The sequence below is a fragment of the Polaribacter sp. 2305UL8-11 genome, assembly GCF_058147165.1.
Window position 1 is genome coordinate 1 of sequence record NZ_JBYVJW010000013.1, and the last position, 57,313, is coordinate 57,313.

A 57,313-nucleotide genomic window follows, 5' to 3' on the forward strand; every position below is an offset into this window, starting at 1 on the left:
TGTCCTGTTCAAATTAACTTTGGGAATATAACAAATCTTGATGTAAAAATTACCAACCATTTTTTGCCACATTACCATAAAATTATGATTGACGGAAGAAAAAGAAATAATATTAAAGTAGATTTATTTGTAGAAATTGTACAAAAACCACATCAAAGAACTGGAGAATTAACAACAGGAGAAGTCTCAAAAATACTTACAAAATCTCCCAATCATCCTTATGGAATAAAAGTCCAATTAAAATCTGGTTTGGTAGGTAGAGTTAAAAATATAATTGAATAGTGCTACTTTAAAGGAATTTTAATTTCGTACAACTTTCTGCTTTTATTGTTTAGTTTGTTTTCTCTTAACCAAGCATTATGTATTTTTAACTCCTTGTAAGTAATCCCATATTTTTTTGCAAAAGCTGCAATATTGCTAATTACAGTATCTACTTTTACAATTTTTGTTTTTGGGAGTGTGTATAAATCGTCTTTATCATAAACAAAACCATATTTTTTTGGGTTAGAAATAACTTCTTTTAAAGCAATTATTCTAAATATATATCTTTCTGTTTCGTCTGGTAAAAGTGCATCATAATAATTATTTACTTGTTGTGTTTCCAGTCTTTTAGAAACACCATAATTACCAGCATTGTAGGCAGCAGCAGCTAAGGTCCAAGAACCTAAACGTTCTTTAGATTTTTTTAAATATTCTGCAGCGACTTTTGTAGATTTTTCTATATTATATCTTTCGTCTACATTTTTATTTATTTCTAAACCATATTCTTTTCCAGTGGTTTTCATAAAATGCCACATTCCTGCAGCACCAGCAGAAGATGTTTCATCTATAAAAGCACTTTCTGCCAGTGCTAAAAACTTAAAATCATCTGGTAAACCATATTTTTTTAGTAATGGTTCTAAAATGGGAAAATATTTATTTGCTCTTTTAATTAGAAGTAAACCATTAGATTGCCAATACGTATTTACAAGCAGCTCTCTGTCCATTCTTTCTCTAATATCTGGTTTTTCTAAAGGCACTCTTTCTCCTGCTAAGTTTAAGTTTTTTGGGAGTTTTATTGCTTTTATTTTATAAGTTTCATGAGTACTTATTTCTGGATCAGATGTATTTTTATCTATAGCATTTATAAATATTAAGGTGATAAATATAACAGATAAAATAGATAGAAAGCGTAAAGATTTATTCATAGTAACGATTTTATACCATAAAAATAGGAAATCGTTAGTGGTTTAACAAGTTAAAACGTCATCAATTATTTTAGATATTTTTTTTGCCTTATTTAAAATCATTACATGTGTACCACCTTCAATTTTTATTGGGTCTTTTATGTTTTTTATAGGAAATACATTGTCTTTTGTACCATGTATATGAACAATATCTTTTAAAGGGTTTATTTGTTCCCATTTTAGAATATTAAATATTGACCATTTTATGTATTTCTCACTTCTTACAGATAAGTATTTTTTATAAAGTGCAGCTCTTTTTTTTAAAGATTTTCCTAAAAAATATTGAGCATATTCTTCAAAATTGGCAACTACTTTTGTGGGGAAAAGTTTATAAATTTTAGTAAACTTTGCCATTTTAAACCTCTTAGGTAATTCTTTTTGGTTTTTAACACTAGAAATAATAATTACTTTTTTAGGATTTACAAATTTCGCCATTTCTTGTACCATTATTCCACCAAAAGAAACACCTATTAAAACTGGGTTTTCTTTTTTAATTTCATCACTTAACCTACATGCATAGTTGTCTATATCTTCTTCTAAGGCAAGAGGCTTTATCCATCTTAAATAATGCAGCTCATATTTATCTTCGTCAAGCTTTAAGTTTTCGAAAATTTCTGGACCAGCTGCTAAACCAGGTACAAAGTAAATAGGGGTTTTTGTCATTATTCAATAATTTTATTGTCTATTAATACATTTTCTATGGCTTCGTAAGCAAAAGCCAATTCTTCTGGGACATTTTTCCAGAGTTTAATTTCAATTAGCTTATCATTATAAGTTATAAATGTGCTTGGATAATCCATTAAAGATTTATCTACATAACTATCAAGATATGTACCAAAAGAAGTTTTATTAAACATTTCTTTAATCTTTTTTAACTGACTTTCAGAAATCATAAATTTTTGCTTTCCAGAGACTAAAACATTTTTAATACCATTAAAAAGTACTGTACCATCTTTGTATAAAGTAATGTCGTATACTGGGCAATCTCCAGAACAATTTGTTTTGCTTATAGAAACAAATGTGTTTTCTGCGTTTTTTTTAATTTCTGTAACAATCTTATCATCTTTAATAGAAATAGAAGAAAAAATGTTTGCAGTTTTTAATCGCTCAATCCAAAAATCTTTTTTATTTGTAGGTACTTTTATTTCTGCTACTTTTAATGTGTTTTTATTTATAATTAAATTACTCCAAATCAGACCGCTATTTTCTATTAAAGACTTGGCATCTTCTTTATTTCTCGGGTTTTTTAAAGTAACTATTAATGTAATGAAGCTTCTTTTTTTAAAGGAATTTTATCTACTGTTTTAATACTTTCTTTTGTTAGCGTTTCTTCCTTATTTTTAGAGTCTTTTTGTTTTATATTTTTTTTTGGTTGACTGCAACTCAATGCCAAAAAAACAATAAGTAATGAAAAGTATTTCATAATGTTTTAATTTTAGATAACAATTTTATCTTTCACAAAATCAAATCTAACCAAACCATCTTCATCAATTTCTGTGAGTTTAATTTTGTGCAAAGTATTTACTAATTCTGGATTCCAAGGGGTTTTAACTTTTACATAATTTTCTGTAAATCCGTTTATATATCCTTCCTTATTTTCGTTTTCGAATAATACAGTAAGTGTATTTCCTAATTGACTTTCATAAAAAGAGCGCCTTTTTTTAGCAGACAAACCTCTTAGCATTTTGCTGCGTTTTGCACGTACTTTTTTAGGAACAATTCCCTCCATTTCTGCAGCTTCTGTGTTTGGTCTTTCAGAATACGTAAAAACATGTAAATAGGAAATATCTAGCTCATTTAAATAATTGTAAGTTTCTAAAAATAGCTCATCAGTTTCTCCAGGAAAACCTACAATAACATCTACACCAATACAAGCATTGGGCATTGTTTCTTTTATTTTAGAAACTCTATCTGTATAGGTTTTACGTAAATATCTACGTTTCATTTTCTTAAGTAGTGCATCACTTCCAGATTGGAGTGGAATATGAAAATGAGGGACAAAAGAATTTGATTTTGATACAAAATGTATGGTTTCATCTTTTAATAAATTGGGTTCTATAGAAGATATTCTTAAACGATGTATTCCATCAACTTTATCCAGTTCTTTAACCAATTCTAAAAAAGTATGTTCGTGCTTTTTGTTACCAAATTCACCTTTTCCATAATCACCAATATTAACACCTGTTAAAACAATTTCTTTAATGCCTTTGGATGATATTTCTTTGGCGTTTTCCAAAACATTCTCTAAAGTGTCACTTCTAGAAATTCCACGTGCTAAAGGAATTGTACAATAAGTGCATTTATAATCGCAACCATCTTGTACCTTTAAAAAAGCACGAGTTCTATCTCCTATAGAATAAGAACCTACATAAAAATCGGCATCAGAAATTTCACAAGAGTGTACTTCACCAACATTGTTCTTGGTCAAATCGTTAATATAACTAGTTACATTAAACTTTTCTGTAGCTCCTAAAACTAAATCAACTCCATCTACAGCAGCTAATTCTTCTGGTTTTAATTGCGCATAGCAACCAACTGCTATTAAAAAAGCATCATCATTCTTTTTTAACGCATTCTTTACGATTGTTTTAAATCGTTTGTCTGCATTATCTGTAACAGAACAGGTATTAATAACGTATACATCTGCTTTTTGTTCAAAGTTTACACGTTTAAAACCTTCATTCACAAAATTTCGAGCAATTGTAGAAGTTTCTGAGAAGTTTAATTTACATCCTAAAGTGTAAAAAGCAACTTTTTTTTCTGCATTCATTCACGTACATTTAAGAATTACAAATTTACAATATTATTGATGATTTTTGATACAGAAAGACTAATAGTTAGAAAGCTAATTTTAGACGATTTAGAAGCTTTTCATAAATTAGAAAGTAACCCAATGGTTTTAAGGTATGCAACAGGAAATCCAAAGAGTTACATAGAAAATAAGGAAGAAATTAAAACCCTAATTTCAAAATATGCCAAACCGAATAATAATTTTTGGATTTATGCAATAGTAACAAAAGCAAATTCTACATTTGTAGGAACTGTTGCAATTGTAAAAGATGGTATTGATGACGAAATTGGATATCGATTTTTAGAAAAATACTGGGGTTTGGGATATGGTTCAGAAATTTGTAAAGGACTAATTTCTTATTGTAGAGAAATAGGAATAAAAAAAGTGATAGCTTACGTAGTTGACGTTAATATTGCATCAAAAAAGATTTTAGAAAAGTTAAATTTTGAAAAAGTTGAAAATTTTATTAGTGATGATATTCAATTACCAGAAACCAAATACAAATTAGAGTTATGATTGTAACAAGTTTAAAAACACCATATTATGCTGTCATTTTTTCAACTATAGTTTCTGATAATTTGGAAGGTTATTCTAAAACCGCAGAAGAAATGGAACAATTAGCAAAACTTCAAAAAGGATTTTTAGGAATAGAGTCTGCAAGAAGCGACATTGGTATTACAGTTTCTTATTGGCAAACTTTAGATGATATTGTTGCTTGGAAAAACAATTTAGAGCATACCAAAGCTCGAAATTTAGGTAGAGAAAAATGGTATAAACAATACCAACTCAGAATTTGTAAAGTAGAACGCGAGTATGGTTTTGAATTGTAATTTATTTAGTTACTAACCCTTTAATTTTTTCACCCAATTTCTTTTTAATATTTATTGGATAAGAACGTTTGCCATGAAAAACATCAGCCATAGCTTCACTAAAACTTTGACCGTATTTTTTTAAAACTAAATTTCTAACTTTTGCTTGTTCGTAAAACCATTTAGATAACCAAATTCCAGTTTTTAATTCTGGTAACAATTTTTTATTAATCTTTTGCAAGTACAATTCTTTTGCTTGCATATAAGCACCATTACTTTCTGCAATAGCTTCAGCAGCTAAAAGACCACTGTAAATTGCATTAGAAATTCCTTCTGCAGTAATAGGATCTGCAAATCCTGCAGCATCACCAATTAAAAAAGTTCTATTCTGAACAAAACCATCTGTACGTGGTGCAATAGGAATTTGAAATCCGTGTTGAGATTCTTTTAAAATTGTAGTAATATTTAGAGTTTTTAAATATTTTTGATAATACTCTTTTAAATTTATTTTAGATCTTTTGGTAGATGCTACACCAACAGATAAATGGTTTTTCTTTGGAAAATTCCAAGCATAGCCAAAAGGAATGGCATCCATATCAAAACGTACTACATCTTTTAACCGATTAAAATCTTCTTCTGGCACTTCTATTTCATATTCTAAAGCAGGAATTAATTTTCTGGTATCTTCTTTCCATCCAGCCATTTTAGCTGTGGGGCTCAAAGCACCATCTGCAGCAATCACAAAATTTGCAGTAATTTCAGTTTTAGAAGTAGTTAATTTTACCACATCATTATTAAAAGTAAGCTCTTTTAATTTGTTATCTTCTAATAAAGTTACACCTAATTCTTTGGCTTTTTCTACAATTAAATTATCAAAAGCATCACGCATAATCATAGTAATTGTTGGCTCTTCTCTAACTGTTTTAAAATGCAAAGAATCTCCTAAAAAAACATCTACTGTATAAAATTCTCTTTCTACAACACTAGCTATATCAAAAGGCAAATCTTTACGTCCTCTAAAAACAAAACCACCACCACAAGTTTTGTAACGTGGTAAAGTTTCTTTTTCTATAATTACAGTTTTTAAACCTTTTTTTGCTGAATGAAAAGCAGCAGAAGATCCAGAAGGACCACTACCAATAATTGCTACATCAAAATGTTTCATAGTTGTTTATTTTTTGCGAATATAATTAATCTAACCAGTTAATTTTTGCAGAAATTGGAAAATGATCAGAATATTTTTTAGAAATAGTTTTGTATTGGTTTATTGTTGCAGATTCATCTGTAAGGATAAAATCTATTCTCATAGGAAACCAATAATTAAAGGTTTTAGAAAACCCTTGCCCAGCTTCTAAAAATGCATCTTTTTTATTTTTTGATATTTGTTTGTATACCCAAGAATAGGCAGTATTGTTAAAATCGCCACAGATAATTTTTTTTCCTGTCCATTTTTTTTCATGGGCTACAAAAAACTCAGTTTGTTCAGCTTGCATTTTAAAACGCTCTTTAAGTGTTTTTATTAATTTTTCTGAACTTTCTTTACCAAAATTTTCTTTTTCGGGTGATAAGCTTAAAGATTGTAAATGCAAATTGTAAACTCTAATTGTATCTTTTTTACGGACTACATCAACAAAAATAATTTCGTTAGACGTATTGTCAAATTCTAAAAATCCACGATTTACTATAGGAAATTTAGAGTAAATTGCTATCCCAAATCGACCTCTTTCATATTTTTTCTTGAGATATTTATAAGGAAAGTCTAAAGTATATTTTGGCAATGTCATGTTTTCTTGAACTGCTAAAATATCTGGATCATTATCTTTTACAAAAGAAGTTATTTTTTCATCTATGTTTTCTTCTTTAGTCCATTTCCAGTGATTAAACATTCTCACATTATAACTCATTACCTTAATATCATCATTTAAAGGAGTATTTTTTTTAGAAATTTTATAAAAAGAAGTAGAGAAAAAGCTACCAATAACCAGTACAAGTGCAGATATTAAGAAATGCTTTTTTAATTTAATTAACCAATAAACAAGAAATAGCGAGTTTAAAATTAATAAAAAGGGTACAAAAAGACTTAAAATAGCAAAAAGAGGAAATTTTTTTGGAGAAATATAGGGTAGTAGGTAAGATAGCAATAATAAAAATGCAGCTAAGGAGTTTATAAAATAAATTATTTTATCAAAAAAAGCTTTTTTTTTCATACTACTTTTTTCCTTGTTTAAATAAAAACTCTTTTTCTTCTTTAGTTAAGGTGTCATAACCAGATTTACTTATCTTATCTAAAATATGGTCTATTTGCTTTTGGTTTAATGACGTATTTGTATTTGTTTTTGTTTTTGTTTTTGTGTTTGTTTTTGGTGATTTATAGACAGTTTTTAGAGGTTTCTTTTTAGAAGTAAATAAGGACATTATTTTATCCCAAATTTTTATTTCTTTATTACTGGCTTGGTTTACATATAAAAAACCGAAAAGAGCACCACCTAAATGTGCAAAATGCCCACCAGCATTAGCACCAATTAAACCTAATATGTCTAAACCTACCCAAATTGCTGCTAAATGCCATAGTTTTATAAAACCTATAAAACGTATTTTAAATTGATAATTAGGTATGTAAGTGGTTATTCCAATAAAAATAGCAGATATTCCTGCAGAAGCACCCACTAATGGAGGGGAGCCTCCTTCAAACAAAGGAAAATAGTTATGGCTTAAAATGAATAAAAATCCGCCTAAAATAGTTCCAAAGATATAAAAGTTTAGCAACTGTTTTTGTGTAAAATATTCGATAAATAAATTACCAGTAAAATACAAAGCAATCAAATTAAATAGGATATGCAAAAAATCTGCATGCAAAAAACCATAAGTAACAATAGACCAAGGTTTGCTTAATAGAGAAGAGAAACTATATTCTAAAGCAAACCACTGTCCAATAAAATCTACTTGATTTTTATACAATCCAAAAATAACAGATAATAAAAGAGAAAGTACAAAAACACCAATATTTATAAAGATTAGTTTTTCTACAATATTTCCTGTTTTATAGCGCTGTTTTATATCGTTTACAAAACTCATTAATTGTATCTTTTAAATTGATTTTTTTTCCAATACCAAGCAATTAAAGCTCCCACTATTGCACCACCAAGATGAGCAAAATGAGCTATGTTTACTCCAAAAATAGATGACCATCCAAAAATACCAGATAAAGTTTCATAAGCTAACAATACAGGAATAAAATATTTTGCAGCAATTGGAACTGGTAAAAAAATTAATGCCATTTTTGCATTGGGGAAATTTATACCAAAAGCAGCTACAAGTCCCATTATACAACCAGATGCACCAACTCCAAATTTATTAAAAACGCTAAATAAATTATTAAAGTCTCCTTTGTTTAAAATGCTTTCCCAACCTACAACATATTTACCTTCATTTAAAGTTGATAAAATATCAGATTTGTTATATCCATTAATAACTAATTGGTCAATAATAGAATTAAATTGATAGAAATCAATAATCCAAGGTAATATTACAGCTCCTAAACCTGCTGAAAAATAGAAAAAAAGAAACTTTTTTCTCCCCCACATTTGTTCTAAAGGTGTTCCAAACATCCATAAACCAAACATATTCATAATAATATGAAGAATGAATGTTTGAGAATGCATAAACATATGCGTAAAAATTTGCCAAATTTTAAAATTATCGTTTTCAGGAAACCATAAGGCAAGACTATCATATAAATTATTACCAAGAAATTTTACTGCAATAAAAAAAATAATATTTATTATTATTAAATGCTTTATTGTTTCTGTAAGTCTATTCATTTTTAACTATTAAATAAATTATCTATTTCGTTTAACGTTAATGTTTTAAAAGTAGATTTGCCAAAAGGAGATACAGAAGGTTCTTTACAAGAAAATAAATTATTAACCAACTCTTCTTGCTCTCTTTCAGATAATTGTGTGCCTGTTTTTATAGATAATGTTTTTGCAAACGATTTTGCCATAATATCAAAATGACTAAAACTTGCAACTGGCACTTCTAAATTAATATCATTTAACAATTCTTCTAAAATAATGGTAATTTTACTCTCTGTTACAGAAACAGGAATTCCTTTTATGGTAACACTATCTTTGGTAAATTCATCAAAAGAAAAACCAGCATTTTCTAATTCTGATTTTATGGTGTAAATCATTTCTATTTCTGCAGATGAAAAAGAAATTTTTACAGGAAATAATAATTGCTGACTGTTTGCCTCTTTTACTGTAATGCTCTCTAAAAAATCTTCGTATAAAATTCTTTGATGTGCTAAAGATTGATTGATTAAAACCACACCAGATTTTATAGAACTTAATAAATATTTACGCTGAATTTGAAACGTTTTCTGTATTTTGTTTTCTTGTTGATTGTCAAACAATTCCTCTTGTTGTTGTTCTGTTTCAACAGCCACAGTAGTGTATAAAGATTCCCAACTTTCTGTTTGTTTTTTTGGTATGTAAGATGAATTTGAAGTTCTTTTTTCATCTTCTTTAAAAGGATTAAAATTTGGATCTACAGAAATTTTAGGTACTTTAGTTGTACTAGTTTTTGTGTTAAAATGATAAGGTGTATCTAAATTTGCATCTCTATTAAAATCTAAAACAGGTGCTACATTGTACTGCCCTAAGCTATGTTTTACAGTGGCTCTTAGCATTGCATACAATGCTTTTTCATTATCAAACTTTATCTCCGTTTTTGTGGGATGAATGTTAATATCTATTGAATCTTTGGGTACTTTTAAATATAAAAAATAGGAGGGATGTGAACCCTGTTCTAACAAACCATCAAAAGCACTTGTAACTGCATGGTTTAAGTAAGAACTTTTTATAAATCGATCATTCACAAAAAAGAATTGTTCTCCTCTTTTTCTTTTTGAGTATTCTGGTTTTGCAACAAAACCTTGAATAGCAACAATATCTGTTTGTTCATCTATAGGTACTAATTTTTCATTCATTTTAGCACCAAAAACTGCTACAATTCGTTGTCTAAGATTTCCATTTTTAAGATGATAAACCTCGTTGTTATTATGATGTAATAGAAAAGCAATAGTTGGATGTGCTAAAGCAACTCTTTGAAATTCATCAACAATATGTCTAGTTTCTACAGTATCAGATTTTAAGAAATTTCTTCTTGCAGGAATGTTATAAAATAAATTTTTAACAGCTAAACTTGTACCTTTTCCTGTAGAAACAAAATCTTGAGATACAATTTTACTTCCTTCAATTTTAATACAAGTTCCTAATTCTTCGTTTGCTTGTTTTGTTTTTAACTCTACATGTGCAATTGCTGCAATAGAGGCTAAAGCCTCTCCACGAAAACCTTTGGTATTTAAATTAAATAAATCTTCTGCTTTTTGAATTTTTGAAGTTGCATGACGTTCAAAAGACATTCTTGCATCTGTTGTACTCATTCCTTTACCATCATCAATTACTTGAATTAGGGTTTTGCCAGCATCTTTTAATAACAGTTTTATATTTGTTGCACCAGCATCAATAGCATTTTCTAACAATTCTTTTACCACAGAAGCAGGACGTTGTACAACTTCTCCTGCTGCAATTTGATTTGCAACGTGATCTGGTAACAATTGAATTATATCAGACATTAATTTCTTTTAAAAATAGATAAATCGAAATCGATAATATATAAGAAAATAAAAACTAAAATTGCAATGATTATTAAAAGGGTTTTATTTACACTTTTATCAGGATTTTTTAAATCATCTATAGCATCACTAAACTTACCTTTAAAACCTTTGTTTTTTCCTGCTGTTTTTCTGAACTTATCTAATTTGTGCTCAATTTTATAAGGGTTTCCTTCTCCTTGATAGTATCGAGGTTTGTAGTCAAATTGTTTGTGTGTTCTTTTTAAAAATCCCATAATTAAAATTTAATTGGTTTATATTGATAAAGAAGAAATCAATGATTATACCAATTTTTTAAGCATTTCAAATTTAAAGAAATAAAAAGGATTTCTCAAATATTGATGTTAAAAGTATTCTTAATTTTTTAAAGTATAAAAATTTTAAAAGCCAATACTTTCAGAAGTTCTATCAATATTTTTTAAAGCCGCCATTTTAATTGCAGCTACTGCACACTCAATTCCTTTGTTGCCTAATTTACCTCCAGATCTGTCTAAAGATTGCTGTTTTGTATTGTCTGTTAATACACAAAAAATAACAGGAACGTCATATTTTATATTCAAATCTACAATACCTTGTGTAACTCCTTCACAAACAAAATCAAAATGTTTTGTTTCTCCTTGAATTACGTTTCCGATAGCTATAATAGCATCTAAAGATTCTGCTTGAATCATTTTTTTGCAACCATATACCAGCTCAAAACTTCCTGGAACATCCCAAGAAATAATGTTTTCTTTAGCTGCACCACAATCTATAAGAGTATCTATTGCTCCTTGATGCAGATTTTTTGTGATTTCTGGGTTCCATTCAGAAACAACAATCCCAAACCGAAAATTCTTCGCATTTGGGATTGTTGTTTTATCGTAATAAGATAAATTGGTTGTTGCCATGTTTTTTCAATCTTCAATTTTCAGTCTTCAGTAAGTTTTTGACTGCCCACTGCTACTGTTTTACTGCCAACTTATTTTTTAGCGTATTTTGCAGCAGCAATAAATTTTTCTATATCTCTACCTTGGTCAGATTTAGAATAGTTTTCTTTAATTTTAGTAAATAAACTTTCTGCTTTATCAAATTTTTTCAAATCTAAAGCAGTTTGTCCAGCTTTAAATAAAAATAAAGGAGTTGTAAAGTCGTTATCTTTTTTATTTGCTGCTTTTTCATAATATTCTAAAGCTTGGTCTGCTTGATTAATGTCTGCAAAAGCATCGCCAATAGCACCTAAAGAAACTGGTCCTAACATTTCATCATCAGAATCAAATTTCTCTAAATATTCGATGGCTTTTTCGTAATTTTTCATCTGTAAATAAGAAACACCAGCATAATAGTTTGCTAAGTTCCCAGCTTTAGTACCACTATAAGATTCAGCAATATCTTTAAACCCATATTTACCATCTGCACCTTCTAAACCTAAGGTTAACAAAGAATCGATTCCAGAACCAGCAGTTGCAGCTTCGTTAAAATACTTTCTTGGAAAAGCCAATTCGTTAGACGCTTCTAATTCATTTGGTTCAGAAATGTATTTATTATATCCTAAGACAGCTAAGAAAATAACTACAACAGCTATTAAAGCAGTAAATAAAGTCTTGCTGTTTTTTTCAATCCATTTTTCTGATTTTGAAGCAGTTTCATCTAAAGTATTAAAAACTTCTGCAGTTGTACTGTCAGACTGATCTGCAATATTTTCTTCTTTTTGATTCTTTGGTTTATATCCTCTCTTCTTGTATGTTGCCATATTTCCTTAAAAATTAGTGGCAGCAAAAATAGTTTTTTTAATTGGATTTTAAAAGCAGTTATTTCGCAAAATTTTCAATAATTTGCAAAAGATTTTTAAACCCTTTTTTTATTAATGCATTTACAAAAGATTTCTTTAGTTAATTTTAAGAATATAGAATCACAATCGTTTGATTTTCAGCAAAAAATAAATTGCTTTGTAGGCGATAATGGCGTAGGTAAAACCAATATATTAGATGCTATTTATTACCTATCTTTCGCAAAGAGTTATTTTAATTCTGTAGCAATACAGAATATTAAACATGGAGAATCTTTTTTTATGGTAGAAGGAGATTACCTTTTAAATGAAAGAAATGAGAAAATTGTTTGCAGTTTAAAAAAGGGACAAAAAAAAGTATTAAAAAGAAATGGTAAAAATTATGACAAGTTTTCTGAACATATTGGACAAATTCCTTTAGTTATCATTTCTCCAGCAGATAGAGATTTGGTTACAGAAGGGAGTGATACTAGAAGAAAGTTTATAGATGGTGTTATTTCTCAGCAAAACAAAAAATATTTACAAGATTTAATTGCTTACAACAAAGTACTTTCTCAAAGAAATGCATTATTAAAATATTTTGCAGCAAATAGAACTTTTGATGCTTTAAATTTAAGTGTTTATGATGAACAACTTGCAGAGTATGGGGCTAGAATTTATGCTGTAAGAAAATCTTTTTTAGAAGAATTTATACCCATTTTTAATTATAAATACCAAATTATTTCAGGTGATAAAGAGCGTGTTAATTTAAAGTACAAGAGTCAGTTACACGATTTTGAAATGAAAGATTTGTTGCAAAAATCTTTAGAAAAAGATAAGATTTTGCAGTATACAACTTCAGGGATTCATAAAGATGATTTGAGTTTTGAAATTGGTGATTATCCTATAAAAAAATTTGGTTCTCAAGGGCAACAAAAATCGTATTTAATAGCTTTAAAATTAGCACAGTTTCAATTTATTAAAGAGCAATCTAAAATGACTCCAATTTTGTTATTAGATGATATTTTTGATAAATTGGATGAAAATAGAGTGTCTCAAATTGTAGATTTGGTAAATAATGATGAATTTGGGCAAATATTTATTACAGACACACATTCTGAAAGAACAGAAAACATTATTAAACAAAGTAATTCTGACTATCAGATTTTTAGGTTATAGTTTTACATCTAGCAATCTAGATTCCCTAAAAAATCCAAAAATCTAAATTAAAAATGGCAAAAAGAGAAAACGATTCTTTTTCAATAGAAGACTTAATGAAAACCTTTATCAAAGAAAATAATTTGAGTAAAGGAATGCAAAAAATTAAGGTTGAAGAAACTTGGATGAAAATGATGGGACCAGGAGTTGCTGCACATACAACTTCTGTAAAGTTGCAAAATAAAACTTTAATTATTCAGCTATCTTCCTCAGTTTTAAGAGAAGAATTAAGTTATGGTAAAGACAAAATTATTAAAATGATAAATGAAGAATTGGGTGATGTGGTTGTTTCTAAATTGATGTTGGTGTAAGCAACTTATGTTAAGTTAAAATTAAATGATTTTTAATACACATCTTTGTTGTAGCTAGTTTTTAAAATTATTTTTTCTTCAATTAATAAAGTATTCGTAATCAAAGTATCTATTAATGACTGTATAAAACAAAAAACCCACAACGAAAGTTGTGAGTTTTAAATATTTTATGAGAATCGTTCTTAAAACTGCTCTCTTCCAGAAAAGTGAAAGTTACCTTCAATTGTCGCATTTTCATCAGAATCAGAACCATGTACAGCATTTTCTCCCATAGAAGTCGCATATAATTTTCTAATAGTACCTTCTGCTGCATCAGCAGGGTTTGTAGCACCAATTAAAGTTCTAAAATCTTCTACTGCATTATCTTTTTCTAAAATGGCAGCAATAATTGGTCCACGAGTCATAAACTCTACCAACTCTCCAAAAAACGGACGCTCATTATGCACAGCATAAAAAGTTTCTGCATCTGCTTTTGTCATTTGAGTTTTCTTTAAAGCTACAATTCTAAATCCTGCAGCATTAATTTTTTCTAAGATAGCTCCAGTATGTCCGTTTTCTACAGCATCTGGTTTAAGCATTGTAAATGTTCTATTTGTTGCCATTTTATTGACTTTTTAATTTCTTATTAATTTGATGTGAAACTGTTCACAAATTCGGCGCGAAATTACATAATTTTTTTAATTAAATTGTATATTCGCCACTTATGATTTTAAAAGGATTTGAAGCACTAAAAAGCTTTCTTAAAAAACCGAGAAATATTGTAGTAATTGGACATAGAAATCCAGATGGAGATGCTGTGGGTGCTACATTAGCTCTAAAACAATATTTAGACAAAAAAGGACACAAAGCAACTGTTGTTGTACCTAATGAATATCCTGAGTTTTTGCATTGGTTACCAAGCTCAGAAACTACATTTAGATTCGATTGGCAAAACAGTCAGTCTCAAAAAGCGATCAACAATTCTGACCTTATTTTTTTATTAGATTTTAATGCATTGCACAGAGTGGGTACAGATATGCAAAATACTTTAGAAAAATATCCTAATGATTTTGCAATGATAGACCATCATCAACAACCAGATGAAGTAAAATATATGTATTCTGATGTTTCGATTTGTTCTACATGCCAAATGGTATATCAATTTATAGAAATGAATAATGATTTAGATCTTATTGATAAAGATATTGCCACTTGTTTGTATACAGGAATTATGACAGATACTGGTTCTTTTAGATTTAGATCAACAACTAGTAAAACCCATAGGGTTGTAGCAGATTTAATAGATAAAGGTGCAGAAAACGATAAAATACATAACAATGTATATGATTCGAACTCTTATAATAGATTGCTGCTTTTAGGACAAGCACTGAGTAATTTACAAATATTGCCAAATTATAAAACAGCATATATTACTTTAACTTCAGAAGAAAAAAAGCGTTTCGATTTTCAAAAAGGAGATACAGAAGGTGTTGTAAATTATGCTTTATCTTTAAAAGGCATTGTTTTTGCAGCTATTTTTATAGAAGATGCAGAGCAAGGAATCGTAAAGATATCTTTTCGTTCTAAAGGTAAATTTTCTGTGAATCAATTTGCAAGAAATCATTTTAATGGAGGTGGACATGATAATGCAGCTGGAGGAAAATCCGACATGTCAATAGAAAAAACGGTTACAAAATTCACTTCGCTTTTATCAGAATATCAAAAAGAATTAGCAACTTCTTATGAAAACTAACATTTTATTTTTTTTTATAATTTTATGTTTTGGGTGCTCTAAAGTAACTCCAAGAAGACCAATTCAGCCAAAACCATCTACCACAATTTTAAAAGAAGCTATCAAAGAATCAAAAAAAATAAATCAGGTAGAAGAAAATAAAATTATTAATTTTATTAAAAGAGATTCTTTAAATACTTATAAGGTTTCTTCAAATGGGTTTTGGTATACATACCTTAATAAAATAGAAGAAAATAAACCTACTCCAAAATCTGGAGACGAAGTTGTTATTGAATATAATATTACAGATTTAGAGGGAAATATAATCTACAGCAAAGAAAATTTAGGTGTAAAAAACTATAAAATAGACAAAGAAGATTTTATTACGGCTTTACAATTTGGTATAAAATTGATGAAAGTAGGAGAAACCATTACCTTTGTCATTCCATCATACAATGCTTTTGGCATTTCTGGTGATGGAAATAAAATAGGAATCAATCAATCTATAAAAAGTACAGTAACATTAATAAATATTAAATAAATTAAATAAGAATAAAAATGAGAATTTTAAAAAGTTTTTTAGCAGTTGTATTAACAGCATCAATGTTTTCTTGTGGTAACCAAGCACAAGAAGTAAAATCTTTAAAAACAGAAATAGATTCTGTAAGTTACGCAGTTGGGTTAACTATGGCAAAACAACTTAAAAATGGTTTTTCTGAAGTAAACAAAGACGTTTTAACACAAGCCATTAAAAATAGTTTAGATTCTACGAATTTGTTGCTCGAAGATAAAGATATTCAAAAAATAATGAATACATATTTTCAAAAAACACAACAAGCTAGGATGAAAGAGCAGCAAGAAAAAGCAGCCAAAGAAGCAGAAGCTAAATTTGGTCATGTTAAAAAAGCTGGCGAAGATTTTTTAGCTAAAAATAAAACAGCAGATGGTGTAAAAACAACTGCAAGTGGTTTACAATACATTGTTTTAAAAGAAGGTAAAGGAGAAAACGTAAAACCTACAGACAATATTAAAATCCATTATCATGGAACCACAATAGATGGTAAAGTTTTTGACAGTACAGTAGACAGAAACAAACCTTACGAATCTAAAGCTAATATTTTTGTACCAGGTTTTAATGAAGCTTTATCATTAATGAAAGAAGGATCTAAGTACAAATTCTTTATTCCACAAGAGTTGGCTTACGGAGCGCAACAAAGAGGAGAATTAATATTACCATTTTCTGCTTTAGTTTTTGAAATAGAGGTATTAGAAATTAAAAAATAATTTTTCATGAAAAAAACATGTTATTTACTACTCAGTATTCTTGCTTTTACTGCTTGTAAACCCAATAAATATAAAAATTTAGAAGATGGTGTATATGCAGAAATTCAAACCAATAAAGGAGATATTTTATTAGAACTTTATGCAGAAGATGTGCCAATGACAGTTGCAAATTTTGCCTCTTTAGCAGAAGGTACAAATAACAGACTATTAGACTCTTTAAAAGGCAAGAAATTTTATGAAGGTATTATTTTTCATAGAGTAGTAAATAACTTTGTAATTCAAGGAGGTGGCTTTACTCCAAATGGAAGAAAAAATCCTGGGTACTTATTTGGTGATGAGTTTCCTAAAAACGAAGACGGAAGTTTAAAATACAAGCATGATGATAAAGGTATTTTGTCTATGGCAAATGGTGGTCCTGCAACAAATAACAGTCAGTTTTTTATTACGCACAGACCCATACCACATTTAGACAATAAACATTCTGTTTTTGGTAAAACCATAGTTAGTAAAGAACAACTAGCAGCGTTAAAAAAGATACACACAGATAGTTTAGAGCTAAAAAAAGCAATCGATTCTACAAGAATGGCTGTGGTTTATAAAATTGTACAAGGAGATACCATAAATGCTGTAAATATTATAAAAGTTGGTGCTAAAGCAAACTCTTTTAACGAAGCTGATGTTTTTGATAGAGAATTAGAAAAATTTGCTATTTCCGAAAAAGAACGCAAAGCATCAGAAGTTAAAGCAGACCAAGCAAGATATTCTCAGTATTTAGAAGATAAAGCAACGTTTTTAAAAACAATGGATGAGCCAAAAGCTACTAAAACTGCTTCTGGTTTACGCATTTTAATGCTAAAGAAAAATCCTAAAGGGAAAAAGATCAATCCAAATAAATCTGCAAAGATGCATTATACTATTTATATAGCAGATGGTAAAAAAATACAATCTACTGCAGAGAGTAATCGTCCTTTAGAGTTTACATTAAATGACCCAAACAGACCAATGATTGCTGGTTTTAAAGAAGGTGTTTCAACAATGAGAGAAGGAGAAAAAGCAAGACTTTTTATACCTTACTATATTGGTTATGGAGAGAATGCTTATGGACCTTTTCCTAAAAAAGCAGACTTGGTTTTTGAGGTAGAACTTTTATCTGTAGAAAAATAATTTGTTAGAAAAACTTATACAAATTGATAAAAATATTCTTGTTTTTCTAAACAATTTAGGAAACGAACATTGGGATCCATTTTGGTTGGCAGTTACAAACCAACTAAATTGGATTCCTTTATTTTTATTGATATTCTTTTTAATTATAAAATCTTTTGGGTGGAAAAGAGGAGGTTTTATGATTCTTTCTATGATTATTTTGGTTGCATTTTCAGATCAATTTACCAATTTAATTAAAAATTCTGTAACACGTTTGCGCCCAAATAACGATCCACAAATTAAACATTTACTAAGGACTTTAATCAATCCTTCTAGTTATAGTTTTATGTCTGGACATGCAACTACATCTACTTTTTTTACAGTATATGTTATTTTATTATTAAAAGGGAAGTTTAAAAAATACATTTATTTATTACTGTTTTTTCCAGTTTTATTTTCCTATAGTAGGTTGTATTTAGGAGTACATTTTCCTATTGATATTCTTGTAGGCTTGTCTGTAGGAACACTTTTTGCAAACTTATATTTTACTCTTTACAAGAAAATTGATAAAATATCATTTTCCTGATTTCTTTTTATTATTAAAGTACAAATACTTTGTAGAATGATAAAAAGCGTTTAATAAACTATCCATTCCTTGTGTTTCTTTAGGATATTTACTTTTAATGTCTTGAAGTTCTTTAGTTTTTAAATTAAATAGACCATTTGTATTCGTAATACTTGTTTTAGAATAGTACAAACTATCTTGTAGCAAACCAACAGCTGGTTCACCATTAATTTTTAGATATACAAAAGAAGTAGTTTTTTTAGGGATAGTGTCTAATAAATTATTTCCTAAAGTATAATTAATATGATTTATTCTTGCTAGGCTTGCTATAGTTGGAAACAAGTCAATTAATTTACCATTTTTAGAAATAGTTTTTGGCTTTATATACTTTGGAGCGTGAATAAAGAAAGGTACATGCTGTAGATTAATGTTTAAATCATATTCTTTAGTATAATTAGCAGTTCTTGTCATTGCTGTATTATGATCTCCGAAAAAGACAAAAATGGTATTGTCAAAATAGCCAGATGCTTTGGCTCTTTCTAAAAAACGACCAATATTAAAATCTAAATAACGTAAGGCATTTAATTGTGCAACAGATTTAAATCCTGACTTTTTTAACAAAGTAGCATCAATATCATCTTCTTGTAAAGGTTTAAAAGTTTCTTTTTTATCAGGAACTGTAAAAGGAATATGATTAGAAGCAGTTTGTATATAAGCAATAAAAGGTTTGTTTTGTTTAGATAGTTTTTCTAACTCTTTATTAGACTCTTTAAACAATTCATAATCATCAATACCCCAAACATCTGCTCTTTTTTCTGTTTTGTAGCTTCCTTCTTCAAAAATTTTTAAATCTTTTATATTCGATTGAAAAACACTTCTAATATTTGCCCAATTGGCACTACCTCCTAAAAAATATAATTTCTCATAACCCTTAAATTGATCAAAAATAATTCGCTGATCTTGTATTAACGGATTTCTTGAAGCAGTTCTTACGTTTTCAATATCTGGCAAACCTGTAACACTTGCAAAAACACTAGCTGCTGTTCCAGATTTATGCACATAAAAGTTAGAAAAACTCAAACTCTCTTTAATGATAGCATCCATTTTTGGAGTGCTATTTATTGGGTTTCCATAATAACTCATAGGTTTTACACCTACAGATTCCATCATTACAATAACAACATTTGGTTTTTTTGTGTAAGTGGTATCAAATACTACTTTTCTTTTAAAAGAAATGGTGTCTTTTGGTAAATTTAAATGCTTGGCAATTACTGGATAATATGTATGAAACTCTTGCATATTTACGCCTTCGCTCCTGTATGCGAAACTATCAAAAAAATATAAAACTGGATTTAAAGCAAATTGATTCACAGCGTTTTTTTTAGAGAAAAAAGCTTCGCTCCAACGTAAAGGATAATGAGTTATGCTATTGTAAATTCCGTAAGATAAAATCAAAACTGTACCAATAAAATAAACCGCTTTTAATTTGTTTGTAATTAAAGTTTTTTGATGATTAAAAAGGCTATAAATAAATTTAGAGAATTTAAAAATTAAAAAACACAATATCAATAACCCTAAAATACCTTTATAAATAGGGTAACTTTCTATCAAAACTTGTCCAGATATTTTTAAATTACTTAAAAACCGAAGAGAAGAAGCATCTAATCTGATGCTTAAATAATCATAATAACCAAAATCGAATAAAAAGAAAAGTGTTAAAATTAAATACGCTAATACTAGATATATTGTAGCAATTTTTTTTAAAATTTTTCTTTGAAAAAATCGATAATTTGTAATTAAAACCAAAGCAGCTAATGGAAAAAAGGTTATAACTGCTAACTTTATATCAAAACGAAAACCTAACCCAAAAGCTCTTTTAATTTCAGAAGAAGTTACATCTTCTAATTGTGCAAAAAAATAATAAAAAAGCACTCTAAAAAGAAAGATATATAAAAGTAGGAAAAATACATTGGTAAAAATGTATTTGATATAATTAGGAACTTTTTTAAGCATTATTAATATTTATGGGAGCAAAGATATTTATTTTTCATTGATTAATAAGTTTGTAAAACTTTCAAATTCTTTTTTAAATTCTACATAATTTTCTCCAGTTGCAGGACCATTAAATCCAGTATGAATTTTTCTAACATTCCCCTTTTTATCTATATAAATTGTGGTGGGATAAGATAAAACGTGATTTAACATTGGTAGTTTTTCGTTTGCCAATTGTTTACTTTCAGAACCAAATTGTGCTAGTAATACTGGGTATTCTATGCCTATTCTTTCTTTTAATCTTTTAATGCTGTTAAAAGCCTTTTCCTTTGTTTTTGCATATTCAAAAGCCAAAGCAACTATTTCTAAATCTGTATTTGGATTTTCTCTTAAGTAATTGACATAATATTTGCTTTCATCTAAACAATTTGGACACCAAGTTCCCATTATCTGCACCAAAAGAACTTTATTTTTAAAACGTTTATCGTCAAAAGAAATAATTTTACCTGTTTCATTAGGAAAAGAAAAATTAAATTTATCATAACCGTCTTTGAGATAAGTTAATTCGTTTTCAGAAGGTAATTCATAATTGTTATTCAGTTTTGCAGTAAATGGTTCTTTCCAATGATTTCCAGAATAAAAAAAGCCATTTATAGTAGAATCTGTAACTTTTGCAGTAAATAAAAAGGCATGAGCTCCATCAAAAGTAGATAATTTAAGTTTATCACCATCAACAACACCTTCTAAATACCTGTAATCACCAGTTGTGGTTCTAAACGTTCCTGAAACTTTATTTTTTTGTTGATTAAAAATACCTTTTGCAATATACCTGTCAGTTTTTGAGCTCTCACTAAAAACAGTTTCCCAGTTTCCAGTAACATCTATTTTTGCTGATGATTTTACAGGAAATCTTTCAGAACTTTTAATAGTAAAAAAAGGAACAATTCTATCTAAACTTGGTTTAATAAAGTGTCCTTTCAAATTCCCATCATTATCAATTTTTGCTTTAATATATCCCTCATAAACAGGGGTTTGAATAATAACAGAATCGTTCTTATAAGAAACTTCATCAACCAAAATTACTTCATCAGCATTTATAATTTTTAGAGGGTTTTTTGCATCAACTTGAATGATAAAAGGCAAATCTTTATCATCTTGTACTTTTAAAATCCCCCTAAATGTTCCTTTTTGTAAAGTTCTTTTTTCTTCTGATTTGCAAGAAAAAAGAATCGATATTAAGAATAGAAATAAAAAACTCCTCATTAATCTAAATTGTAATGTGTTTATTGTGAATAAACTTACGTTTTTTAAATTGAAAAGCTATAATAAAAAGTAGATTTTAAGTAAATTTGCAGCTAACAAACCCGAAAAAGAATATGAAAATATCATACAATTGGTTGCAACAATTTTTACAGGTAGATTGGGAGCCTGTTAAAACTGGAGAATTGTTAACCGATTTAGGTTTAGAAGTTGAAGGAATTGAAACTAAAGAATCTATAAAAGGAAGTTTAGAAGGAGTAGTTGTAGGTAAAGTTTTAACTTGTGTACAGCACCCAAATGCAGATCGATTAAAAATTACAACTGTAGATTTAGGACAAGAAAAACCAGTACAGATTGTATGTGGTGCACCTAATGTCGCTGCTGGTCAAAAAGTACCTGTAGCAACTATTGGCACCATTTTATATGATGATAAAGGCGAAGGTTTTAAAATTAAAAAAGGAAAGATTAGAGGAGAAGAAAGCCATGGAATGATTTGTGCCGAAGATGAATTAGGTTTAGGTAAAAGTCATGATGGTATTTTAGTTTTAGAGGAAAAATTAGAAGTTGGCACACCAGCTGCAAAAGTTTTTAATATTGAAACAGACTATGTTTTTGAAATTGGTTTAACTCCAAACAGATCTGATGCTATGAGCCATTTTGGGGTAGCAAGAGATTTGCGAGCGGGCTTAATTCAAAAAGACATAAAATTAGAGTTAATTTCTCCTTCTGTGAGTAATTTTCATGTAGATGAAAGAACTTTGCGTTTTGATGTAGAAGTAGAAAATAAAGATTTAGTGCCTCGTTATTGTGGAATTACAATTACAGATGTAGAAGTAAAAGATTCTCCAGAATGGATTCAGAATCGATTAAAAGCCATTGGTTTAACACCTAAAAATAATATTGTAGACATAACCAATTATGTATTGCACGAATTAGGACAACCTTTACATGCTTTTGATGCACAGAAAGTTAAAGGGAACAAAATTCTTGTAAAGAACCTAAAAGAAGGCACAAAGTTTACCACTTTAGATGAGGTTGAAAGAGAATTATCATCAGAAGATATTATGATTTGTGATGCAGATTCGAATCCACTTTGTATTGGTGGTGTTTTTGGAGGATTAAAATCTGGAGTTACAGAAAATACAACTTCTATCTTTTTAGAAAGTGCTTATTTTAATCCTGTTTCAATAAGAAAAACAGCTAAAAGACACGCTTTAAATACAGATGCTTCTTTTCGTTTTGAACGTGGAATAGATATAAATTTAACGGAATACGCTTTAAAAAGAGCAGCATTGTTAATAGAAGAATATGCAGGAGGTAAATTAGCTTCTGATGTTTCTGATTTTTATCCAGAAAAAATAGAAGATTTTCAAGTATTTTTATCTTATGAGAATGCTTACAGATTAATTGGTCAGGAAATTCCTAAAGAAACTATTAAAAATATTCTAGCTTCATTAGAAATTAAAATTAATAGTGAAACTGCTGGAGGCCTTGGGTTAACAATACCTTCTTACAGAACAGATGTACAAAGAGAAGCAGATATTATTGAAGAAATATTAAGAGTTTATGGTTATAATAATATAGAGTTTTCTCATAAATTAAACACATCAATTTCTTTTGATTCTAATAAAGAAACAAAGATAGAAAATATTGTTGCCAACCATTTAAGTGCTTTAGGTTTTAATGAAACTATGGCAAATTCATTAACAAAACCACAATATGTTACTTTATCAGAAAATATAAATGAAGAGGCTAATGTAACAATGTTAAATCCGCTAAGTAACGATTTAAAAGTGTTACGTCAATCTTTATTGTTTAGTGGTTTGGAGTCTGTTGGTTATAATATCAACAGAAAAAATAATGCATTACAATTTTATGAGTTTGGTAAAACTTATCATAAATTTAATGAAAAGTATGAAGAACATAAGCATTTAACACTTTTTGTTACTGGTAATAGAAGTAAAGAAAGTTGGAGCATATCTAATAAAACATCAGACTTCTTTTACTTAAAAGGAGTAATTACTTCTTTATTTGAGAGGTTAGGTTTAGATAAAGTAAAATCTTCTCCAACAAAACAAGATGTTTTTTCTGAAGGAATTTCTTTGGGCTTAGGAAAAATGAAACTGGTAGATTTTGGAGTTGTTAAGCGTTCAATTTTAAAAGAATTCGGAATTAAACAAGAGGTTTTATACGCAGATTTTAATTGGGATACAATTTTAAAGTTAGTTGGTAATAAAAATATAAAAGTATCAGAATTACCTAAATTTCCTGCTGTAAAAAGAGATTTAGCCTTATTGTTAGATACAAAAACAGCATTTAAAGAAGTTTACAATTTAGCTTTTCAATCAGAAAGAAATTTATTAAAAGAAGTAGATTTATTTGATGTTTATGAAGGTGATAAATTACCAGAAGGAAAAAAATCTTATGCTGTAAGTTTCTTATTACAAGATGATTCTAAAACGTTAGCAGACAAGCAGATAGATAAAATTATGCAAAAATTGCAGCAGTCTTTTGAGAAAAACTTAGATGCTGTTTTAAGGTAAAGTAATATCCAAAGTTGTTCTATGAAAAAAGTTTTAGTTTTATTTACTGTTTTAATTTTTATGTCTTGTTTAAGTGAACAAGAAAAAATTGAAAAACAAAAGATAAAACCAGAAGATGTTGAAAATTTAGGGATAGCTTTACATAATAGTTATTTGGCTGAAGATCTTAGAGCTATTAACGATTTATATGATGAATTGGCTTTAGCAAATCGTTTTCTTATAAAAACTTCTCAAGACAAATTTTTAGAATTCAATAAAGGGTTTTATATCGGTTTTACGAGACAATTTAATTTTGGGGAAATTTTAATGACCTCTAAGACAGATGGAGCTTCTTACGATTTTTTAAGATATTATAAAGATGATGATGAAAATTTTCACTTACTATTTCGCTATTTTGGTTTAGATGGAATAAATTACCATGATCATTTAGTAAAACGTGTCAAGAATAAGCTAAAAATTGTAGATACTTATATTTATTTAGCTGGCGAAAATTTGAGTGATACCTACAAAACTATATATAAAAATGCACTATACAGTAGTAATTTTTTTACAAAGGATATTAGCAAAACTAGGTTTGTAACTGATATCCGTAAGCTAAAAAGAATGAAAACTTTAAATGCTAATGGTAATTACAAAGAATCTTATAAAGTTTATCAAACTATAAGTAATTCATCAAAACAAGAAAAAATTTTTAAATTGATGAATTTAACAACTTCAAGTAATTTATCTCATAAAATATATAAAGAAGCTATCCAAGATTATAAAGATAAATTTCCAAATGATCCAAGTTTACAATTAATCTCAATTGATAGGTTTATTCTAAAAGAAGAATTTGACAATGCTATATCTGCAGTAGATAAATTAGATGCTTATGTAAAAGGAGACTCTTTTTTAAATTATTTAAAAGGGAATATTTTATATATGAAAAAAGATTTTGATAAAGCTATTGCAAAATATGAAATTGTAACAAAAGAGTACCCAGAGTTTTCTGATGCTTATCAAAGTATTTTAGGTATCTACATAGAAACTAATCAAAGAAAAAAAGCAGTAGAAATTTTAGATATTTTAACCACTAAGTTTGTAATTTCAAAAGAAGAGATTACAATAAATTTAAAAAATAATTTTCCTGAATTTGTAAAAACAAGAGCATTTAAAAAATGGGAAATAACCAAATAGTATTATGTACAAATTAATTGTAAGACCAATATTATTTTTATTCGATCCAGAAAAAGTACATTACTTTACATTTTCTTTGATTAGAACTTTGTGTAAAATTCCTTTTATAGCTTCAATTTTTAAAAGTTTATACCAAGTAAATAATAAAAAATTAGAGCGTAATTTATTTGGATTAATATTTAAAAACCCTGTAGGTTTGGCTGCTGGGTTTGATAAGAATGCAGTTTTATATAATGAGCTTGCAAATTTTGGATTTGGGTTTATAGAAATAGGTACTGTAACTCCAAAAAGACAAGTTGGAAACCCTAAAAAAAGATTATTCCGTTTAAAAGATGATAAAGGGATTATCAACAGAATGGGATTTAATAATGATGGTGTTAAAGCTGCTATAGAAAATTTAAAGAAAAATAAGGGAAAAATTATTATTGGAGGAAATATTGGAAAAAACACCAATACAAATCCTGAAGATTATACAAAAGATTATTTAGAGGTTTTTGAAGAACTACATGCTTATGTAGATTATTTTGTGCTAAATGTAAGTTGTCCAAATGTGGGAAGCCATGCAAAATTAAACGATAAAGAGTATTTAGTAGAACTAATTACAGATTGCCAAAAACTAAATAAAGAGAAAGAAAAACAAAAACCTATTTTATTAAAAATTGCTCCAGATTTAAATAATTTGCAGCTAGATGAAATTATAGAATTGGTTGCAGAAACTAAAATTGATGGTGTTATAGCTTCAAATACATCAACTACAAGAGATAATTTAAAAGCATCTAAAGAACGTTTAGAAGAAATTGGTAATGGAGGTGTGAGTGGGCAACCCATTAAAAATCAAAGTACACAAGTAATTCAATACTTAGCAGATAATTCTAATAAATCCTTTCCAATAATTGGAGTAGGAGGTATCCATTCTGCAGAAGATGCATTAGAGAAAATTAATGCTGGTGCAGATTTGGTACAAGTTTACACTGGTTTTATTTATGAAGGACCAAGTTTGATAAAAAAGATTAACAAAGCAATTTTAAAACGCTTATAAAACTTTTGATAGAAATCCTTTTATCTTTTGCACTTGCAACTTCAATTTTAGCCATTTCTCCAGGGCCAGATAATATTTTTGTTTTAACACAAAGTATTGTAAATGGTAAAAAATATGGCTTGGCAACAGTTTTAGGGCTAATTTCTGGTTGTTTAGTGCATACAAGTTTATTAGCATTTGGTGTATCTGCAATAATAAAAGAATCTAAAAATTTATTTTTTGTTATTAAATTATTTGGTGCTATTTATTTATTGTACTTGGCATTTAAAGTATATAAATCTGATGCATCTATTGTGTTGTCTGAAGATAGTGTAGAAAAGAAAACAACTACACAATTATTTAAACAAGGGTTTATAATGAATGTTTTAAATCCAAAAGTTTCTATTTTCTTTTTAGCCTTTTTTCCTGGCTTTTTATATAGTGATACTATTTCTACTGTAATTCAGTTTTATGTGCTAGGATTTCTTTTTATGTTTGTTTCTTTTATAATTTTTTCTTTAATAGCCATACTTGCAGGAGCAATTTCAGAACAGTTAAAACAACACAAAAAGATTGGCTTCTATTTAAAATGGACACAAATTATTGTGTTTATTATGATTGCTATTTTTATATTGATTTAATTTTTGCTTTAGCTCTATTATTCAAAATTTTTCTAATCGACTAAAGCATTTTCAGAAATTTTACTTTCCAAATTTTCAAAATCATATAAATTTTTATCTAATAAGTGAGAAGGATATACGTTTTGTAAAGCATTCATCATAATTGCATTTCTGTTGGGGAAATCTTCCTGCCAATTAGCAATCATTTGTTTTACTTTTTTACGCTGCAAATTTTCTTGAGATCCGCATAAATTACAAGGTATAATAGGAAAATTCTTAAAATCAGCAAATTTTTCTATATCACTTTCTTTACAGAAAGCCAAAGGTCTTAACACTACTAAATTACCAGCATCATTTTTAAATTTTGGTGGCATTGTTTCTAGTTTGCCTGCAAAAAAGAAGTTTAAGAAAAAGGTTTCTAAAATATCGTTTAAATGATGACCCAAAGCAATTTTATTACACCCTAAATCTTTGGCAGCTTCATATAAAGTTCCTCTTCTTAAACGAGAACACAAACTACAAGTGGTTTTTCCTTCAGGAGTTTTGTCCATTACAATTTTGTAAGTGTTCTTTTCTATAATTTTATAATCAACATTAATTTTACTTAAATAATTGGGTAAAATTTCTTCTGGAAAGCCAGGTTGTTTTTGGTCTAAGTTTACGGCAATTAAGTCAAAAGAAATTGGAGCCACTTTTTTAAAGTGGAGTAACATTTCTAAAAGTGTATAACTATCTTTTCCACCAGAAAGACACACCATAATTTTGTCTCCTTCTGAAATCATTACATATTGCTGAATAGCTTCTGCAACTGCTTTTTGTAATTTTTTTGTTACCTGTTTTTGACTTTCCATACCTGCAAAAATAAGTGTTTGTTGTTGAGTTTTAAAAAGTTTATTGCATAAAAAAGCCCAAGTAAAACTTGAGCTTTTTTTCTATTTTTATATAGAATTTAAAGTCTTAAAGACAAACCTAAAATAATTTGATTTACTCTAGTGTCAAAATTTACATTTCCAGCATTACTTACAAAAGAAGATTCTACACCAGAAAAAGCTCTTTCCCAACGAACATCAATTCCTAATTTTCCTAGTTCAATTCCTCCACCAAATTGTAAACCAACTGTAAAACCATCAGCTTTCACATCAGAAATATCACTAAAACTAAAATCAGAATCTAATACATATTGAAAAGAAGGACCAATATATATATTACCAATACTAAAAATCTTTTTTCCTAACAAAACAGGAATATCTATTTTTTGAAAGTTATATGAAGTTGTGTTTCCAGAAGTTTTATAACGCACTTCATTTTCTAAATTGGTGTAAACTAATTCAGGTCTTAAATACAAGCCAACTAAAGGAATTTTAAAGCGTAACCAAATTCCTGCATGATAACCTGTTTTGCTTTTTGCGCCATCAAAAACATCAGTTTTTACTTCTTTAATTGAATTAGAGTTATAGTTAATACCTCCTTTAACACCAAATTGAATTTGTGCATTAGTAGCTTGACTTAATCCGAAAGCCAAACACATTATTAAAATTACTTTTTTCATCATTTTTTATTTAAAGTTAATATAAAGACGCTTTTAAAACTTAAAACGTTATTATTTTCTTGAAATTACCTTTTTAACAGCTTTTACAACAGCTTTTGCATCTAAACCATATTTTGCCATTAATTGATCTGGTGTTCCAGATTCTCCAAAAGTATCGTTAGTTGCAACAAATTCTTGTGGAGTAGGAGTGTTTAAAGCTAAAGTTCTTGCAACACTTTCTCCTAAACCTCCTAATTTATTATGCTCTTCTGCAGTTACAATACAACCCGTTTTTGCAACAGATTTTAAGATGATTTCTTCATCTAAAGGCTTAATGGTATGAATATTTATTACCTCTACAGAAATCCCATCTGCTTCTAATTGTTCTGCAGCCTGTAAAGATTCCCAAACTAAATGACCTGTTGCAACAATTGTTACATCTGTACCTTCTTTTAATTGAATTCCTTTTCCTATTTCAAATTTTGCATCTTCTGGCATAAACACAGGCACTTTTGGTCTTCCAAAACGCAAATAAACTGGTCCATCAAAATCTGCGATAGCAATAGTTGCTGCCTTTGTTTGGTTGTAATCACAAGGATTAATTACTGTCATTCCTGGTAACATTTTCATCAAACCAATATCTTCTAAAATTTGGTGTGTGGCCCCATCTTCTCCTAAAGTAACTCCAGCATGAGAAGCACAAATTTTTACATTTTTACCAGAATACGCTACAGATTGACGGATTTGGTCATACACTCTACCTGTAGAAAAATTTGCAAAAGTTCCTGTAAAAGGAATTTTACCACCAATAGTTAAACCAGCTGCAATACCAATCATGTTTGCTTCTGCAATACCCACTTGGAAAAATCTTTCAGGATTTTCTTTAATAAATTGATCCATTTTTAAAGAACCAATTAAATCTGCACACAAAGCAACTACATTTGGGTTTGTTCTACCTAATTCTGTTAAACCATCACCAAAACCAGAACGTGTATCTTTTTTTTCTGTGTATGTATATTTTTTCATTATAAAATTATAAAAAGTTGTGTTGTAAAATTTTGGGTAAAAATAAACTTTTATTTGAAGTCTTGGTTTATAAATTCATCAATTCTTTATAGAGTTTATGAACAGGCAAACCAACTACGTTAAAATAGCTACCTTCCATATTATCAATGGCTATAAAACCTATCCATTCTTGAATTCCGTAAGCACCAGCTTTGTCAAATGGTTTGTAATTTTTGATGTAATAGTTAATTTCTTCATCAGAGATTTCTTTAAAAGAAACTACAGTTGTATCACTAATTATCTTCTGGAAATTCTTATTTTTAATACTTATAGATGTAATTACTTCGTGTTTTTTACCTGATAAACTTCTTAGCATATTAAAAGCATCTTCTTCGTCTTTTGGCTTTCCTAAAGCTTTGTTTTCTAACCAAACAATGGTATCTGAAGTAATTAAAATATCTTTTTCTGATAAATTTGTGAATACTTTGGATTTTAAGTCGGCTAAAAAATTGGTGATTTCACTTCCTTTTAATTCCTTTGGATAAATCTCTTCAACTTCTTTTAATTGGATTGTAAAATCGATATCTAAATCTTTAAAGAATTGTTGTCTTCTTGGCGATTTTGAAGCTAAAATTATATTGTAGTCTTTAAGTATTTCTTTTAACATTTTTGTTGTTGGGTTGAGCGCAGTCGAAACCTATAAATTTTAATTAATATTCATAACCTCTCGACTGCGTTTGAGGAGACATTGTTTACTTTATTTTATTGTAAACAACAACATTGATAATATACCAAATAACATAATCATTTTCATTAAACTACTCAATTTAGAAAAATCTTTTTTGCTTTCTGCTGATAATAATTTGAATAAAAAAAAGACGAGAGGTAAAATACTAAAAGCTATTATATAGAATAAAAATATAAAATCATTTTCAAAAAGAGATAATATGATAATAATCAAAATTAATAATATTATTGTAAATAAAATAGCAACCATAGCTGCTCTGTTTCTACCAATAATTATTGGTAGAGTTTTAGCCTTGAGTTTTAAATCTCCATTTATATCTTCTATGTCTTTTATAATTTCTCTTATTAAAGTTGTTATAAAAGCAAAAAGTGAATAAACTAGAATTGGACCAAGTATATCTTGATGATTTATTTTATAAACTACATATTCTTTAATTGATTCTGAATAAATTATAGCTTCAGAAGTAAAAACATAAGTAATATAAATGACCATTGATAAACAGTAGGAAATAGCTAAATTTCCTAAAAGAAAAGTTTTTTTTAGATATTTAGAATAGATAAAAAGTATTAAAATAATGAGCGGAAAATATATACTATTAGTTTTGGAACCTTGAAAAAAAGAAAGGTATAATCCTAATAAAAGACCAATAAAAGTTAGTGTGAGATAAACTTTCCAAGCATTTTTTTTGGAAATTGAATTATTTATAAAAACTTTATTGGGTTTATTTACTTTATCTATTTCTACATCATATATGTCATTGATAATGTAACCTCCAGCTGTTATAAATAAAACAGAGATTATAAGAATTATAAATTGATAATCTCTTTCAGGTATTTGTATAAAAATTGAATTAAGCAAAGCATATTTAGTTAAAACCATTGTTAATAAAACCATTAATAGGTTTTTATAACGAATGAGTTTTAAGAAAGAAATCATAAAAAATATACTTAAGAATTAAAACTCTTTTTAATTCTTGCCAAATCACGCTTATTGTCTCTGTCTTTTAAAGTATTACGTTTATCATGGGTTTGTTTTCCTTTGGCTATAGCAATTTCTAATTTGGCAAAACCCCTGTCATTAATAAACAAACGAAGAGGAACAATAGTATTTCCCTTAGCTTCTACATCTTTCTTTAAGCTGCGTAATTCACGTTTATTTAAAAGTAATCGTCTTTCACTTTTAGGCTTGTGATTAAAGTGATGCCCAAACATATATTCTTGAATGTACATATTCACAATAAACAATTCTCCACGCTCATTAAATTCACAAAAACTTTCTGTAATTCTTGCTTGACTTAATCTTATCGACTTTATTTCTGTTCCAGTAAGTTGAATTCCAGCAACGAATTTGTCAAGAATTTCATATTCAAAACGCGCTTTTTTATTTTGTATATTTATCTTTTTCTGAGCAGTCATAGACTGATTTTAATTTAATTAATTTTAACAAAGATACATTTTTAGATTCGCTAAAGAAATGTAATTTTGAATTCTATTTCCGACCAAATCAAACAAAAACAAATGAGATATTTATCTGTATTCTTTTTACTAATTATATTTTCTTGCAAATCTTCTGAACCTAAATTAACTGCACAAGAAATTATTGATAAGACAATTGTGTATTCTGGAGCAGATAAAGTAGCTAATTCTGAAATTACTTTTAACTTTAGAGATAAACAATATTCAGCAATAAGAAAGAATGGTCATTTTAAACTTTATAGAGATTATTTTAAAGATTCTGTAGCTATTGATGAAGTTTTAACAAATAGTGGTTATGAAAGATTAGTTAATGCTCAATCCGTAAAAGTTGCAGATTCTATGATTTCTAAATACAGCAATTCTATAAACTCTGTGCATTATTTTTCTGTGTTGCCTTTTGGTTTAAATGATAAAGCTGTTCATAAAAAACTACTTAAATCATCAACAGTAAAAGGAAAAGAATATTATAAAGTAGAAATTACTTTTTCTGAAGATGGAGGAGGAGAAGATTTTGAAGATGTGTTTATTTATTGGATTGGAAAAGAAGATTTTTTGATTGATTATTTAGCCTATTCTTATCATACAAATGGAGGAGGAAAACGTTTTCGTGTTTTAAAAGAACAGTGTGTTAAGAATGGAATTCGTTTTGTAGATTATCATAATTACAAACCTTTATCTAAAAATATTTCTTTAATTGGTATTGATAAGGCTTTTGAAAATAATCAGTTAACAAAAGTATCTGAGATTGTTTTAAAAGATATTGAAGTGAAAATTTTAAAATAATTTTTTTAGAAGCTATTTTCTGCTTGGAGTTTATCTTGAGCGAAGTCGATAGTCGCTCGCTTTTTTATGCTGAATTTATTTCAGCATCTCACTTATTTAATAACATGTTTCATTATTACAAAAGATACTGAATCGAGTTCAGTATAAAAAAGAGCTCAAACAATTGCTACAATCATGGTTAAACTTGTTTGCAGGCTTTACTGTTTAACTAATTTACTTTCTCTATTTTACTCGTTTTTTTATCACCAGAAATGGTAACAATAAATAAACTTGAATTATCATCATCTTTCATCCATTCATACTTTTTTTCTCCTAAAATTTTATTCGCAAAAACAGGAGTTGTATTGCTATGACCCACTACTAAAACTGTTTTTCCTTTTGTGTTCTGCTTAAAAATAGAGTCGTACATTTTTCTTGGGTCGTAATTTTGAATTTTTAAACTTTTACTATCTGCAGTTGGTGTTGCAGTTTGCATTGTTCTGTTGTATTTTGTAGAATATACAGCATCTAAATCTATATTTTTAAAATAAGTAGCCCATTTTTTTGCTCTTTCCAAACCCTGTTTATTCAAGTTGGGGTTTTTATTTGTTTTGTCTGTTCTGTCTTTTTCTGAATGACGAATTAGATAATAAGTCGTAGTTTCTTGAGAAATACAAGAACTAAATAAGCTAAAAGCGAAAACAAAAAGGAATAAATATTTTTTCATAAGGTTTGATTTGAAAATCAAATATACAGAAAACAAAACGATGTTATTTCTAACACCGTTTTTTAATAACACAAAATAGTAAGTAGTTAACAAATATTACTGCGTTATGATTTTTTGTTTTTCAAGCTTTTTATTCTTTCTTCAAAAATTTTCGCTTCTAAAGGGTTGTGAAAACTTTTAAATGCTTGCATTAATTCTTCACTATGTTTTTCTCTTTTTTGCTCTAAAAGATTAAAATGGATGAAATTAGACCAGATTATTGACTTTAAATGTGCCTTATTTTCATCATACATTCTCATCTCTACAAATAATTCTGAATCTGTAAATTTATATAACTGAGATTCAATTAATACTGTTTCCATTGTATATGCAGGCCTAAAATATACAATTTGATTACTACCAGAAACCCAACTTTTACCTATGGTTTTTGCCATTTTATAGATATCTATATTATAATTTTCTAAAACTTGATCTTCTCTATGGTTCATAAAGTAGTTGATGTATTTTCCATTATTTAAATGATTAAATGGATCGCAATCTTGAAATCTAATTATTGATTTGCTTTCTAAAACGAGTTTATTATTCATATTTATATTTTTTTTAATATACCAATTGGTATATTATTGTTTGAAAAAATTATTTTTTAAGTTTATTATTTATAATATCATCTAATTGGTTCATTGTTAGTTGTATGTACATATTGTCATCCATAGTATAAGCCATAAAAATAGCTCCTTGTATCATACTATCAATTTTTACTGCCCATTCTCTTGCATTAATATCACTTACAAGTTCATTATTATCTATTCCTTTTTGAATAATTTTTTCAATTTCATCATGAATTCGTTTAATAACAACTTTTACATTTTCAAGTAAGAGCGTATTTTTATTATTAGAATCTACACCAACATTCAATATAGGGCAGCCCCCAAATTTTTTACTGTAAACATAATAATTTTTGTAAAAATTGATAATAGCTTCTAATTTTTCAAAACTTGTATCTACTTTATCAATTTTATCTTTAATGCCCAACATTAAAAGTCTTACGTTGTACTTAAAAGCTTTTATAGCAAGTTCTTCTTTGTTTTTAAAATTACCATAAATAGCTCCTTTTGTAAGTTTCGTAGCATTGGTAAGTTGACTCATAGAAGTAGCAGCATACCCATATTTGTTAAAAATAGGAGCAGCTATTTTAATTATATATTGTTTTGTTTCTTCTGATTTTGTCATTTTAATTACAAAAGTATATAAAATATACCAAATGGTATATTTAAAAATTAAAAGAAGCTGTCTAAAAAGTAATTGAGTATGTCAAACTGAGCTTGTCGAAGTTTTATAATTCATTGATTATCAATTATATTTCGACAAGCTCAATATGACAAATAGCTAATTTTTTTGACTTTTTAGACAGCTTCTTTTTATTAACTATTTGTCACCAAATTAGACTGATTTCTAAAAACCAACTTATCATCAAAAGCATCTAATAATATGATACTATCTGTAGTTACTTTACCTGATAGAATTTCTTTAGATAATTGGTTTAAAACTTCTTTTTGAATAACTCTCTTTACAGGTCTTGCACCAAATTCTGGTTGATATCCTTTTTTAGCTAAGTAAGCAATAGCCTCATCTGTAGCATCTAAAGTTATATCTTGTTTACCAATCATTTTCTTTAATTGATCTATTTGTAATCTTACAATTTCAAAAATATCGTTTTTATTTAATGGTGTAAACATAATTACATCATCAATTCTGTTTAAAAATTCTGGTCTCACAGATTTCTTTAACAATCCTAAAACTTCAATTTTAGCTAATTCTGTGACTGCTGTTAAATCAGCTTTTGGATCACTAAATTTTTCTTGAATGATATGACTTCCCATGTTAGAAGTCATAATAATTATGGTGTTTTTAAAATCTGCAACACGTCCTTTGTTATCCGTTAATCTACCTTCATCTAGTACTTGTAATAAAATATTAAAAGTATCTGGATGTGCTTTTTCAATTTCATCTAACAATACTACAGAATAGGGTCTTCTACGAACAGCTTCTGTTAATTGTCCACCTTCATCATAACCTACATATCCTGGAGGAGCACCTACCAATCTACTTACAGAATGACGCTCTTGATATTCGCTCATATCTATCCTAGTCATGGCATTTTCATCATCAAACAAATATTCTGCTAAGGCTTTTGCTAATTCTGTTTTACCTACACCTGTTGTTCCTAAAAATAAGAAACTACCAATTGGTTTATTTGGGTTTTGCAAACCAGCTCTAGACCTTCTTACAGCATCAGAAACAGCAACAATAGCTTCTTCTTGACCTACAACTCTTTTATGCAGTTGATTTTCTAGTTTTAACAGTTTTTCACGCTCAGACTGAACCATCTTGGTTACAGGAATTCCAGTCCATTTGGCAACAACTTCTGCAATATCATCTAAAGTAACTTCTTCTTTAATTAAAGATTTTTCGTTTTTGTTTTCACTTAAAACTTTTTGGAGCTCCTCTAATTTTTCTTGCGCTTGCTTTATTTTACCATATCTAATTTCTGCAACTTTTCCATAATCTCCTTCACGCTCTGCTTTTTCTGCTTCAATTTTAAAGTTTTCGATATCCAATTTTGCATTCTGAATGTTATCTACTACTTCTTTTTCAGATTTCCATTTTGCGTTTATGGTATTACGTTCTTCTTTTAAATTGGCTAAATCAGATCGTAAGGATTTCAACTTTGTTTCATCTTTTTCACGTTTAATGGCCTCAATTTCAATTTCTAACTGCATTATTTTACGATCTAAAACATCCAATTCTTCTGGTTTCGAATTGATTTCCATACGTAATTTTGATGCAGCTTCGTCCATTAAATCAATGGCTTTGTCTGGTAAAAACCTGTTGGTAATATATCTTTGCGATAATTCTACAGCACCAATAATAGCTTCATCTTTAATACGAACTTTATGATGTGTTTCGTATTTTTCTTTAATTCCTCTTAAAATAGAAATGGCACTTTCTGTATCAGGTTCATTTACTTGTACTTTTTGGAAACGTCTTTCTAAGGCCTTGTCTTTTTCAAAATATTTTTGATATTCATCCAACGTAGTTGCACCAATAGCACGCAATTCTCCTCTAGCTAAAGCAGGTTTTAAAATATTTGCAGCATCCATAGCTCCTTGTCCACCTCCAGCACCAACTAAAGTGTGAATTTCATCAATAAACAGTACAATATCTCCATTAGAAGTAGTCACTTCTTTAATTACTGCTTTTAAACGCTCTTCAAATTCTCCTTTGTATTTTGCACCAGCAATTAATGCTCCCATATCTAAAGAAAAAATTAATTTATCTTTAAGATTTTCTGGTACATCACCATCTACAATTCTGTGAGCTAAACCTTCTGCAATAGCAGTTTTTCCTGTTCCTGGTTCACCTACCAAAATTGGATTGTTTTTTGTTCTTCTGGATAAAATTTGTAGTAATCTTCTAATTTCTTCATCTCTACCAATTACAGGATCTAATTTTCCATCTTGTGCTAATTGATTTAGATTTTTTGCATATTTATTTAAAGAATTATAAGTTTCTTCTTGAGATTGAGAAGTAACTCTTTCTCCTTTTCTTAATTCTTCTATTGCTGCTTTTAAATGTTTTTCTGTAACACCTTGGTCTTTTAAAACCTGTGCTATGTTACTTTTTGATTTAAAAATAGCCAAAATTAAGTGTTCTATAGAAACATAATCATCTTTAATGTTTTTTGCGATGATGGATGCTTCATTTAATGTTTTACTAGCTTCTCTAGAAATCATTAATTCTGCTCCAGAAACTTTAGGTAAACTCTCTAATTGTTTGTCTAAAATCTGATTTACAACACCAATATTGATGTTCAGTTTCTTTAATAGAAAAGGCAACACATTTTCATCTACTTGTGTTAAAGCTTTAAAAATATGTTCGTTTTCTATTTGATTATGACCAAAACTTTGCGCCAATTGTTGCGCCATTTGTATGGTTTCTTGCGATTTTGTTGTATAGTTATTAAAATTCATTTTCTTATAATTTTTTAATCAACTGTCATTTTGAGAGAAATGGAATGAAATCGAAAAATCTTATGCCTTATTTTTAGATTTCTCCACAAGATCGAAATGACAAGTCTTTTTTTTTACATAACTACTAATTAGCAATTACAATACCATCATTAAAAGTTGTAAAAAACAAGTCAAAATGTCTTGTAGAAGCTTGTTTTTGCTGACTTTTTGACTGATGAAAGTTTCTTATATTTACATCGACAAAGCAATAAAAACACGTAATGGGTATATTTAATAATATGTTTGGGAATAAAAATGATAAAAAATCGAAACCAGAAAAAAAGTCATATTTAAATTGGATTCCTTTAACTTCTCTAGACCAATTAGATACAATTAAAAAAGAATCTGAAACAGAAGCTATATTCATTTTTAAACATTCTACTAGATGTGGAATTAGTAGTATGGTTATCAAGCGTTTTGGAGATTTATTTCAAGAAGAACATCAGCAATTAAAAGTCTACTATTTAGATTTGTTAAATTACAGAAATATTTCTGATGAAGTAGGATATACTTTTCAGGTAATGCATCAATCTCCTCAATTATTGATTGTAAAAAATGGCGTTTCTGTCTACAATGCCTCTCATTATGATATTGTACAAACAGATTTATCAAGATTTATGTAGATAAAATTTGGGTAAAACCTATTTTAAGTCTTACTTTTGTATCTTAAAATTTTTAAAATTTTGTCAGAAACAAACACTTCTCAAACAATTATAGGTAAAGAATTATACGGATATCAAAAAGATGCTCTTCAAGAGATTTTTAAGCGATTTGAAACTGCTCCTCAAGATTATCATTTATTATATCAATTGCCAACTGGAGGTGGAAAAACAGTCATATTTTCTGAAATTGTAAGACGTTACATAGCAACTTTTAAAAAGAAAGTTTTAGTTTTAACGCACAGAATTGAACTAAGCAAACAAACCTCTAGAATGTTAGATGAGTTTGGAGTTAGTAATAAAATTATTAATTCTACTGCAAAATTAGACGATCAAGCAGATTTTAATTGTTTTGTTGCGATGGTTGAAACTTTAAAAAACCGTTTAAACGATGATAAATTAGATATCTCTGATATTGGTTTGGTAATTGTTGATGAAGCTCACTATAATTCATTTACTAAAATTTTTAAGTTTTTTAACGATTCTTTTATTTTAGGTGTTACTGCAACTCCATTAAGTTCTAACATTAAATTACCAATGTATGAGAATTATCAAGAGTTATTTGTGGGTGAATCAATTCAAGATTTAATTGAAAACGAATATTTGGCAAAGGCAAATATGTATTCTTATAATGTAGGTTTAACTTCTTTAGAAGTTGGTGCAAATGGAGATTATACTGTAAAATCTTCTGAAGATTTATATACCAATTCAGACATGCTTTCTAAGTTGGTTTCTGCTTATGAAGAAACTGCAAAAGGTAAAAAGACGCTAATTTTTAATAATGGTATAAATACTTCTATTCAAGTATTTCATGCTTTTAAAAAAGCGGGTTATCCAATTGCGCATTTAGATAATACCAATACCAAAAAAGAACGTGAGTTAATTTTACGCTGGTTTCATAAAACACCCAATGCAATTATTACTTCTGTTAGTATTTTAACTACTGGTTTTGATGAACCTAGCATTGAGGCAATTATATTAAACAGAGCCACAAAATCGTTAACTTTATACTATCAAATGATTGGACGTGGTTCTCGTATTTTTGAGAACAAAAACACTTTTGATGTAGTAGATTTGGGTAACAATTTCCACAGATTTGGTCCTTGGGGAGCAGATTTGGATTGGCAAAAAATGTTTAGAGCACCAGATTATTATTTAAATGCTATTCTTTCTGATGAAGAAATAGAAAGTACATTTAGATATGAATTGCCTGCAGATATTAAAAAAGAATTTGCAAAATCTACAGATACCTATTTTGATATGAAAAAGGTATACATAGATACCATTAGAGCAGGGGAGTCTTCTAAAAGAGTGTTGGAAAAATCTATAGAGCACCATGCAAAAATGTGTATTGAAAATAGCGAGGACGTTTTTGATGCATTGATTTTAGCAAAGATGTTAGGAGAGGAGATAGATGATAGAATTAACAGATACGCAAAATGTATATCTAAAAGTACACACAATTTTGTAACTTGGTTAAAAGATGATTATCGTAAAAAATTAAATGCCTATTTGCGTTCTAATTTTGATGAAGACTTCGAAAAAATACATGGTTATCCACCTGAAGATTAATTGTATAAATAAAATTTAATAAACCAAAAAAAGCTCAGAATATTCTGAGCTTTTTTATTGAATTATTATAAGATTCCACTTGTATTCTTATTAAGAAACTGTGTTAGTTTACCTTTCTCTACGTCTTCTTCCAAATCCGCCAGATTTTCTGTCTCCAGTGTTTTTAGGTCTGTCAAATCTTCTGTCAGATTTTCTTCCATCATCTCGTCTTTTCGAAGAACCTTCAGAACTTCTGCGTTTTCCAAAACCACCATCTTTTTTTCCAAAAGGTTTTTTACCACCTCTTCTTCCACCTCCAGAACGTTCTTTTTTTGTAATTTCTACATTTACAGATCTTCCATCAAAATCAGGTTGATTTGTTGAAAAAGATTCTAATGTTTTTTCTTCGTAATTTTTATCAATCTCAAAGAAAGAAAATGTGTCTAAAATATCTATAGCACCAATTTCTATTTTATCACCAATGTTTTGATCGTTTATTAAACCGATTAATTTTGCAGGGTTTAAACTGTCTTTTCTACCAATGTTGATAAAAAAACGTGTCATATTATCTGCTGTTGCTCTAGCTCTAGAATTATCTCTTCCTAAATCATTTAAATCTTTAGAATTTTCATAATACGCTAACATAGTATTAAATTCTAATGAAACAAATTTTTGTATTAAAGCCTCTCTATCTAAATCTTTTAGCTTGTCATAAATACTTGGTAGAAACTCTTTAATTTCAGATTCATTTACTTTCGTTTTTTGAACCTTATCAATTAAATTCATTAATTGATTTTGTACAATTTCTTTACCAGTAGGTACTTTTCCTTCTACAAACTTCTTTTTTATAATTCTTTCTATTGCTCTTAATTTCCCTTTTTCTTTACCATTTACTAGTACAATAGAAATACCTGTATTACCAGCTCTACCAGTTCTACCACTTCTGTGTGTATAGTTTTCTATTTGATCTGGTAATTTATGATTAATTACGTGAGTTAATTCTGTTACATCTAAACCACGAGCAGCAACATCTGTTGCAACCAATATTTGGATTGTTTTTTTACGAAACTTACCCATTACAGAATCTCTTTGTGCCTGAGATAAATCTCCATGCAAAGAATCTGCATTGTAACCATCTTTAATTAAATTATCTGCAACTTCTTGTGTTTCTCTTCGAGTTCTACAAAATATGATTGCATAAATATCTGGGTTTAAATCTGCAATTCTTTTTAAAGCTGGGTAACGTGTTCTTTCTGAAACTGCATAATATTCATGGCTTACATTATCTGAACCAGAATTTTTTTCACCAGAAGTAATTTCTGCAGGTTTTGTCATATAATTTCTAGCAATAGCCTCTACTTCTCTTGGAAAGGTTGCAGAAAATAATAAAGTTTGTTTGGTTTCTGGAGTAGCTTCTAAGACTTTATCAAGTTCTTCTTTAAAGCCCATGTTTAGCATTTCATCAGCCTCGTCTAAGACTAACCATTGTACATTGCCTAATTTTAAAGCTCTTCTGTTAATTAAGTCTACTGTTCTTCCTGGAGTTCCTACAACAATTTGAGATCCTTTTTTTAAAGACCTAATTTGGTCTTCCATACTAGAACCACCATAAACAGTTGTTACTTTAACGTCTTTTAAATATTTGCAAAAATCTTTAATATTATTACCAATTTGAACTGCAAGTTCTCTTGTTGGAGATAATATAATAGCTTGTACATTACTCTGACTTGCGTCTATAAGTTCTAATATTGGCAAACTAAAGGCAGCAGTTTTTCCTGTACCAGTTTGTGCAAATGCTTTTAAATCGTCTGTAGATGAAATAATTTGCGGAATCGCTTTTTCTTGAATAACGGTTGGTTTTTCATAACCTAAATCCGTCAATGCTTTAATGATAGGTTCTTTTAAACCTAATTCTAAAAATGTTGACATTACTGTGTTTTTTGTGGATTCACAGAACGCCCACCTGTAAACCCGTTTATAAATTCGGACTGATTTTTAATGAGTTAGCCTCAAAATAAAAATCGTGCAAATGTACATTAAATAAAATAGATATTACTTGTTACTTAGCTCTTTTAATTGAGAATAAATATTATTTGAAGAAATAGATGCATAACCATTTACTACTTTACCATCTTTATTTATAATAATAGAACGTGGCATTTTGCTGGTTAAAAAATTATTAGCATCACTTTTAGAATCTATATAAAATTGTTTTTTAATATCTAATTTATGAATTCTGTTTTTAGAATTTCCATCAATTTCTACTTGAATAAAATTAATATTTGGAAATTTTTTTGATAAATAATTCATCCTAGAAGATATATAAGTATAAGAAACGTATTCTGAATTCCAAAAGAATAAAAACGTATTTTTTCCTTTTATAATATCGTGTATGTTATGTTTTCCTTTGGCTAAATCATAAAGTTCAAAATTTGTTAAAACCTTATTTTTATGAATTGCTTTACTATCTGCTAATAATTGTCTTACATTTTCTTTATCTTCTGTATTGGTACTTAAATCAAAATACGTATCAAATGCATCTTTATTTATATTGCAACTAGATTTTTTGTAAAAATGACTAATAACTGTTTGTCTTAAAAAAGCATTTTTAGACTTACTTGAAGTTATTTTTTTATCGATAGTTTTTAATAAATCTACAGTAAAACCTGATGAGTACTCATTTATCATCGGTTTATGTCCTAAAGCATAGGTGGTATTATATAAATAATTTCTAACATAATGACTGTAAGGAGGGTAGTACATTAAAGAATCATTATTAATACTCGCTAATTTTCTATGGCTGTAAAAACTTTCTTCTAAATCATGAAAATCTTTATCTGCACTATATTTTTTATGTACTACAGGATATCTTTCAACTCTTGCGTAAATAGGATAATTTAAAGCTACTTTTAAAACAAGATTAAACTCAGGGGTTTCTTCTGGATGATTAAATAAATATTCTTTATAAGTAATATCTTTAAGATATAAAATAGAATCTATTTTATTTTTAAATTGTGTAGGCTCTAGTTTATTAAACTTATAAAAAGTTTTATCATTTTTTTCATTTTCTAAAAAACAATCAATTAAAATATTATTTCTTTCTCCACCTTTACCAGAAAAAACTAAAGATTCATCAAAATCCCATGTATTTAAACGCAACATTAAGCTATCCTTTTTTTCTAAATAAATATACTGGTTTTCTATACCATGAACAAAATAATATAAACCTTCGTTTATGTCTTTGTATTCACCTAAAAAACGATTGTTTTCATCTAGTTTTAAGGTGTCTATTACTTTGTCCATAGAATATAATACTACATTATTTGTTTTTGGGTTTATAATTTTGCCTCCAAAAAATGTATTCGAATTTTTAGAAGAATTACAACCCACAAATAATAATAAAATTACAATAGAGTTAAGTAAGTTTTTTAACATATATAATTTCGCTTTTAAGCTACAAGCAAATTTAAGCACTCATCTTTCTTTTGCTTGTTAATTCGTTGTTAAATTAGTTCTTAAAAATCGCTAAAAATTTTAAGAAAAGCATTTAAAATCAAGCGTAGAAAAACAAATCAAATTCGTACTTTTGCACAAATTTTAAAAAAATAATATGTTATCAGTTTCTAACTTATCTGTACAATTTGGCAAACGTGTTTTGTTTGATGAAGTAAATACCAAATTTCAAACAGGAAATTGTTATGGAATTATTGGTGCTAATGGAGCAGGAAAATCTACTTTTTTAAAGATTCTTTCTGGTAAACAAGAACCTACATCTGGTCAAGTTCATTTAGAGGCAGGAAAACGTATGTCTGTTTTGTCTCAAAATCATAATGAGTTTGATGAGTTTCCTGTTTTAGAAACTGTTGTGATGGGAAATAAAGAATTGTTTTCTATTAAAAAGGAAATCGATGCTTTGTATGCTGATTATACAGATGAAAATGCAGAAAAAATAGGAGAATTACAAATTGTTTTTGAAGAAATGAATGGTTGGAATGCAGATTCTGATGCAGCAGCAATGCTATCTAATTTAGGTATTTCAGAAGATTTGCATTACACTTTAATGAAAGATTTAGATGGTAAACAAAAAGTACGTGTATTAATTGCACAAGCTTTGTTTGGCAATCCTGATGTGCTAATTATGGATGAGCCTACCAACGATCTAGACTTTGAAACTATTGGTTGGTTAGAAAACTTCTTAGCAAATTATGATAATTGTGTAATAGTAGTTTCGCACGATAGACACTTTTTAGATGCAGTTTGTACACATATTTCTGATATAGACTTTGGTAAGATTAACCATTATTCTGGTAATTATACTTTTTGGTACGAATCTTCTCAATTAGCTGCAAAGCAAAGGGCACAACAAAATAAAAAGGCAGAAGATAAAAAGAAAGAACTGGAAGAATTTATCAGACGTTTTTCTGCAAATGTTGCTAAATCTAAACAAGCAACTTCTCGTAAAAAAATGATTGAAAAATTAAATGTAGAAGATATAAAACCTTCTAGTAGACGTTATCCAGCAATTATTTTTGAAAGAGATAGAGAAGCTGGAGATCAAATTTTAAATGTAGAAGGTTTATCTAAAGAATTTGAAGGAGAAAAATTATTTAACGACGTTCATATAAACTTAAATAAAGGAGATAAAATAGCCATAATTTCTAAAAATTCTAGAGCAGTAACTGCCTTTTATCAAATTATAATGGGTAATGAAAAAGCAGATGCTGGTAAATTTTCTTGGGGAGTTACCACAACACAGTCTTATTTGCCTTTAGATAATTCTTCTTTTTTCCAAAATGGAGAATTGAATTTAGTAGACTGGTTAAGACAATATGCACAGACAGAAGAAGAACGTGAAGAAGTTTTTTTAAGAGGTTTTTTAGGAAAAATGATTTTTTCTGGAGAAGAAGCTTTAAAGAAAAGTAACGTTTTATCAGGTGGAGAAAAAGTGCGTTGTATGTTGTCTAGAATGATGATGAAAAGAGCAAATATTTTAGTTTTGGATGAATCAACAAATCACTTAGATTTAGAGTCTATCCAAGCATTAAATAACTCACTAATTAATTTTAAAGGAACAGTTTTATTTACGACTCATGATCATGAGTTTGCACAAACTGTTGCAAATAGAGTAATTGAGTTAACACCAAAAGGAGTTATAGATAGATATAGTACTTTTGATGATTATTTATCTGACCCAAAAATTAAAGAATTGCGTGAGAAAATGTATTCTTAAGAGCATTTAATTCATAAAAAAAGGAAGCTAAATTGCTTCCTTTTTTTGTTTAATTGTTTTTAAAGAAAAGTTTATTTTTACATTTTTTGAATAAACATATTTAGTCTTGAAAGATGATCGATGATAATCTTTTGATGCAAGAATTTGTATGTAAGCACTTTTTTTAAGTTTTATTGAATAATGACCTAAACTATCCGTACTAATTTTATAATTTTCATATTTACTATATGATTCATCTGGGCTATTCTCATAACAAGCATTCTGAATTCTTATTGTTGCATTTTTTATAGGTAAATTTCCTTCACTTTTAACAAAACCAGTTATAATAACATTTTCAATATCTCTATTACTAAAACAACTTATAAAAATTAATAATATAATTAATAAAAATTTTTTCACTCTATTTTTTACTTAAAGGACTTATAATTTTCACATCAGAAAAAGAAATTGCACCTCTAACAACACCATCAATTGTATTTTTAAGTGCTTCTATCAATTGCATTTTTAATTGCGATTTATGGTAAATTAAACTCACCTCTCTTGCAGGAGAAGGATTTTTAAATTCACGTAAATGGCTTTTATCTACTTCACTTAAATCTAATGTATGTAAGTAGGGCAGAAGTGTCATTCCTAACCCTTCTTTAGAAAGTTTTATTAAGGTATCAAAACTTCCGCTTTCTAATTGAAAGCCTTTTTTATTATCAAGTTTATGTGTTCTGCATAAATTTATGACACTATCTTTAAAGCAATGTCCATCTTCTAGCAATAAAATATCTTCCATTTCTAACTCGTCTGCAGATATGTGTGTATTGTTAAAAAGTCTATGATTTTGAGGAATTAACCCCACAAAAGGTTCGTAATACAAAGGTTTTTCTTTAATAGCCTCATTTTCTAGAGGTGTTGCAGCAATTGCAGCATCTATGTGTCCATCAGATAATTTTCTAACAATTTCTTCAGTCGTTAACTCTTCTATAATTAGTTTTACTTTTGGATATTTTTTGGTAAAATTTTGTAAAAACATGGGTAATAAAGTAGGCATAATTGTTGGGATAATTCCCAATTTAAATTCACCTCCAATAAACCCTTTTTGTTGATGCACAATATCTAACATCCTATTGCTTTCATCTACAATTGTTTTGGCTTGCTCAACTATTTTTTTACCTACTTCCGTTAACTCTATTGGTTTTTTAGATCTATTAAAAATTTGTACCTCTAACTCATCTTCTAGTTTTTGAATTTGCATGCTCAATGTAGGTTGAGTTACAAAACTATGTTCTGCAGCAACTGTAAAATTTTGATATTCTGCTACAGATAAAACATATTTTAATTGTGTTATTGTCATTTGTATAGTAAATTTTGATAAAGATATTAAAACTATCAATAATAATTATAGTTATTATCGATTAATTTCTAATAATTTTGAAGTGTACATAAATAAAGAATTCAAAATTTTAAAAAAATGAATAATATATTAGGATTAGATAAAAACGAGAGTGCAAATATAGTTGATAATTTAAATGGATTGTTATCAAATTTTCAAATTTATTATCAAAATTTAAGAGGTTTGCACTGGAATATTAAAGGGAAAAACTTTTTTGAATTGCATGTAAAATTCGAAGAGTTTTATACAGACTCTCAAGTTAAGATAGATGAGATTGCAGAACGTATTTTAACGTTACAAGGTAAACCATTACACACTTTTTCTGATTATATAGAAAAAGCTTCTGTACCAGTTGGTAAAAACATTTCTAATGATGTAGAAGGTGTAGAGTTGGTTGTAAATTCGCTTTCAGAATTATTAAAAATAGAAAGAGTAATTTTAGAAGCATCTGACAAAGCAAATGATGAAGGAACAAACTCTATGATGAGCGATTTTATTGCTGAGCAAGAAAAAACCATTTGGATGTTAAACTCATGGTTAGGCAAATAAAAACCTTTAATAGGTAATTATTTTAAGTGATAAGAAATACCAATTTCAAAACCTAAGAATGTATAACCATTGTTAGGTTTTTTTGTGTCTAAATTAGAAATATGCCCAACATTAGAACCTATATATAAATTTGTTTTATCTAGAAATTTATAATTAAACCCAAGAGAAGCATTTTCTATAAATGTAAAACCTTTGGCTAGTCTTTCTGTTCTTTTATTAATTGTGGCAACTCCTAATCCAGCAGTAATTTGCAGATCTAATTTTTTAAAAATTTCTCTGTAAAAAGAAAAACCCAATTCAAAAGCAAACAGACGCATTGTTTTTAATTGAGTAAATTCATCAATTTTTGCTTTAAAATTTTCTTGATCAGGAGTAACAAAAAAAGGGTTTAATAATTGATGCTTTGCGATTTGTATTTGTGGTTGTACAATTAATTCAATATCAAATCCTTTCCATTTTCCTAGGCTGTAAAAGGCTTGAAGTTTTATTGTGTTGGAAGTATAGTAGTAATCTTTATCATTAAAAATAAAATTATCTTCATCTACATAGTTGTAGAGAATTCCAATTTTTTTAATATTAAAAATACCTTTTTTATTTTCTTGTGCTTTTAAATAAAAGCAAGAAAGAAAAAACAGAAAGAGTACTATTCTTCTTATCATTAAAAAATTATGAAAACATTTTAGCAACTTTTTCAGCCTTTCTACTTTCAGAGTAATCATAAAAACCTTCACCAGATTTTACGCCTAATTTTCCAGCCATTACCATATTAACTAATAAAGGACAAGGTGCATATTTTGGGTTTTTAAATCCATCATACAAAACATTTAAAATAGATAAACAAACGTCTAAACCAATAAAATCTGCCAATTGTAAAGGTCCCATAGGATGAGCCATACCTAACTTCATAACCGTATCAATTTCTTCTACACCAGCCACATTGTTATATAAAGTTTCTATAGATTCGTTAATCATTGGCATTAAAATTCTATTAGCCACAAATCCTGGATAATCATTAACCTCAACAGGAATTTTATTTATTTTTTTTGATAAATCAACAATAGTTTGCATTACACTATCAGACGTATTGTAGCCTCTAATAATCTCTACCAATTTCATAATTGGTACAGGATTCATAAAATGCATTCCAATAACTTTTTCAGGTCTATTTGTAGCAGCTGCAATTTGCGTAATAGAAATTGATGAAGTGTTGGTTGCTAAAATGCAATTTTCTGAACAAACTTGGTCTAACTCTTTAAAAATTTTCGATTTTAAAACTGCATTTTCTGTAGCAGCTTCAACAACTAAATCAGCATTTTTTACGCCTTCTTTTATAGAAGTATATGTTGTAATATTGTTTAAAGTTTGGGTTTTATCAGCTTCCGATATTTTTTCTTTGGCAACCATTCTGCCTAAGTTTCTATCAATTGTAGCCATTCCTTTTTCTAAAGAAACTTCAGAAATGTCTATTAAACTTACATTATAATTAAATTGCGCAAACGTATGAGCAATTCCATTTCCCATTGTTCCAGCACCAATTACTGCTATATTTTTCATCAATAATATAATTTATTTTTGGGCGTTTTAACAGGCTATCCACTATATCTTTTTTACTTTGTTCTCGATACAAATTTGTTCATTCTTCACAAATTTACTCGAACTGACAGTAAAAAAGGATGTCGTTTCTATCCTTAACGCACTTATTTATTAACTTTTTGGTTAGCTTAAATATTTTTTGATTTATTTAACTTCCAATTTCCTTTTTCAAACTTCCAACTTCCAGCTTACTCTAAAAACAATCAATCACCATTTGCGCAACTCTTAAGGCTTCTGTACCAGCACTTAAAGTAACTACAGGAGTTGTGTTATTATTAATTGCATCTGCAAAAGTTTCTAATTCATCTAAAATGGCATTGTTGTTTTCTATTTCTGGATTTTCAAAGTAAATCTGTTTTTTAACACCTTCTGCATTTTGTAAAATCATAGCAAACTCATCTGGATTTTCAGGAACGTCTTTCATTCTTACCAATTCAGATTCTTTACTTAAAAAATTTACAGAGATATAAGCATCTTTTTGAAAAAACCTTGACTTACGCATATTTTTCATAGAAATTCTACTAGCAGTTAAGTTAGCTACACAACCATTTTCGAATTCAATTCTAGCATTGGCAATATCTGGAGTATCAGAAATTACAGAAACTCCACTAGCATGTACATTTTTTACTTTAGATTTTACAACAGAAAGTATAATGTCTATATCATGAATCATTAAATCTAACACAACAGGCACATCTGTACCTCTAGGGTTAAACTCAGCCAATCTATGTGTTTCTATAAACATTGGGTTATCTATCATATCTTTAACAGCTGTAAAAGCTGGGTTAAAACGCTCTACATGACCTACTTGACCTTTTACATGATATTGGCTAGCCAAAGTTTTAATAGCTTCTGCTTCTAAAACGGTTTTAGAAATAGGTTTTTCAATAAAAATATGACGTCCTTTTTCGATTGCTTTTTTTGCACAATCAAAATGAGATAAAGTAGGTGTAACAATATCTACAACGTCTACAGCATCAATTAAATCTGTAATAGAATTAAAAGAAGTATAACCAAATTCTTTGGCAACATTGGTTGCATTTTCTTTAGAAGGATCGTAAAACCCAACTAAATTATATTTTTCTGATTGTTGCAACAAACGCAAATGAATTTTGCCTAAGTGACCAGCACCTAAAACCCCAACTTTTAACATAAATAATTGTTTTTGTGTGTATTCTGAAATTAAAAAATCGAACGCTAACAAATATACAATTTTATGCCTATTTATATCAATTTATTACTATTTTTAGAACTCAGAAATTTGTAAATATTGAAAGATACTTCTAAACATCAAGGGCTTCGAAATAAGTTAGCGAATGTGCTAAAAGCAAAAGGAATTGAAGATGAAAACGTATTAAATGCAATTCGTAAAATACCACGTCATTTGTTTATAGATAGCAGTTTTGAATCTCATGCTTATCAAGATAAAGCATTTCCTATTGCAGCAGAACAAACTATATCTATGCCTTACACAGTTGCTTTTCAGTCACAAACTTTAGATGTTAAAAGAGATGAAAAAATCCTCGAAATTGGTACTGGTTCTGGTTATCAAACAGCAGTGTTATTAGAGTTAAAAGCAGAAGTATATTCTATAGAAAGACAACAAGAATTATTTAAAAAAACTTCATTGTTTTTACCAAAATTAGGTTATAAACCTAAGAAGTTTATTTTTGGTGATGGTTATAAGGGTTTGCCAGAACAAGCTCCTTTTGATAAAATAATAGTTACTGCTGGAGCACCTTTTGTGCCAAAACCATTATTAAGCCAATTGAAAGTAGGAGGTAAGTTGTTAATTCCTGTGGGAGATAAAACACAAATAATGACGCTTTTCATCAGAAAAACTGCCAAAGAATTTGAAAAGCACGAATTAGGCGATTTTGCTTTTGTACCAATGTTAGAAGAGAGGAATTAAATACAAAAAATTTATATAATTATTGATATAAAATATATCTAGGTGGTTTTAGTCCATTTAGTCTTAAATAGACAAGCATTTGCCCTCTGTGATTTGTAATATGATCTGAAAGCAACATTAAAATTTGACGTTTTGTTCTGTTTAAACCTAAATAGTCCAATCTATCATCTAATTTTTTTGTGTCAAATTTGGAGATTAATTTTATAGTTTCATCAAATGTTTTATTAATCGCAGCAATCATTTCTTTTTTTGACTTATCATCAATTTTTAGTTCTGTATCTGTATTCCAATCTCTTGCTTTTCGACCACCTAATAAGGTTTGACTATGCCAATCCATTGCCCAGGCAATATGCATCAAATTTTCTGCAAAAGTCATTGATTCTGGTGAAGCTTTAAAATCATACTTCTCTTTTGGCATTTCTTCTGCAACTAAAATCAAATATTTTCTAGAATTTTCTAATCGTTCTAGATAATCTTTTATATAATTACTTTGCTGAGACATTATGTTTGAAGCTATTAAAGAAAAAAATAAAAGAAGGCTAAATTTAATTTTGTATTTCATTTGATTTTGATATTTATATAATGATTAAAAATACTATTTTGCTCTTGTCCAATAAGCAGTTTTTCCAAATAAAGAAACTCCAATATAACCTCTAAGTTTTAATTTGTCTGGTTTTACCAATTTGATGTAACATTTATAGATTTTTCCATTTCTAGGATCTAAAATTTTTCCTCCAGACCATTCGTCATCATCTTTTTCTAGACCAGTAAGAATATCTAATCCTAAAATGGGTTTGTTTTTATTTTCTCCAGTACATTCTGTACAAACAGCATCTTTTCTTTCTTCTTTTTTTATTTCAATAATTTTGGCGTAAGCTTTTCCGTTTTTTTCGTAAACTTCAATTACGGAATCTACTTCTCCTGTATCTTCATTAGTAGAATGCCATTTTCCAAAAATGGTTTGTGAGTTTACAGAAATTGCTACTACTACCATTAAAACTGTTAATACTACTTTTTTCATGCTCTATATAATTTTTATAAATTTAACTTTTAAGGCTTTTTTTAGTTTATTTTTCTAATTGATTTTTTATAAACTTGCATCAAAATTTTCTTCCCATTTTCCTTGTACTCTTAAAACTTGCTCAATAACATCTCTTACACAACCTTCACCCCCTTTTTTATCAGAAATATATTTAGAAATTATTTGAATTTCTCTAACAGCATCATTTGGGCAAGCTGCTAAACCTACCAATTCCATCACAGGAAAATCAGGTACATCATCCCCCATATATAAAACATTTTCTGGTTTTAAACTGTACTTTTTTTTAAGTTCTTTATACTGTTTTATTTTATTATGAGCACTTAAATATATATCTTCTATACCTAAAGCTGCTAATCTGTTTCTAACACCTTCATTAGTTCCTCCAGAAATAATACAAACTCGAAATCCTTTGTTTAAAGCATTTTTCATTGCATAACCATCTTTAACGTTCATGTGCCTTACCAATTCGCCATCAGGCATAATAGTTAACATTCCGTTTGTGAGTACACCATCTACATCAAAAATAAAAGTGTTTATTTTTGCTAATAATTGTTTGTAACTAACTTCCATATATTTTTATAGTTTGGTACCTTTAAACTGTGCTAAAGGTGATATTTTAAATGTATTTAATCAACCGAATTCTGGATTGATTTTGTTAAGGTTTTATAAATTTCTTGATGTTTGCTATGTAACAAATCTAAATGATTTTTAATTGTTTTTTTATCTTTTCTAATTGCAGGCCCAGTTTGTGCTTTTTCTGGTGGTAATGTTTCAATTTTAGCAGCAGTTTCTTTAATTAAAGGTTGTAAAATTTCAAAAGGGACATTGTTTTCACTGCAAATATCATTCCCAATTTTATACAAATGATTGGTAAAATTATTTACAAAAACAGCAGCAACATGTAGGGCTTTTCTTTGCTCAGAATCAATCATATAAGTTTTATTACCTATTGATTTTGCTATTTTTTCAAGCAATTTGTAATCGTTTTTACTTTCTGCTTCTAAACAAAAAGGGATTTCAGAAAAATTAATTTCTTTCTCTTTAGAAAAGGTTTGTAGCATGTAAAAAACACCTTTTTTAGAGTTGTTTTTTAAATCATTTAACGCAGAAGCTCCAGAAGTGTGGACTACAAAATTATTTTTAATTTTTGATGAAACTTCTGCAATGGCATCATCTGAAACTGCAATTATAGTGACATCTGCTTTTGGAATGGCTTCTAATTTTCTAGAACTGATTGTTTTAACTACAACTTTATCAGCTTTTAGAAAAGCTTTATACAAATGTGTTGCTACATTTCCATTACCAACAATTAAAACTGATATCATAAAACGAAGATATTGAAATTATGAATAAGATTTAGATTTGATTTTCTTAAATTAGCTGATGTAATAAAGTTTAATAGTTGAAAGAGTTTATTTGTTTATTATTTGCTTTTTTTCTTTTTTTTTCTTGTAAAAAAAAAGAAATTTCTAATTTACCTTTTGAAATAAATCATAATATTTCTTGTGATGATTTATATGAAAATGGTTACAAAAGAACTTTTGGAATTGATGTTGTTATGATAGGCAAGATTTTAAAAGATACCACAATTCATTATCAAATAGATGTACCAGCAGTCAAATATAATATTAATTTTAAAGATTTAGAAGAGAATATTCCAATCGAAATTGATACTTTAAAAAAGGTTACTTTATATGATAAATATTTAAAAAAGGAAGCCTTAGAATTAAATGATTCTATTTATGAATTAGTTTGGGGTAGTATAAAACAGCAACAAAAAAGTGTTTGTAAAGGTGGTTTAGTTAGTTGGAGAAACTTTATATTGGAAATAAAGAGGTATGAAGCTGAAAATTACAGAAATACAATTAACTCAAAAAAATATAAAATTTTAGACATAGAAAGAAAGTCTAAATATGTAATTGATAAATTTAAAGTTATCAATTTAAAAACAAAAGATACTTTTAATTGTTCTGTGTATGAACAAAATAAAAAATATTATTTTTCATCAACTTTTTCACTAATTAATTATGAATAAAAAACTAGGAATAAATACAACTTGTGTTCACGTTGGTGAAGTGAAAGATGAGCAATTTAAAGGAGCAGTTTCGCCAATTTATCCTTCTACTTCTTATGCTTTTGATGGTGTTGATGTAAAACGCTATCCAAGATATTTTAACACGCCAAACCAAGAAATGCTGCATAAAAAGATTGCTGCTTTAGAAAAAACGGAAGATGCATTGATTTTTGGTTCTGGAATGGCTGCAATTTCTTCTGCTTTATTTGCTTTTTTAGAAAAAGGAGATCATATAATTATTCAGCAAGTAATTTATGGTGGAACCTTCAATCTTATTGTTTCTGAATTTGATAAATATGGAATCGAATATTCTTTTACAGAATCTGATAAAGTAGAAGATTTTAAGCCTTTAATCAGAGAAAACACCAAAATCTTATATATAGAAACTCCTTCTAATCCTTTATTAGGAATTACGGATATGCAAGCAATATCAGCTTTAGCAAAAGAAAATGAAATTTTAACAATGATTGATAATACGTTTGCATCACCCATCAATCAAAATCCTGTCGATTTTGGAATTGATATTATGTTGCATTCTGCCACAAAATATATGGGAGGTCATTCAGATATTTCTGCAGGAGCAATTGCTGCATCCAAAGAACATATTGAGCAAATTTGGAAAACAGCCATTAATTTTGGAGGAAATTTAAGCGACCAAACTGTTTGGTTATTAGAAAGAAGCTTAAAAACTTTGAATTTGCGTGTTAAAGAGCAAACAAAAAATGCGGAAATAATGGCAGAATATTTAGAAAGTAATTCTAATATAGACAGAGTTTATTATCCAGGATTAAAAAGTCACCCACAATATAACTTAGCAAAAAAGCAGATGAAAGGTTTTGGTGCAATGCTATCTTTTGAGCTATCAAAAGGAATTGATACTATGCAATTTCAAAACAATTTACAATTGATAAAACCTTCTATGAGTTTGGCTGGGTTAGAAAGTACTACTGTAAGCCCAACACAAACTACACATGCATTATTAAGTGAAGAAGAGCGTTTAGAAAGAGGAATTAAGGCTGGATTGATAAGATTCTCTGTGGGAATTGAAGAAACAGAAGATTTAATTGCTGATATAGAACAAGCCATAAAAAAAGCAAAGAATTAATTAAATTCTTTGCTTTAAATAACTTGTAATAGTTATACTTAAAAAGGCCAAATAATTGGAACTAATAATAATGTTGTAATTATAAAAAGGACTAAAAGAGGTAATCCTACTTTAAAATAATCCATAAATTTATAATCACCAGAACTCATAACCATTGCATTTGTTGTAGTACCTATTGGAGTTAAAAATGCTGTAGAAGCACTAATAGCAACAGTTATTAACAAAGGTTCAGGTGAAATTCCTACTGTATTTGCAGCCAAGAGTACAATTGGTGCCATTAATACTGCTGTTGCAGAATTATTAATAAACTGACTAAAAGTAGTTGTTAATATAAAAATACCTGCTAATAACAATGTGGGGTTGTCTTTACCTAAAAAACTAATTAAAGAGTTAGAAATCATTTCTGCTGCTCCTGTTTTTTGAATGGCAACTCCCATTGGAATCATAGCAGCAATCATTACCACACTTGTAAAACTGATACTTTTATAAGCTTTAGAAAATGGGACACATCCTGTAAATAATACAATACCTGCAGAAATTAAAGCAGCAATAGATCCAGGAACTATTTTTAAAACCAGCATCATAATCATTAATACTAATGCACCTAATGCAATGTAAGATTTTGGTGTTAATTCGTCTACATCTTTCAGCATTTCTTCAGGACGTCCAACTACTACTATGTTTTTATGTTGTTCTTTTAGTTTTTCGATATTTTCCCAAGGACCTCTTATAATAAAACTATCTCCAGCATTAACCGTAATTTTATCTTCTAAATATGGTCTTTTGTGTCTAGAAGTTGCTAATAATTGGATATCGTATCTTTTAAAATACTCTTGTAATTTAATTTCTCTACCCACTAAACGAGATTTTGGAGTTACAATCACTTCAGACATCCCAACTTCTTGATTTATTAAATTGGTTCTTAATTCAGTTTTTGCAGATTCTTTTGGTAATAATCCCAATCTAAACTTTATCATTAGTTTATTAATATCTTCTGTAGTTCCTTTTACAGTTATAATATCATGATATTTTAAATAGGTGTCATTTTCTGGAAATTCTATAAAAGGTTGTGTCCCTTTTAATCTATTTGGGTGTCTTCTTTTTAAACGAATTACATGAATATGGTATTTGTTTTCCAAATCCCAATCGCTTAATTTCGTGTTGATTAAAGGTGATATAGAACGAATTCTTAATCTGTAATAATCATTATCAATTTGATAAGCTTCTATCCATTCATGTAATGTAGAATCTATATTAACTGGTTTGTTATTTGTTTTATTTTTAGGTAATATTTTAAAACCAACATACCTAAAATACAATAATGCAATTATTAGTAAAGGCAAGCCAATTAAACCAAATTCAAAGAAAGAAAAACCTTCATATCCAGCATCTATTAAAGCATTATTTGCAATAATGTTTGGAGGTGTACCAGTTAATGTTAATAAACCACCAGTGTTAGACCCAAAAGCAACAGGAATTAATATTTTTGAAGGCATTGTACCAATACTCCAAGCAGAAGAAATTGTTGCTGGTAATAAAGTTGCTACAGTACCTGTATTGCTTACAAAACCTGATAAAACACCAGAACCTAAGGTGATAATAACCAATAATTTAGGAACACTTTTTCCTGCTAATTCAATTAGTTTTTTACCAGCTAAAGCTGTCCATCCTGTTTGAGATAATCCTTCACCAATAATAAATAAAGCAGCAATCATAATTACAGTAGAATTGCTAAAGCCACTTAACGTTTCTTTTAAATCTAAAATTCCGCATAAAAATAAACTCAGCATAGACACAAGTGCAATTACATCTGGTGAGTATTTACCCCAAACAAATAGGCCAATGGTAATTGTTAAAATAACGAGCATTAAAATCATAATTTTTTGTTTAAAATAGTTTGTTTTGTTTATGTAAGTAAAATTAATGCCATTGTTTGCTTGGTTTTATGACATATATCATCCCTTTTAGCATCTATATATTTTTATCAATTTGCTAAAAATAAAGATAATATTTATACAAAATGAAACACGAAATCGAAATAGAAATATGAGCCTTTTAAATAATGTTTCTAAAAAGGTTATTTTTGATGTTTTAAATGATGATTTATTGTTCAAAATAATTCTTTTTCTTTAAAAAAGGAAGCAGATTTGTTTCTAAAAAATAGGGTTATGAACATAAATTACAATAATAAATATTTTATGAAATTAGATATTTTAGCTTTTGGTGCACATCCTGATGATGTAGAGTTAGGTTGTGGAGCCACTATTGCAAAAGAAGTTGCTTCTGGAAAAAAAGTTGGTATTATAGATTTAACTAGAGGCGAGTTAGGAACACGTGGTTCTGCAGCTTTAAGAGACAAAGAGGCTGCAAATGCTGCAAAAATATTAGGAGTTTCAGTACGTGAAAATTTACGTTTTGCTGATGGTTTTTTTGTAAATGACAAAAGGCATCAGTTAGAAATTATAAAAATGATTCGTAAATACCAACCAGAAATTGTGTTGTGTAATGCTATTGATGATAGACATGTAGATCATCAAAAAGGAAGTAGTTTGGTTTCTGATGCATGTTTTTTAAGCGGATTATTAAAAATACAAACAGCAGTAGAAGGGAAGCAGCAAGAAAAATGGAGACCTAAACAAGTATACCATTACATACAATGGAAAAATATAGAGCCTAATTTTGTTGTTAATGTGGGAGATTTTATAGAGAAAAAAACAGCTTCAGTATTAGCTTATGCTTCTCAGTTTTACGATCCAAAAAGTAAAGAACCAGAAACACCAATAACTAGTAAAAATTTTATAGACAGTATTAATT

61 protein-coding genes (1 of these 61 cut by a window edge) are annotated in these 57,313 nt (G+C 28.3%); 23 read left to right on the plus strand and 38 right to left on the minus strand.

The window, feature by feature from the left end; all coding sequences use genetic code 11:
* Positions 1–282 (plus strand): YwbE family protein (locus ACY2RW_RS12170; RefSeq protein ID WP_490122999.1); only part of this gene is annotated, 282 nt, incomplete at its 5' end.
* A 2-nt stretch (positions 283–284) separates the two neighbouring features.
* On the opposite strand, the gene ACY2RW_RS12175 is transcribed toward ACY2RW_RS12170, so the two are convergent.
* Genes ACY2RW_RS12175 through mtaB form a run of 5 tightly spaced genes read right to left on the minus strand, consistent with a single transcriptional unit; the run spans position 285 to position 3,996 of the window.
* Entirely contained in the window at positions 285–1,187 is a 903-nt protein-coding gene (locus ACY2RW_RS12175; RefSeq protein WP_490123000.1) for a lytic transglycosylase domain-containing protein, read from the minus strand.
* A 42-nt stretch (positions 1,188–1,229) separates the two neighbouring features.
* Positions 1,230–1,889 (minus strand): alpha/beta hydrolase family protein, encoded by a 660-nt coding sequence (locus ACY2RW_RS12180; RefSeq protein WP_490123001.1) that lies wholly within the window; start codon positions 1,887–1,889, stop codon positions 1,230–1,232.
* Positions 1,889–2,494 carry a DUF6438 domain-containing protein gene (locus tag ACY2RW_RS12185; RefSeq protein WP_490123115.1) on the minus strand — a complete coding sequence of 202 codons (606 nt, stop codon included), beginning with the start codon at positions 2,492–2,494 and terminating at the stop codon, positions 1,889–1,891. Before ACY2RW_RS12185 ends, ACY2RW_RS12180 begins: the two co-directional genes overlap by 1 nt.
* Positions 2,485–2,649, minus strand: coding sequence for a hypothetical protein (locus ACY2RW_RS12190; protein WP_490123002.1), 165 nt, complete (start codon positions 2,647–2,649; stop codon positions 2,485–2,487). Before ACY2RW_RS12190 ends, ACY2RW_RS12185 begins: the two co-directional genes overlap by 10 nt.
* Before the next feature lie 12 nt (positions 2,650–2,661).
* The gene (mtaB, locus tag ACY2RW_RS12195; RefSeq protein ID WP_490123003.1) at positions 2,662–3,996 is read right to left on the minus strand and encodes a tRNA (N(6)-L-threonylcarbamoyladenosine(37)-C(2))-methylthiotransferase MtaB; all 1,335 of its coding nucleotides are present in this window, start codon (positions 3,994–3,996) and stop codon (positions 2,662–2,664) included.
* 39 nt (positions 3,997–4,035) lie between these two features.
* Between mtaB and ACY2RW_RS12200 the strand changes: the two genes are divergently transcribed.
* Both ACY2RW_RS12200 and ACY2RW_RS12205 read left to right on the plus strand, forming a co-directional pair.
* On the plus strand, positions 4,036–4,533 hold the full coding sequence (locus ACY2RW_RS12200) for a GNAT family N-acetyltransferase (protein WP_490123004.1): 498 nt from the start codon (positions 4,036–4,038) through the stop codon (positions 4,531–4,533).
* Positions 4,530–4,847: an antibiotic biosynthesis monooxygenase family protein gene (locus tag ACY2RW_RS12205; RefSeq protein WP_490123005.1), complete on the plus strand. Its 318-nt coding sequence runs from the start codon at positions 4,530–4,532 to the stop codon at positions 4,845–4,847. Before ACY2RW_RS12200 ends, ACY2RW_RS12205 begins: the two co-directional genes overlap by 4 nt.
* Before the next feature lies 1 nt (position 4,848).
* Here ACY2RW_RS12205 and ACY2RW_RS12210 read toward each other — a convergent pair whose 3' ends face one another.
* From ACY2RW_RS12210 to ACY2RW_RS12245, 8 genes are all read right to left on the minus strand, one after another.
* The gene (locus ACY2RW_RS12210) at positions 4,849–5,991 is read right to left on the minus strand and encodes a geranylgeranyl reductase family protein (protein ID WP_490123006.1); all 1,143 of its coding nucleotides are present in this window, start codon (positions 5,989–5,991) and stop codon (positions 4,849–4,851) included.
* 25 nt (positions 5,992–6,016) lie between these two features.
* Complete coding sequence (locus tag ACY2RW_RS12215) at positions 6,017–7,033, minus strand: endonuclease/exonuclease/phosphatase family protein (RefSeq protein ID WP_490123007.1); 1,017 nt, start codon at positions 7,031–7,033, stop codon at positions 6,017–6,019.
* A 1-nt stretch (position 7,034) separates the two neighbouring features.
* A complete protein-coding gene (locus tag ACY2RW_RS12220) occupies positions 7,035–7,901 on the minus strand; it encodes a rhomboid family intramembrane serine protease (RefSeq protein WP_490123008.1) in 867 nt (288 codons plus the stop codon).
* Positions 7,901–8,647 carry a rhomboid family intramembrane serine protease gene (locus tag ACY2RW_RS12225; RefSeq protein ID WP_490123009.1) on the minus strand — a complete coding sequence of 249 codons (747 nt, stop codon included), beginning with the start codon at positions 8,645–8,647 and terminating at the stop codon, positions 7,901–7,903. Before ACY2RW_RS12225 ends, ACY2RW_RS12220 begins: the two co-directional genes overlap by 1 nt.
* Before the next feature lie 2 nt (positions 8,648–8,649).
* Positions 8,650–10,464 (minus strand): DNA mismatch repair endonuclease MutL, encoded by a 1,815-nt coding sequence (gene mutL / locus ACY2RW_RS12230; protein ID WP_490123010.1) that lies wholly within the window; start codon positions 10,462–10,464, stop codon positions 8,650–8,652.
* Positions 10,464–10,739: a riboflavin synthase subunit beta gene (locus ACY2RW_RS12235; protein WP_490123011.1), complete on the minus strand. Its 276-nt coding sequence runs from the start codon at positions 10,737–10,739 to the stop codon at positions 10,464–10,466. Before ACY2RW_RS12235 ends, mutL begins: the two co-directional genes overlap by 1 nt.
* A 144-nt stretch (positions 10,740–10,883) precedes the next feature.
* On the minus strand, positions 10,884–11,390 hold the full coding sequence (gene ribH / locus ACY2RW_RS12240) for a 6,7-dimethyl-8-ribityllumazine synthase (RefSeq protein WP_490123012.1): 507 nt from the start codon (positions 11,388–11,390) through the stop codon (positions 10,884–10,886).
* 71 nt (positions 11,391–11,461) lie between these two features.
* Complete coding sequence (locus tag ACY2RW_RS12245; RefSeq protein ID WP_490123013.1) at positions 11,462–12,232, minus strand: tetratricopeptide repeat protein; 771 nt, start codon at positions 12,230–12,232, stop codon at positions 11,462–11,464.
* Positions 12,233–12,346: 114 nt separating this feature from the next.
* Between ACY2RW_RS12245 and recF the strand changes: the two genes are divergently transcribed.
* Together recF and ACY2RW_RS12255 are read left to right on the plus strand one after the other, a co-directional pair.
* Positions 12,347–13,426 carry a DNA replication/repair protein RecF gene (recF, locus tag ACY2RW_RS12250; protein ID WP_490123014.1) on the plus strand — a complete coding sequence of 360 codons (1,080 nt, stop codon included), beginning with the start codon at positions 12,347–12,349 and terminating at the stop codon, positions 13,424–13,426.
* Positions 13,427–13,479: 53 nt separating this feature from the next.
* On the plus strand, positions 13,480–13,776 hold the full coding sequence (locus ACY2RW_RS12255; protein WP_490123015.1) for a DciA family protein: 297 nt from the start codon (positions 13,480–13,482) through the stop codon (positions 13,774–13,776).
* Positions 13,777–13,958: 182 nt separating this feature from the next.
* Here the strand turns inward: ACY2RW_RS12255 and ACY2RW_RS12260 are convergent, their stop codons facing one another.
* On the minus strand, positions 13,959–14,378 hold the full coding sequence (locus ACY2RW_RS12260) for a nucleoside-diphosphate kinase (protein WP_490123016.1): 420 nt from the start codon (positions 14,376–14,378) through the stop codon (positions 13,959–13,961).
* A 101-nt stretch (positions 14,379–14,479) separates the two neighbouring features.
* On the opposite strand from ACY2RW_RS12260, the gene ACY2RW_RS12265 reads away from it, so the two are divergent.
* Genes ACY2RW_RS12265 through ACY2RW_RS12285 form a run of 5 tightly spaced genes read left to right on the plus strand, consistent with a single transcriptional unit; the run spans position 14,480 to position 18,500 of the window.
* Entirely contained in the window at positions 14,480–15,508 is a 1,029-nt protein-coding gene (locus ACY2RW_RS12265; protein WP_490123017.1) for a DHH family phosphoesterase, read from the plus strand.
* Positions 15,498–16,028: a gliding motility-associated peptidyl-prolyl isomerase GldI gene (gene gldI, locus ACY2RW_RS12270; protein ID WP_490123018.1), complete on the plus strand. Its 531-nt coding sequence runs from the start codon at positions 15,498–15,500 to the stop codon at positions 16,026–16,028. The genes ACY2RW_RS12265 and gldI overlap by 11 nt, the downstream gene beginning before the upstream one ends.
* A gap of 17 nt (positions 16,029–16,045) precedes the next feature.
* Positions 16,046–16,771: an FKBP-type peptidyl-prolyl cis-trans isomerase gene (locus ACY2RW_RS12275; RefSeq protein WP_490123019.1), complete on the plus strand. Its 726-nt coding sequence runs from the start codon at positions 16,046–16,048 to the stop codon at positions 16,769–16,771.
* A gap of 6 nt (positions 16,772–16,777) precedes the next feature.
* Positions 16,778–17,935 (plus strand): peptidylprolyl isomerase, encoded by a 1,158-nt coding sequence (locus tag ACY2RW_RS12280; protein ID WP_490123020.1) that lies wholly within the window; start codon positions 16,778–16,780, stop codon positions 17,933–17,935.
* Position 17,936: 1 nt separating this feature from the next.
* On the plus strand, positions 17,937–18,500 hold the full coding sequence (locus ACY2RW_RS12285; protein WP_490123021.1) for a phosphatase PAP2 family protein: 564 nt from the start codon (positions 17,937–17,939) through the stop codon (positions 18,498–18,500).
* Here ACY2RW_RS12285 and ACY2RW_RS12290 read toward each other — a convergent pair.
* Both ACY2RW_RS12290 and ACY2RW_RS12295 read right to left on the minus strand, forming a co-directional pair.
* Complete coding sequence (locus tag ACY2RW_RS12290; protein WP_490123022.1) at positions 18,489–20,492, minus strand: LTA synthase family protein; 2,004 nt, start codon at positions 20,490–20,492, stop codon at positions 18,489–18,491. The genes ACY2RW_RS12285 and ACY2RW_RS12290 overlap by 12 nt on opposite strands.
* 27 nt (positions 20,493–20,519) lie before the next feature.
* Complete coding sequence (locus tag ACY2RW_RS12295; RefSeq protein ID WP_490123023.1) at positions 20,520–21,734, minus strand: TlpA family protein disulfide reductase; 1,215 nt, start codon at positions 21,732–21,734, stop codon at positions 20,520–20,522.
* A 113-nt stretch (positions 21,735–21,847) separates the two neighbouring features.
* Between ACY2RW_RS12295 and pheT the strand changes: the two genes are divergently transcribed.
* The 4 genes from pheT to ACY2RW_RS12315 are packed head-to-tail and all read left to right on the plus strand — an operon-like array spanning position 21,848 to position 27,109.
* Positions 21,848–24,274 (plus strand): phenylalanine--tRNA ligase subunit beta, encoded by a 2,427-nt coding sequence (pheT, locus tag ACY2RW_RS12300; protein WP_490123024.1) that lies wholly within the window; start codon positions 21,848–21,850, stop codon positions 24,272–24,274.
* A gap of 21 nt (positions 24,275–24,295) precedes the next feature.
* The gene (locus ACY2RW_RS12305; protein ID WP_490123025.1) at positions 24,296–25,450 is read left to right on the plus strand and encodes a tetratricopeptide repeat protein; all 1,155 of its coding nucleotides are present in this window, start codon (positions 24,296–24,298) and stop codon (positions 25,448–25,450) included.
* Positions 25,451–25,454: 4 nt separating this feature from the next.
* Complete coding sequence (locus ACY2RW_RS12310; protein WP_490123026.1) at positions 25,455–26,489, plus strand: quinone-dependent dihydroorotate dehydrogenase; 1,035 nt, start codon at positions 25,455–25,457, stop codon at positions 26,487–26,489.
* A gap of 5 nt (positions 26,490–26,494) precedes the next feature.
* The gene (locus ACY2RW_RS12315; RefSeq protein ID WP_490123027.1) at positions 26,495–27,109 is read left to right on the plus strand and encodes a LysE family translocator; all 615 of its coding nucleotides are present in this window, start codon (positions 26,495–26,497) and stop codon (positions 27,107–27,109) included.
* Positions 27,110–27,141: 32 nt separating this feature from the next.
* Here ACY2RW_RS12315 and ttcA read toward each other — a convergent pair whose 3' ends face one another.
* From ttcA to smpB, 6 genes are all read right to left on the minus strand, one after another.
* A complete protein-coding gene (gene ttcA, locus ACY2RW_RS12320) occupies positions 27,142–27,939 on the minus strand; it encodes a tRNA 2-thiocytidine(32) synthetase TtcA (protein WP_490123028.1) in 798 nt (265 codons plus the stop codon).
* Positions 27,940–28,037: 98 nt separating this feature from the next.
* Positions 28,038–28,637: a porin family protein gene (locus ACY2RW_RS12325; protein WP_490123116.1), complete on the minus strand. Its 600-nt coding sequence runs from the start codon at positions 28,635–28,637 to the stop codon at positions 28,038–28,040.
* A 51-nt stretch (positions 28,638–28,688) separates the two neighbouring features.
* Entirely contained in the window at positions 28,689–29,642 is a 954-nt protein-coding gene (locus ACY2RW_RS12330; RefSeq protein ID WP_490123029.1) for a transketolase family protein, read from the minus strand.
* Positions 29,643–29,709: 67 nt separating this feature from the next.
* The gene (locus ACY2RW_RS12335; RefSeq protein ID WP_490123030.1) at positions 29,710–30,288 is read right to left on the minus strand and encodes a Maf-like protein; all 579 of its coding nucleotides are present in this window, start codon (positions 30,286–30,288) and stop codon (positions 29,710–29,712) included.
* A 90-nt stretch (positions 30,289–30,378) separates the two neighbouring features.
* Positions 30,379–31,305: a geranylgeranylglycerol-phosphate geranylgeranyltransferase gene (locus ACY2RW_RS12340; RefSeq protein WP_490123031.1), complete on the minus strand. Its 927-nt coding sequence runs from the start codon at positions 31,303–31,305 to the stop codon at positions 30,379–30,381.
* Positions 31,306–31,316: 11 nt separating this feature from the next.
* Entirely contained in the window at positions 31,317–31,784 is a 468-nt protein-coding gene (gene smpB / locus ACY2RW_RS12345) for an SsrA-binding protein SmpB (RefSeq protein ID WP_490123032.1), read from the minus strand.
* A gap of 102 nt (positions 31,785–31,886) precedes the next feature.
* Between smpB and ACY2RW_RS12350 the strand changes: the two genes are divergently transcribed.
* Positions 31,887–32,627 carry a DUF6503 family protein gene (locus tag ACY2RW_RS12350; protein WP_490123033.1) on the plus strand — a complete coding sequence of 247 codons (741 nt, stop codon included), beginning with the start codon at positions 31,887–31,889 and terminating at the stop codon, positions 32,625–32,627.
* A 208-nt stretch (positions 32,628–32,835) separates the two neighbouring features.
* Here ACY2RW_RS12350 and ACY2RW_RS12355 read toward each other — a convergent pair whose 3' ends face one another.
* The 4 genes from ACY2RW_RS12355 to clpB form a co-directional block, all read right to left on the minus strand.
* Positions 32,836–33,333 (minus strand): SixA phosphatase family protein, encoded by a 498-nt coding sequence (locus tag ACY2RW_RS12355; RefSeq protein ID WP_490123034.1) that lies wholly within the window; start codon positions 33,331–33,333, stop codon positions 32,836–32,838.
* A gap of 104 nt (positions 33,334–33,437) precedes the next feature.
* Positions 33,438–33,920, minus strand: coding sequence for an acyl-CoA thioesterase (locus ACY2RW_RS12360; protein WP_490123035.1), 483 nt, complete (start codon positions 33,918–33,920; stop codon positions 33,438–33,440).
* 49 nt (positions 33,921–33,969) lie between these two features.
* Positions 33,970–34,563, minus strand: coding sequence for a TetR/AcrR family transcriptional regulator (locus tag ACY2RW_RS12365; RefSeq protein WP_490123036.1), 594 nt, complete (start codon positions 34,561–34,563; stop codon positions 33,970–33,972).
* Positions 34,564–34,754: 191 nt separating this feature from the next.
* Positions 34,755–37,364, minus strand: coding sequence for an ATP-dependent chaperone ClpB (clpB, locus tag ACY2RW_RS12370; RefSeq protein WP_490123037.1), 2,610 nt, complete (start codon positions 37,362–37,364; stop codon positions 34,755–34,757).
* A gap of 260 nt (positions 37,365–37,624) precedes the next feature.
* On the opposite strand from clpB, the gene ytxJ reads away from it, so the two are divergent.
* Positions 37,625–38,026: a bacillithiol system redox-active protein YtxJ gene (gene ytxJ / locus ACY2RW_RS12375; protein ID WP_490123038.1), complete on the plus strand. Its 402-nt coding sequence runs from the start codon at positions 37,625–37,627 to the stop codon at positions 38,024–38,026.
* Between the two features lie 60 nt (positions 38,027–38,086).
* A complete protein-coding gene (locus ACY2RW_RS12380; protein ID WP_490123039.1) occupies positions 38,087–39,634 on the plus strand; it encodes a DEAD/DEAH box helicase in 1,548 nt (515 codons plus the stop codon).
* A 108-nt stretch (positions 39,635–39,742) separates the two neighbouring features.
* Here ACY2RW_RS12380 and ACY2RW_RS12385 read toward each other — a convergent pair whose 3' ends face one another.
* Together ACY2RW_RS12385 and ACY2RW_RS12390 are read right to left on the minus strand one after the other, a co-directional pair.
* On the minus strand, positions 39,743–41,542 hold the full coding sequence (locus tag ACY2RW_RS12385; RefSeq protein WP_490123040.1) for a DEAD/DEAH box helicase: 1,800 nt from the start codon (positions 41,540–41,542) through the stop codon (positions 39,743–39,745).
* 123 nt (positions 41,543–41,665) lie between these two features.
* Complete coding sequence (locus ACY2RW_RS12390) at positions 41,666–43,048, minus strand: TlpA family protein disulfide reductase (RefSeq protein WP_490123041.1); 1,383 nt, start codon at positions 43,046–43,048, stop codon at positions 41,666–41,668.
* 175 nt (positions 43,049–43,223) lie between these two features.
* On the opposite strand from ACY2RW_RS12390, the gene ACY2RW_RS12395 reads away from it, so the two are divergent.
* Entirely contained in the window at positions 43,224–44,843 is a 1,620-nt protein-coding gene (locus ACY2RW_RS12395; protein WP_490123042.1) for an ABC-F family ATP-binding cassette domain-containing protein, read from the plus strand.
* Positions 44,844–44,870: 27 nt separating this feature from the next.
* On the opposite strand, the gene ACY2RW_RS12400 is transcribed toward ACY2RW_RS12395, so the two are convergent.
* Both ACY2RW_RS12400 and ACY2RW_RS12405 read right to left on the minus strand, forming a co-directional pair.
* Positions 44,871–45,242: a peptidase associated/transthyretin-like domain-containing protein gene (locus ACY2RW_RS12400; protein WP_490123043.1), complete on the minus strand. Its 372-nt coding sequence runs from the start codon at positions 45,240–45,242 to the stop codon at positions 44,871–44,873.
* A gap of 1 nt (position 45,243) precedes the next feature.
* Positions 45,244–46,185: a hydrogen peroxide-inducible genes activator gene (locus ACY2RW_RS12405; protein ID WP_490123044.1), complete on the minus strand. Its 942-nt coding sequence runs from the start codon at positions 46,183–46,185 to the stop codon at positions 45,244–45,246.
* A gap of 117 nt (positions 46,186–46,302) precedes the next feature.
* Here ACY2RW_RS12405 and ACY2RW_RS12410 point away from each other — a divergent pair, with 117 nt between their 5' ends.
* Positions 46,303–46,773 (plus strand): Dps family protein, encoded by a 471-nt coding sequence (locus ACY2RW_RS12410; protein WP_490123045.1) that lies wholly within the window; start codon positions 46,303–46,305, stop codon positions 46,771–46,773.
* Between the two features lie 17 nt (positions 46,774–46,790).
* On the opposite strand, the gene ACY2RW_RS12415 is transcribed toward ACY2RW_RS12410, so the two are convergent.
* The 3 genes from ACY2RW_RS12415 to ACY2RW_RS12425 form a co-directional block, all read right to left on the minus strand.
* Positions 46,791–47,432: an acyloxyacyl hydrolase gene (locus tag ACY2RW_RS12415; RefSeq protein ID WP_490123046.1), complete on the minus strand. Its 642-nt coding sequence runs from the start codon at positions 47,430–47,432 to the stop codon at positions 46,791–46,793.
* 7 nt (positions 47,433–47,439) lie between these two features.
* Positions 47,440–48,327, minus strand: coding sequence for a 3-hydroxyacyl-CoA dehydrogenase family protein (locus ACY2RW_RS12420; protein WP_490123047.1), 888 nt, complete (start codon positions 48,325–48,327; stop codon positions 47,440–47,442).
* Positions 48,328–48,559: 232 nt separating this feature from the next.
* Positions 48,560–49,519 carry a Gfo/Idh/MocA family protein gene (locus tag ACY2RW_RS12425; protein WP_490123117.1) on the minus strand — a complete coding sequence of 320 codons (960 nt, stop codon included), beginning with the start codon at positions 49,517–49,519 and terminating at the stop codon, positions 48,560–48,562.
* Between the two features lie 117 nt (positions 49,520–49,636).
* On the opposite strand from ACY2RW_RS12425, the gene ACY2RW_RS12430 reads away from it, so the two are divergent.
* Positions 49,637–50,278 carry a protein-L-isoaspartate(D-aspartate) O-methyltransferase gene (locus ACY2RW_RS12430; protein ID WP_490123048.1) on the plus strand — a complete coding sequence of 214 codons (642 nt, stop codon included), beginning with the start codon at positions 49,637–49,639 and terminating at the stop codon, positions 50,276–50,278.
* Positions 50,279–50,297: 19 nt separating this feature from the next.
* Here the strand turns inward: ACY2RW_RS12430 and ACY2RW_RS12435 are convergent, their stop codons facing one another.
* The 4 genes from ACY2RW_RS12435 to ACY2RW_RS12450 all read right to left on the minus strand — a co-directional run bounded on the left by ACY2RW_RS12435 (position 50,298) and on the right by ACY2RW_RS12450 (position 52,645).
* A complete protein-coding gene (locus ACY2RW_RS12435) occupies positions 50,298–50,840 on the minus strand; it encodes a DinB family protein (protein WP_490123049.1) in 543 nt (180 codons plus the stop codon).
* Positions 50,841–50,873: 33 nt separating this feature from the next.
* A complete protein-coding gene (locus ACY2RW_RS12440) occupies positions 50,874–51,299 on the minus strand; it encodes a DUF2147 domain-containing protein (RefSeq protein ID WP_490123050.1) in 426 nt (141 codons plus the stop codon).
* Positions 51,300–51,365: 66 nt separating this feature from the next.
* Positions 51,366–51,890 (minus strand): KdsC family phosphatase, encoded by a 525-nt coding sequence (locus tag ACY2RW_RS12445; protein ID WP_490123051.1) that lies wholly within the window; start codon positions 51,888–51,890, stop codon positions 51,366–51,368.
* Between the two features lie 56 nt (positions 51,891–51,946).
* Positions 51,947–52,645, minus strand: a complete 699-nt coding sequence (locus ACY2RW_RS12450; RefSeq protein WP_490123052.1) for a Rossmann-like and DUF2520 domain-containing protein — start codon at positions 52,643–52,645, stop codon at positions 51,947–51,949.
* Positions 52,646–52,722: 77 nt separating this feature from the next.
* Between ACY2RW_RS12450 and ACY2RW_RS12455 the strand changes: the two genes are divergently transcribed.
* Positions 52,723–53,355 carry a hypothetical protein gene (locus ACY2RW_RS12455; RefSeq protein WP_490123053.1) on the plus strand — a complete coding sequence of 211 codons (633 nt, stop codon included), beginning with the start codon at positions 52,723–52,725 and terminating at the stop codon, positions 53,353–53,355.
* Positions 53,348–54,499, plus strand: coding sequence for a trans-sulfuration enzyme family protein (locus ACY2RW_RS12460; RefSeq protein ID WP_490123054.1), 1,152 nt, complete (start codon positions 53,348–53,350; stop codon positions 54,497–54,499). Before ACY2RW_RS12455 ends, ACY2RW_RS12460 begins: the two co-directional genes overlap by 8 nt.
* A 38-nt stretch (positions 54,500–54,537) precedes the next feature.
* Here the strand turns inward: ACY2RW_RS12460 and ACY2RW_RS12465 are convergent, their stop codons facing one another.
* Positions 54,538–56,376 (minus strand): SLC13 family permease, encoded by a 1,839-nt coding sequence (locus ACY2RW_RS12465; RefSeq protein WP_490123055.1) that lies wholly within the window; start codon positions 56,374–56,376, stop codon positions 54,538–54,540.
* Positions 56,377–56,697: 321 nt separating this feature from the next.
* Between ACY2RW_RS12465 and bshB1 the strand changes: the two genes are divergently transcribed.
* A protein-coding gene (gene bshB1, locus ACY2RW_RS12470) for a bacillithiol biosynthesis deacetylase BshB1 (RefSeq protein ID WP_490123118.1) crosses the window boundary here: on the plus strand, positions 56,698–57,313 show its 5' portion. Its footprint extends 101 nt past the window's final position; 616 of the gene's 717 nt are visible here — the first part of the coding sequence; its start codon is at positions 56,698–56,700; the stop codon falls past the right edge of the window.

What these genes read in the sequence shown, in the direction of transcription:
- ACY2RW_RS12415 (WP_490123046.1), bottom strand. Translation starts at nt 47,432, where the DNA reads ATGATAAGAAGAATAGTACTCTTTCTGTTTTTTCTTTCTTGCTTTTAT.
- ACY2RW_RS12225 (WP_490123009.1), bottom strand. Translation starts at nt 8,647, where the DNA reads ATGAATAGACTTACAGAAACAATAAAGCATTTAATAATAATAAATATT.
- ACY2RW_RS12410 (WP_490123045.1), top strand. Translation starts at nt 46,303, where the DNA reads ATGAATAATATATTAGGATTAGATAAAAACGAGAGTGCAAATATAGTT.
- ACY2RW_RS12260 (WP_490123016.1), bottom strand. Translation starts at nt 14,378, where the DNA reads ATGGCAACAAATAGAACATTTACAATGCTTAAACCAGATGCTGTAGAA.
- ACY2RW_RS12340 (WP_490123031.1), bottom strand. Translation starts at nt 31,305, where the DNA reads ATGATTTCTTTCTTAAAACTCATTCGTTATAAAAACCTATTAATGGTT.
- ACY2RW_RS12245 (WP_490123013.1), bottom strand. Translation starts at nt 12,232, where the DNA reads ATGGCAACATACAAGAAGAGAGGATATAAACCAAAGAATCAAAAAGAA.
- pheT (WP_490123024.1), top strand. Translation starts at nt 21,848, where the DNA reads ATGAAAATATCATACAATTGGTTGCAACAATTTTTACAGGTAGATTGG.
- clpB (WP_490123037.1), bottom strand. Translation starts at nt 37,364, where the DNA reads ATGAATTTTAATAACTATACAACAAAATCGCAAGAAACCATACAAATG.
- smpB (WP_490123032.1), bottom strand. Translation starts at nt 31,784, where the DNA reads ATGACTGCTCAGAAAAAGATAAATATACAAAATAAAAAAGCGCGTTTT.
- ACY2RW_RS12295 (WP_490123023.1), bottom strand. Translation starts at nt 21,734, where the DNA reads ATGAGGAGTTTTTTATTTCTATTCTTAATATCGATTCTTTTTTCTTGC.
- ACY2RW_RS12390 (WP_490123041.1), bottom strand. Translation starts at nt 43,048, where the DNA reads ATGTTAAAAAACTTACTTAACTCTATTGTAATTTTATTATTATTTGTG.
- ACY2RW_RS12215 (WP_490123007.1), bottom strand. Translation starts at nt 7,033, where the DNA reads ATGAAAAAAAAAGCTTTTTTTGATAAAATAATTTATTTTATAAACTCC.
- ACY2RW_RS12205 (WP_490123005.1), top strand. Translation starts at nt 4,530, where the DNA reads ATGATTGTAACAAGTTTAAAAACACCATATTATGCTGTCATTTTTTCA.
- ACY2RW_RS12405 (WP_490123044.1), bottom strand. Translation starts at nt 46,185, where the DNA reads ATGACAATAACACAATTAAAATATGTTTTATCTGTAGCAGAATATCAA.
- ACY2RW_RS12330 (WP_490123029.1), bottom strand. Translation starts at nt 29,642, where the DNA reads ATGAAAAAATATACATACACAGAAAAAAAAGATACACGTTCTGGTTTT.
- ACY2RW_RS12440 (WP_490123050.1), bottom strand. Translation starts at nt 51,299, where the DNA reads ATGAAAAAAGTAGTATTAACAGTTTTAATGGTAGTAGTAGCAATTTCT.
- ACY2RW_RS12235 (WP_490123011.1), bottom strand. Translation starts at nt 10,739, where the DNA reads ATGGGATTTTTAAAAAGAACACACAAACAATTTGACTACAAACCTCGA.
- ACY2RW_RS12355 (WP_490123034.1), bottom strand. Translation starts at nt 33,333, where the DNA reads ATGAAAAAATATTTATTCCTTTTTGTTTTCGCTTTTAGCTTATTTAGT.
- ACY2RW_RS12335 (WP_490123030.1), bottom strand. Translation starts at nt 30,288, where the DNA reads ATGTTAAAAGAAATACTTAAAGACTACAATATAATTTTAGCTTCAAAA.
- mtaB (WP_490123003.1), bottom strand. Translation starts at nt 3,996, where the DNA reads ATGAATGCAGAAAAAAAAGTTGCTTTTTACACTTTAGGATGTAAATTA.
- ACY2RW_RS12200 (WP_490123004.1), top strand. Translation starts at nt 4,036, where the DNA reads ATGATTTTTGATACAGAAAGACTAATAGTTAGAAAGCTAATTTTAGAC.
- ACY2RW_RS12325 (WP_490123116.1), bottom strand. Translation starts at nt 28,637, where the DNA reads ATGAAAAAAGTAATTTTAATAATGTGTTTGGCTTTCGGATTAAGTCAA.
- recF (WP_490123014.1), top strand. Translation starts at nt 12,347, where the DNA reads ATGCATTTACAAAAGATTTCTTTAGTTAATTTTAAGAATATAGAATCA.
- ACY2RW_RS12310 (WP_490123026.1), top strand. Translation starts at nt 25,455, where the DNA reads ATGTACAAATTAATTGTAAGACCAATATTATTTTTATTCGATCCAGAA.
- ACY2RW_RS12395 (WP_490123042.1), top strand. Translation starts at nt 43,224, where the DNA reads ATGTTATCAGTTTCTAACTTATCTGTACAATTTGGCAAACGTGTTTTG.
- ACY2RW_RS12445 (WP_490123051.1), bottom strand. Translation starts at nt 51,890, where the DNA reads ATGGAAGTTAGTTACAAACAATTATTAGCAAAAATAAACACTTTTATT.
- ribH (WP_490123012.1), bottom strand. Translation starts at nt 11,390, where the DNA reads ATGGCAACAACCAATTTATCTTATTACGATAAAACAACAATCCCAAAT.
- ACY2RW_RS12180 (WP_490123001.1), bottom strand. Translation starts at nt 1,889, where the DNA reads ATGACAAAAACCCCTATTTACTTTGTACCTGGTTTAGCAGCTGGTCCA.
- ttcA (WP_490123028.1), bottom strand. Translation starts at nt 27,939, where the DNA reads ATGGAAAGTCAAAAACAGGTAACAAAAAAATTACAAAAAGCAGTTGCA.
- ACY2RW_RS12280 (WP_490123020.1), top strand. Translation starts at nt 16,778, where the DNA reads ATGAAAAAAACATGTTATTTACTACTCAGTATTCTTGCTTTTACTGCT.
- ACY2RW_RS12190 (WP_490123002.1), bottom strand. Translation starts at nt 2,649, where the DNA reads ATGAAATACTTTTCATTACTTATTGTTTTTTTGGCATTGAGTTGCAGT.
- ACY2RW_RS12360 (WP_490123035.1), bottom strand. Translation starts at nt 33,920, where the DNA reads ATGAATAATAAACTCGTTTTAGAAAGCAAATCAATAATTAGATTTCAA.
- ACY2RW_RS12175 (WP_490123000.1), bottom strand. Translation starts at nt 1,187, where the DNA reads ATGAATAAATCTTTACGCTTTCTATCTATTTTATCTGTTATATTTATC.
- ACY2RW_RS12385 (WP_490123040.1), bottom strand. Translation starts at nt 41,542, where the DNA reads ATGTCAACATTTTTAGAATTAGGTTTAAAAGAACCTATCATTAAAGCA.
- ACY2RW_RS12425 (WP_490123117.1), bottom strand. Translation starts at nt 49,519, where the DNA reads ATGTTAAAAGTTGGGGTTTTAGGTGCTGGTCACTTAGGCAAAATTCAT.
- ACY2RW_RS12350 (WP_490123033.1), top strand. Translation starts at nt 31,887, where the DNA reads ATGAGATATTTATCTGTATTCTTTTTACTAATTATATTTTCTTGCAAA.
- ACY2RW_RS12420 (WP_490123047.1), bottom strand. Translation starts at nt 48,327, where the DNA reads ATGAAAAATATAGCAGTAATTGGTGCTGGAACAATGGGAAATGGAATT.
- ACY2RW_RS12465 (WP_490123055.1), bottom strand. Translation starts at nt 56,376, where the DNA reads ATGATTTTAATGCTCGTTATTTTAACAATTACCATTGGCCTATTTGTT.
- ACY2RW_RS12220 (WP_490123008.1), bottom strand. Translation starts at nt 7,901, where the DNA reads ATGAGTTTTGTAAACGATATAAAACAGCGCTATAAAACAGGAAATATT.
- ACY2RW_RS12450 (WP_490123052.1), bottom strand. Translation starts at nt 52,645, where the DNA reads ATGATATCAGTTTTAATTGTTGGTAATGGAAATGTAGCAACACATTTG.
- gldI (WP_490123018.1), top strand. Translation starts at nt 15,498, where the DNA reads ATGAAAACTAACATTTTATTTTTTTTTATAATTTTATGTTTTGGGTGC.
- ACY2RW_RS12265 (WP_490123017.1), top strand. Translation starts at nt 14,480, where the DNA reads ATGATTTTAAAAGGATTTGAAGCACTAAAAAGCTTTCTTAAAAAACCG.
- ACY2RW_RS12255 (WP_490123015.1), top strand. Translation starts at nt 13,480, where the DNA reads ATGGCAAAAAGAGAAAACGATTCTTTTTCAATAGAAGACTTAATGAAA.
- ACY2RW_RS12275 (WP_490123019.1), top strand. Translation starts at nt 16,046, where the DNA reads ATGAGAATTTTAAAAAGTTTTTTAGCAGTTGTATTAACAGCATCAATG.
- mutL (WP_490123010.1), bottom strand. Translation starts at nt 10,464, where the DNA reads ATGTCTGATATAATTCAATTGTTACCAGATCACGTTGCAAATCAAATT.
- ytxJ (WP_490123038.1), top strand. Translation starts at nt 37,625, where the DNA reads ATGGGTATATTTAATAATATGTTTGGGAATAAAAATGATAAAAAATCG.
- ACY2RW_RS12460 (WP_490123054.1), top strand. Translation starts at nt 53,348, where the DNA reads ATGAATAAAAAACTAGGAATAAATACAACTTGTGTTCACGTTGGTGAA.
- ACY2RW_RS12305 (WP_490123025.1), top strand. Translation starts at nt 24,296, where the DNA reads ATGAAAAAAGTTTTAGTTTTATTTACTGTTTTAATTTTTATGTCTTGT.
- ACY2RW_RS12290 (WP_490123022.1), bottom strand. Translation starts at nt 20,492, where the DNA reads ATGCTTAAAAAAGTTCCTAATTATATCAAATACATTTTTACCAATGTA.
- ACY2RW_RS12435 (WP_490123049.1), bottom strand. Translation starts at nt 50,840, where the DNA reads ATGAAATACAAAATTAAATTTAGCCTTCTTTTATTTTTTTCTTTAATA.
- ACY2RW_RS12210 (WP_490123006.1), bottom strand. Translation starts at nt 5,991, where the DNA reads ATGAAACATTTTGATGTAGCAATTATTGGTAGTGGTCCTTCTGGATCT.
- ACY2RW_RS12365 (WP_490123036.1), bottom strand. Translation starts at nt 34,563, where the DNA reads ATGACAAAATCAGAAGAAACAAAACAATATATAATTAAAATAGCTGCT.